Annotated in this window: 53 protein-coding genes and 1 pseudogene (1 of these 54 only partly in view); 29 read left to right on the top strand and 25 right to left on the bottom strand. The window is 69.8% G+C overall.

The genetic code is table 11. The annotated features are described in order from the left end of the window. Positions 1–82: 82 nt before the first annotated feature. From AB0H42_RS24485 to AB0H42_RS24495, 3 genes are all read right to left on the bottom strand, one after another. Positions 83–1,063: an ABC transporter substrate-binding protein gene (locus tag AB0H42_RS24485; RefSeq protein WP_357059657.1), complete on the bottom strand. Its 981-nt coding sequence runs from the start codon at positions 1,061–1,063 to the stop codon at positions 83–85. Between the two features lie 20 nt (positions 1,064–1,083). Then, complete coding sequence (locus AB0H42_RS24490) at positions 1,084–1,869, bottom strand: enoyl-CoA hydratase-related protein (RefSeq protein WP_357059659.1); 786 nt, start codon at positions 1,867–1,869, stop codon at positions 1,084–1,086. 141 nt (positions 1,870–2,010) lie between these two features. Next, positions 2,011–2,685, bottom strand: coding sequence for a hypothetical protein (locus AB0H42_RS24495; protein ID WP_357059661.1), 675 nt, complete (start codon positions 2,683–2,685; stop codon positions 2,011–2,013). 56 nt (positions 2,686–2,741) lie between these two features. Between AB0H42_RS24495 and AB0H42_RS24500 the strand changes: the two genes are divergently transcribed. Then, on the top strand, positions 2,742–3,614 hold the full coding sequence (locus AB0H42_RS24500; protein WP_357059663.1) for a TIGR03619 family F420-dependent LLM class oxidoreductase: 873 nt from the start codon (positions 2,742–2,744) through the stop codon (positions 3,612–3,614). Positions 3,615–3,849: 235 nt separating this feature from the next. On the opposite strand, the gene AB0H42_RS24505 is transcribed toward AB0H42_RS24500, so the two are convergent. Together AB0H42_RS24505 and AB0H42_RS24510 are read right to left on the bottom strand one after the other, a co-directional pair. Further along, positions 3,850–4,698, bottom strand: a complete 849-nt coding sequence (locus AB0H42_RS24505) for an LLM class F420-dependent oxidoreductase (RefSeq protein WP_357059665.1) — start codon at positions 4,696–4,698, stop codon at positions 3,850–3,852. Between the two features lie 169 nt (positions 4,699–4,867). Next, entirely contained in the window at positions 4,868–7,123 is a 2,256-nt protein-coding gene (locus AB0H42_RS24510; RefSeq protein ID WP_357059668.1) for an MMPL family transporter, read from the bottom strand. Between the two features lie 187 nt (positions 7,124–7,310). Between AB0H42_RS24510 and AB0H42_RS24515 the strand changes: the two genes are divergently transcribed. The 3 genes from AB0H42_RS24515 to AB0H42_RS24525 all read left to right on the top strand — a co-directional run bounded on the left by AB0H42_RS24515 (position 7,311) and on the right by AB0H42_RS24525 (position 11,803). After that, positions 7,311–7,943 (top strand): TetR/AcrR family transcriptional regulator, encoded by a 633-nt coding sequence (locus AB0H42_RS24515; protein WP_357059670.1) that lies wholly within the window; start codon positions 7,311–7,313, stop codon positions 7,941–7,943. Positions 7,944–8,495: 552 nt separating this feature from the next. Next, the gene (locus tag AB0H42_RS24520) at positions 8,496–10,097 is read left to right on the top strand and encodes an MFS transporter (protein ID WP_357059672.1); all 1,602 of its coding nucleotides are present in this window, start codon (positions 8,496–8,498) and stop codon (positions 10,095–10,097) included. A gap of 500 nt (positions 10,098–10,597) precedes the next feature. After that, the gene (locus AB0H42_RS24525; protein ID WP_357059675.1) at positions 10,598–11,803 is read left to right on the top strand and encodes a glycoside hydrolase family 76 protein; all 1,206 of its coding nucleotides are present in this window, start codon (positions 10,598–10,600) and stop codon (positions 11,801–11,803) included. On the opposite strand, the gene AB0H42_RS24530 is transcribed toward AB0H42_RS24525, so the two are convergent. Beyond that, positions 11,784–12,827, bottom strand: a complete 1,044-nt coding sequence (locus AB0H42_RS24530) for a LacI family DNA-binding transcriptional regulator (RefSeq protein WP_357059678.1) — start codon at positions 12,825–12,827, stop codon at positions 11,784–11,786. The genes AB0H42_RS24525 and AB0H42_RS24530 overlap by 20 nt on opposite strands. A 159-nt stretch (positions 12,828–12,986) precedes the next feature. On the opposite strand from AB0H42_RS24530, the gene AB0H42_RS24535 reads away from it, so the two are divergent. The 4 genes from AB0H42_RS24535 to AB0H42_RS24550 are packed head-to-tail and all read left to right on the top strand — an operon-like array spanning position 12,987 to position 16,922. Further along, positions 12,987–14,318 (top strand): aryl-sulfate sulfotransferase, encoded by a 1,332-nt coding sequence (locus AB0H42_RS24535; protein ID WP_357059681.1) that lies wholly within the window; start codon positions 12,987–12,989, stop codon positions 14,316–14,318. Then, a complete protein-coding gene (locus tag AB0H42_RS24540) occupies positions 14,315–15,169 on the top strand; it encodes an ABC transporter permease (protein WP_357059683.1) in 855 nt (284 codons plus the stop codon). Before AB0H42_RS24535 ends, AB0H42_RS24540 begins: the two co-directional genes overlap by 4 nt. Position 15,170: 1 nt before the next feature. After that, the gene (locus AB0H42_RS24545; protein WP_357059685.1) at positions 15,171–15,941 is read left to right on the top strand and encodes an ABC transporter ATP-binding protein; all 771 of its coding nucleotides are present in this window, start codon (positions 15,171–15,173) and stop codon (positions 15,939–15,941) included. Between the two features lie 18 nt (positions 15,942–15,959). Then, positions 15,960–16,922: an ABC transporter substrate-binding protein gene (locus AB0H42_RS24550; protein WP_357059688.1), complete on the top strand. Its 963-nt coding sequence runs from the start codon at positions 15,960–15,962 to the stop codon at positions 16,920–16,922. A gap of 52 nt (positions 16,923–16,974) precedes the next feature. On the opposite strand, the gene AB0H42_RS24555 is transcribed toward AB0H42_RS24550, so the two are convergent. The 3 genes from AB0H42_RS24555 to AB0H42_RS24565 all read right to left on the bottom strand — a co-directional run bounded on the left by AB0H42_RS24555 (position 16,975) and on the right by AB0H42_RS24565 (position 22,499). Beyond that, positions 16,975–17,940: a peptidase gene (locus AB0H42_RS24555; RefSeq protein WP_357059690.1), complete on the bottom strand. Its 966-nt coding sequence runs from the start codon at positions 17,938–17,940 to the stop codon at positions 16,975–16,977. A 167-nt stretch (positions 17,941–18,107) separates the two neighbouring features. Beyond that, positions 18,108–20,567, bottom strand: coding sequence for an ATP-dependent helicase HrpB (gene hrpB / locus AB0H42_RS24560; protein ID WP_357059693.1), 2,460 nt, complete (start codon positions 20,565–20,567; stop codon positions 18,108–18,110). 291 nt (positions 20,568–20,858) lie between these two features. Next, entirely contained in the window at positions 20,859–22,499 is a 1,641-nt protein-coding gene (locus AB0H42_RS24565; RefSeq protein WP_357059696.1) for an ABC-F family ATP-binding cassette domain-containing protein, read from the bottom strand. A 110-nt stretch (positions 22,500–22,609) separates the two neighbouring features. On the opposite strand from AB0H42_RS24565, the gene AB0H42_RS24570 reads away from it, so the two are divergent. Then, complete coding sequence (locus tag AB0H42_RS24570; RefSeq protein WP_357059698.1) at positions 22,610–23,197, top strand: hypothetical protein; 588 nt, start codon at positions 22,610–22,612, stop codon at positions 23,195–23,197. Positions 23,198–23,236: 39 nt separating this feature from the next. Here the strand turns inward: AB0H42_RS24570 and AB0H42_RS24575 are convergent, their stop codons facing one another. The 3 genes from AB0H42_RS24575 to AB0H42_RS24585 all read right to left on the bottom strand — a co-directional run bounded on the left by AB0H42_RS24575 (position 23,237) and on the right by AB0H42_RS24585 (position 25,059). Further along, a complete protein-coding gene (locus tag AB0H42_RS24575) occupies positions 23,237–23,653 on the bottom strand; it encodes a roadblock/LC7 domain-containing protein (RefSeq protein WP_051714450.1) in 417 nt (138 codons plus the stop codon). Then, the gene (locus AB0H42_RS24580) at positions 23,650–24,018 is read right to left on the bottom strand and encodes a hypothetical protein (RefSeq protein ID WP_357059701.1); all 369 of its coding nucleotides are present in this window, start codon (positions 24,016–24,018) and stop codon (positions 23,650–23,652) included. The genes AB0H42_RS24575 and AB0H42_RS24580 overlap by 4 nt, the downstream gene beginning before the upstream one ends. Positions 24,019–24,522: 504 nt before the next feature. After that, positions 24,523–25,059: a DoxX family protein gene (locus AB0H42_RS24585; RefSeq protein ID WP_357059703.1), complete on the bottom strand. Its 537-nt coding sequence runs from the start codon at positions 25,057–25,059 to the stop codon at positions 24,523–24,525. A 249-nt stretch (positions 25,060–25,308) separates the two neighbouring features. Between AB0H42_RS24585 and AB0H42_RS24590 the strand changes: the two are divergent. Further along, positions 25,309–26,090 (top strand): annotated as a pseudogene (locus AB0H42_RS24590) (DUF1542 domain-containing protein). 28 nt (positions 26,091–26,118) lie between these two features. On the opposite strand, the gene AB0H42_RS24595 reads toward AB0H42_RS24590, so the two are convergent. Beyond that, positions 26,119–27,153, bottom strand: a complete 1,035-nt coding sequence (locus tag AB0H42_RS24595) for a WYL domain-containing protein (protein ID WP_357059706.1) — start codon at positions 27,151–27,153, stop codon at positions 26,119–26,121. A 92-nt stretch (positions 27,154–27,245) separates the two neighbouring features. Here AB0H42_RS24595 and AB0H42_RS24600 point away from each other — a divergent pair, with 92 nt between their 5' ends. The 6 genes from AB0H42_RS24600 to AB0H42_RS24625 all read left to right on the top strand — a co-directional run bounded on the left by AB0H42_RS24600 (position 27,246) and on the right by AB0H42_RS24625 (position 32,177). Next, positions 27,246–27,668 (top strand): VOC family protein, encoded by a 423-nt coding sequence (locus AB0H42_RS24600; RefSeq protein ID WP_357059708.1) that lies wholly within the window; start codon positions 27,246–27,248, stop codon positions 27,666–27,668. A gap of 7 nt (positions 27,669–27,675) precedes the next feature. Continuing rightward, positions 27,676–27,822 (top strand): hypothetical protein, encoded by a 147-nt coding sequence (locus AB0H42_RS24605; RefSeq protein WP_357059711.1) that lies wholly within the window; start codon positions 27,676–27,678, stop codon positions 27,820–27,822. Positions 27,823–27,825: 3 nt separating this feature from the next. Continuing rightward, on the top strand, positions 27,826–28,986 hold the full coding sequence (locus AB0H42_RS24610) for a winged helix DNA-binding domain-containing protein (protein ID WP_357059714.1): 1,161 nt from the start codon (positions 27,826–27,828) through the stop codon (positions 28,984–28,986). Positions 28,987–29,093: 107 nt separating this feature from the next. Beyond that, complete coding sequence (locus AB0H42_RS24615) at positions 29,094–29,456, top strand: hypothetical protein (protein ID WP_357059717.1); 363 nt, start codon at positions 29,094–29,096, stop codon at positions 29,454–29,456. 134 nt (positions 29,457–29,590) lie between these two features. Further along, entirely contained in the window at positions 29,591–30,724 is a 1,134-nt protein-coding gene (locus AB0H42_RS24620) for a terpene synthase family protein (protein ID WP_357059720.1), read from the top strand. A 73-nt stretch (positions 30,725–30,797) separates the two neighbouring features. Then, complete coding sequence (locus AB0H42_RS24625; protein ID WP_357059722.1) at positions 30,798–32,177, top strand: diguanylate cyclase; 1,380 nt, start codon at positions 30,798–30,800, stop codon at positions 32,175–32,177. A 152-nt stretch (positions 32,178–32,329) separates the two neighbouring features. Here the strand turns inward: AB0H42_RS24625 and AB0H42_RS24630 are convergent, their stop codons facing one another. The 3 genes from AB0H42_RS24630 to AB0H42_RS24640 form a co-directional block, all read right to left on the bottom strand. Further along, complete coding sequence (locus tag AB0H42_RS24630) at positions 32,330–32,941, bottom strand: DUF4126 domain-containing protein (protein WP_357059725.1); 612 nt, start codon at positions 32,939–32,941, stop codon at positions 32,330–32,332. Next, positions 32,934–33,257: a hypothetical protein gene (locus tag AB0H42_RS24635; RefSeq protein ID WP_357059727.1), complete on the bottom strand. Its 324-nt coding sequence runs from the start codon at positions 33,255–33,257 to the stop codon at positions 32,934–32,936. Before AB0H42_RS24635 ends, AB0H42_RS24630 begins: the two co-directional genes overlap by 8 nt. A gap of 133 nt (positions 33,258–33,390) precedes the next feature. Beyond that, positions 33,391–34,485, bottom strand: coding sequence for a hypothetical protein (locus tag AB0H42_RS24640; protein ID WP_357059730.1), 1,095 nt, complete (start codon positions 34,483–34,485; stop codon positions 33,391–33,393). A gap of 208 nt (positions 34,486–34,693) precedes the next feature. Between AB0H42_RS24640 and AB0H42_RS24645 the strand changes: the two genes are divergently transcribed. Genes AB0H42_RS24645 through AB0H42_RS24660 form a run of 4 tightly spaced genes read left to right on the top strand, consistent with a single transcriptional unit; the run spans position 34,694 to position 38,937 of the window. After that, positions 34,694–35,785 carry an alcohol dehydrogenase catalytic domain-containing protein gene (locus AB0H42_RS24645; RefSeq protein WP_357059733.1) on the top strand — a complete coding sequence of 364 codons (1,092 nt, stop codon included), beginning with the start codon at positions 34,694–34,696 and terminating at the stop codon, positions 35,783–35,785. Beyond that, entirely contained in the window at positions 35,782–37,239 is a 1,458-nt protein-coding gene (locus tag AB0H42_RS24650) for an aldehyde dehydrogenase family protein (protein WP_357059735.1), read from the top strand. Before AB0H42_RS24645 ends, AB0H42_RS24650 begins: the two co-directional genes overlap by 4 nt. Beyond that, entirely contained in the window at positions 37,236–38,012 is a 777-nt protein-coding gene (locus AB0H42_RS24655) for a crotonase/enoyl-CoA hydratase family protein (protein ID WP_357059738.1), read from the top strand. The genes AB0H42_RS24650 and AB0H42_RS24655 overlap by 4 nt, the downstream gene beginning before the upstream one ends. A 19-nt stretch (positions 38,013–38,031) precedes the next feature. Beyond that, the gene (locus AB0H42_RS24660) at positions 38,032–38,937 is read left to right on the top strand and encodes a LysR family transcriptional regulator (protein WP_357059740.1); all 906 of its coding nucleotides are present in this window, start codon (positions 38,032–38,034) and stop codon (positions 38,935–38,937) included. Here the strand turns inward: AB0H42_RS24660 and AB0H42_RS24665 are convergent. Then, a complete protein-coding gene (locus AB0H42_RS24665) occupies positions 38,872–39,750 on the bottom strand; it encodes a LysR substrate-binding domain-containing protein (protein ID WP_357059742.1) in 879 nt (292 codons plus the stop codon). The genes AB0H42_RS24660 and AB0H42_RS24665 overlap by 66 nt on opposite strands. A 121-nt stretch (positions 39,751–39,871) precedes the next feature. Here AB0H42_RS24665 and AB0H42_RS24670 point away from each other — a divergent pair, with 121 nt between their 5' ends. The 5 genes from AB0H42_RS24670 (at position 39,872) to AB0H42_RS24690 (ending at position 45,758) form a co-directional block, all read left to right on the top strand. Beyond that, positions 39,872–40,678, top strand: coding sequence for an enoyl-CoA hydratase-related protein (locus tag AB0H42_RS24670; RefSeq protein ID WP_357059745.1), 807 nt, complete (start codon positions 39,872–39,874; stop codon positions 40,676–40,678). Next, entirely contained in the window at positions 40,675–42,654 is a 1,980-nt protein-coding gene (locus AB0H42_RS24675) for an acetate--CoA ligase family protein (protein ID WP_357059747.1), read from the top strand. The genes AB0H42_RS24670 and AB0H42_RS24675 overlap by 4 nt, the downstream gene beginning before the upstream one ends. Then, positions 42,651–43,880, top strand: a complete 1,230-nt coding sequence (locus AB0H42_RS24680; protein WP_357059750.1) for an acyl-CoA dehydrogenase family protein — start codon at positions 42,651–42,653, stop codon at positions 43,878–43,880. Before AB0H42_RS24675 ends, AB0H42_RS24680 begins: the two co-directional genes overlap by 4 nt. Beyond that, complete coding sequence (locus AB0H42_RS24685; protein ID WP_357059753.1) at positions 43,877–44,926, top strand: acyl-CoA dehydrogenase; 1,050 nt, start codon at positions 43,877–43,879, stop codon at positions 44,924–44,926. Before AB0H42_RS24680 ends, AB0H42_RS24685 begins: the two co-directional genes overlap by 4 nt. Positions 44,927–44,999: 73 nt before the next feature. Continuing rightward, positions 45,000–45,758, top strand: a complete 759-nt coding sequence (locus AB0H42_RS24690) for an IclR family transcriptional regulator (protein ID WP_357059756.1) — start codon at positions 45,000–45,002, stop codon at positions 45,756–45,758. 49 nt (positions 45,759–45,807) lie between these two features. Here AB0H42_RS24690 and AB0H42_RS24695 read toward each other — a convergent pair whose 3' ends face one another. The 7 genes from AB0H42_RS24695 to AB0H42_RS24725 form a co-directional block, all read right to left on the bottom strand. Further along, positions 45,808–46,986, bottom strand: a complete 1,179-nt coding sequence (locus tag AB0H42_RS24695) for an acyl-CoA dehydrogenase family protein (protein ID WP_357059759.1) — start codon at positions 46,984–46,986, stop codon at positions 45,808–45,810. Continuing rightward, a complete protein-coding gene (locus AB0H42_RS24700; protein ID WP_357059761.1) occupies positions 46,983–48,260 on the bottom strand; it encodes an acyl-CoA dehydrogenase family protein in 1,278 nt (425 codons plus the stop codon). The genes AB0H42_RS24695 and AB0H42_RS24700 overlap by 4 nt, the downstream gene beginning before the upstream one ends. 51 nt (positions 48,261–48,311) lie before the next feature. Next, the gene (locus AB0H42_RS24705) at positions 48,312–49,076 is read right to left on the bottom strand and encodes an SDR family NAD(P)-dependent oxidoreductase (RefSeq protein ID WP_357059763.1); all 765 of its coding nucleotides are present in this window, start codon (positions 49,074–49,076) and stop codon (positions 48,312–48,314) included. A gap of 34 nt (positions 49,077–49,110) precedes the next feature. After that, on the bottom strand, positions 49,111–50,298 hold the full coding sequence (locus tag AB0H42_RS24710) for a thiolase family protein (protein ID WP_357059766.1): 1,188 nt from the start codon (positions 50,296–50,298) through the stop codon (positions 49,111–49,113). Then, positions 50,295–50,429, bottom strand: coding sequence for a hypothetical protein (locus AB0H42_RS24715; RefSeq protein WP_357059769.1), 135 nt, complete (start codon positions 50,427–50,429; stop codon positions 50,295–50,297). Before AB0H42_RS24715 ends, AB0H42_RS24710 begins: the two co-directional genes overlap by 4 nt. A gap of 71 nt (positions 50,430–50,500) precedes the next feature. Then, on the bottom strand, positions 50,501–51,373 hold the full coding sequence (locus tag AB0H42_RS24720) for an ABC transporter permease (RefSeq protein WP_357059772.1): 873 nt from the start codon (positions 51,371–51,373) through the stop codon (positions 50,501–50,503). Then, positions 51,370–52,221 (bottom strand): ABC transporter ATP-binding protein, encoded by an 852-nt coding sequence (locus tag AB0H42_RS24725; RefSeq protein WP_357059774.1) that lies wholly within the window; start codon positions 52,219–52,221, stop codon positions 51,370–51,372. The genes AB0H42_RS24720 and AB0H42_RS24725 overlap by 4 nt, the downstream gene beginning before the upstream one ends. 232 nt (positions 52,222–52,453) lie before the next feature. Between AB0H42_RS24725 and AB0H42_RS24730 the strand changes: the two genes are divergently transcribed. Together AB0H42_RS24730 and AB0H42_RS24735 are read left to right on the top strand one after the other, a co-directional pair. Next, a complete protein-coding gene (locus tag AB0H42_RS24730) occupies positions 52,454–53,245 on the top strand; it encodes an enoyl-CoA hydratase-related protein (RefSeq protein WP_357059776.1) in 792 nt (263 codons plus the stop codon). Between the two features lie 140 nt (positions 53,246–53,385). Further along, a complete protein-coding gene (locus AB0H42_RS24735) occupies positions 53,386–54,327 on the top strand; it encodes an LLM class flavin-dependent oxidoreductase (RefSeq protein ID WP_357059779.1) in 942 nt (313 codons plus the stop codon). 28 nt (positions 54,328–54,355) lie between these two features. Here AB0H42_RS24735 and AB0H42_RS24740 read toward each other — a convergent pair whose 3' ends face one another. Continuing rightward, positions 54,356–54,988, bottom strand: a complete 633-nt coding sequence (locus tag AB0H42_RS24740; RefSeq protein WP_357059782.1) for a TetR/AcrR family transcriptional regulator — start codon at positions 54,986–54,988, stop codon at positions 54,356–54,358. Between the two features lie 200 nt (positions 54,989–55,188). Here AB0H42_RS24740 and AB0H42_RS24745 point away from each other — a divergent pair, with 200 nt between their 5' ends. Beyond that, positions 55,189–55,992 (top strand): SDR family NAD(P)-dependent oxidoreductase, encoded by an 804-nt coding sequence (locus AB0H42_RS24745; RefSeq protein ID WP_357059784.1) that lies wholly within the window; start codon positions 55,189–55,191, stop codon positions 55,990–55,992. 60 nt (positions 55,993–56,052) lie between these two features. Beyond that, positions 56,053–56,490: the 5' end (the start) of a DUF5938 domain-containing protein gene (locus AB0H42_RS24750; protein WP_357059787.1), read on the top strand. 690 nt of this gene lie beyond the right edge of the window; the window shows 438 of its 1,128 coding nt (coding positions 1–438); it begins with the start codon at positions 56,053–56,055; the stop codon falls past the right edge of the window.

Below are 56,490 nucleotides of genomic sequence, written 5' to 3' on the forward strand. Positions count from 1 at the left end.
GCCAGGTCGCGGTCGTCCAGTACCCCACCGTTTCTGCGTCCACCGTGCGCCATCTGGAAACCGGACGAACCGGGTGGCGATCTCAGGCGGGCGCGCCCAGGACGTGCTCGTTCAGCCAGCCCCGGCGCAATACCAGGCCGGTGTCCACGGAGCCGCCGATCTTGCCCTGCGCCCGGAAGAACGTGACCAGATCCTCGGCCCGGGCGATGTCCTCGTCGGTGAAGTCGCGCGCGCCGAAATCGATCTGGTCCACCGTGCGCCGCGCCTCGGCCGGATCCAGCCGGATCGAGGCGGATACCGCCCGCGCGGCGCGGTCGGGATCGGCGTCGACGATGGCCGCCGCATCGGCCAGCACCTCGAAAACCTCGGCCGCGACCTTCTCGTTGGCCGCCAGCCACCCGTCGGTCGCCATCAGCCACTGCGTGTACTTGGCGCCGAAATCGCCGCTGGTGGCCACCACCCGGCCGCCGCCTTCGACCGCCTGCCCGACCCAGGGATCGAACGAGACGAACGCGTCGATATCGCCGCGGCCCAGCAGCGCGGGCTGCTCGGGCGGGCCGGTGGTGACGTGTTCGACGGTGGCCGGATCCACTCCGAGGCTCATCAAATAGAGATCGGTGAAGTAGAGGCCGATCCCGGGAAACACGCCGACCTTGCGGATGGACTTCGGATCGATTCCCTCGCGCACCACCACCTGGAAGTACCGCGTCGACTCCTCGTACACCCCGAGGGCGCGCAGACTCGGGTTGGCGGCCATCACGGTCAGCGCGGTGGAGTCGGCGTTACCGGACATCTCGGAGGTCCCCGCGACCACGTTCTGGGCCGAGGCCGCGCCGCCCTCGGTCTGCACGATCCGGACATCGAGACCGGCCGCTTCGAACATGCCCTCCTGCTCGGCGAGGAAGAACGGTGCGTAGGAGGGATCCACGCCGACCGAGATACGGATCGCCCCGGACTCGCCGGACTGCTGGGTCGCGGGCCTGGTACAGGCCGTTCCCGCCAGGGCCACCGTGGCGAGCGTGGCAACGGCGACGATCCCGCGCCGCCAGTTCCGTGATTTCATCATGACTCCTTCGGGCCGGTTCAATGTCCGCTGAACGACGGGGCGCGTTTGTCGAGGAACGCCTGCAGCCCTTCGGCCGCGTCGCCGGTGCGGATGAGTTCGAGGACGGCGCCGAACTCCAGGTCCAGTGCGTCGTCGAGGGGGAGGTCGCGGCCCTGCTCGACAATCCGTTTGAGCAGCCCGACGGTCCGGGTCGGTTTGGCGGCGAGGGCGGCGGCGAGTTCGTCGATCCGGTCGTCGAAGCGCGCGTCCGCGACGACTTCGTCCACCAGCCCGATGCGCAGTGCCGCCGCGGCGGGTAGCCGGCTGCCCTCGATCATGAGCAATTTCGCCCGGTGCGCGCCGAGCAGCCGGGGCAGGCGCTGACTGCCGCCCGCGCCGGGGAACAGGCCGAGGTCGATCTCGGGGAAGCCGATGGTCGCCGATTCGGTCATCACCCGCATATCGCAGGCCAGGGTCAGTTCCGCGCCGCCGCCGAGTGCATGACCGTTGATCGCCGCCAGCGCCGGTTTGGGCGCGGTTTCCAGCAGCCGCGCGATATCGACCCACGGCCGCATCGCCCGCTGCGTTTCCTCGGTCAGGTCACGCATCACCCGGATATCGGCGCCGGCGACGAAGAACCGGCCGGTCCCGCGCAGGACCAGGCACCGCACCTCGGGGTCCGTCGCGAGCGGTTCCAGGGTCGTGCGCAGTTCGGCGATGAGGCCGGGATCGAAGGCATTGGCGGGCGGACGATCCAGGACGACGGTGGCCACTGCGTCCCGGACGGACACACGGACGTGTTGCGGGCTGCTGGCAGGGGTCATACCGGCTCCGATGCGATGGTCTGGCTGGTTCGTCGAACCGCGGGAGGGTTCGAGTATCGACGATCAGCGTTTTCCCGGGCACGGTCGCGGGTCCGGTGAGCGAACCCGGACAGCGCCGGCGGCGGCCACAGAGCCGTGTTCTCAGAGATTCCAGTGGTAACGGCTGGTGGGCACCAGGTCGAGCCCGGTGTCCGCGCCGAAGCGGGCGACGCTGGCCATCAGCTCGGTGATCCGGCGGTCGAGTTCGGTTTTGTCGCCGCCGCTGCCGTAGAACGCGTGCGGGTCGGTCAGCGCCGCCATGGGGAAATGTTCCTCGACGACGGCCGCGATATCCGGTGCCGACGGGGTGAGCGCCTCCTCGACGACGTTCTGGATATAGGCCACGGTGTTCTGGGTGCGGATCGCGATCGGGGTGTGGTGGACCAGCCAGTACCGCAGGTATTCCGCCCGGGGCATCGACGCGGGCCGGCGGAGCAGCGCGATATTGGCCAGGGCGTCGCTGCGGGTGCCGTCGGGTACCGGCAGCGGGTCCAGGCGCACATGCTCGCGGACCCGATAGGCGTGCGGGGCGGGTTCCTCCGCCACGTCGGACACCACGTCGAGAGCGGCGGTGGGGTCGCCGTCGGTCCACACCGAGACCAGCGCGGTGATCGGCGCCGCGGGGCCGAAGCGCATCATCGCGGGTGCCACCTCGGCGTCGTCGAGGTTCAGCGCGACGGCGGTCGCCCCCGCGGTGGCCAGGGCGTTGCGGAGTTCCGGCGCGGCGAGCCGGGCGCCGAGGCCGGTGCCGTGCAGCGCGATGATCAGTTTTGCCATCGCGAAAAACTAGCACGTGTTCTACTTCACCCGACCGATCAGCAGAAAGGCCGATTATGCGGTTCACCTACGCCGAGACCATGACCGACCCGTCCTACTACATCCCCTTGGCGCAGGCCGCCGAGGCGGCCGGGTACACCTCGATGGTGCTGGCCGACAGCATCGCCTATCCGCGCGACTCCGATGCCACCTACCCCTACACTCCGGACGGCAGCCGGGATTTTCTGGAGGACAAGCCCTTCGTCGAGACCTTCGTGCTGGCCGCCGCCCTGGCCGCGGCCACCACCACCCTGCGGTTCACCCCGTTCGTCCTGAAGTTGCCGATCCGTCCGCCGGTCCTGGTGGCCAAGCAGGCGGCGTCGGTGGCGGCACTGAGCGGCAACCGGCTCGGACTGGGTGTCGGGATCAGCCCCTGGCCCGATGATTTCGAGATCTTCGACGTGCCGTTCGACAAGCGCGGAAAGCGCATGGACGAATGTCTCGAGATCGTCCGCGGGCTCACCACCGGCGGCTATTTCGAATTCCACGGCGAGTTCTACGACCTGCCGCCGATCAAGATCGCGCCGGTGCCCACCGAACCGATTCCGCTGCTCATCGGCGGGCACAGCCGTCCCGCGCTGCGCCGGGCCGCCCGGCACGGTGACGGCTGGATGCACGCCGGCGGCGATCCGGCGGAACTGGACCGGCTGCTCGCCGAACTCGACGCGTTGCGCGCGGAATACGGAACGCGCGACGATTTCGAGGTGCACGTCATCTCGCTGGACGGTTTCACCGTGGATGGTGTGCAGCGTCTCGAGGACAAGGGCGTCACCGATGTGATCGTCGGCTTCCGCAACCCCTACACCCGCGAGCATGATACCGAGAGCCTGGACACCAAGATCGCCAACCTGTCCCGGTTCGCCGAGCAGGTCATCGCCCGCACCACCTGAGCGCGCCCGGGTCGCATCGAGCGATCCGACCGCCGGTCGCGACGAGGCGGGTGCCGTGCCGTCGGCGGAACGTCGATCGGTCGCTCGGCTGTACAGCGGTGGCGGCCGTCGCCGAACACCCGTTCGCGCTCTCCGGCCGGACCCACGGGCACCGCACCCCTCGATCACTCCGCGGACGCGCCCCCACGGCGCACAACTGTTCAGCAGATACGGGCGCGAGCCGCCCGGGACCGGTTCACGACGCGAGCCCGGAATCCCGGATGGCCTCGGCCAGCGGCTCCAGCACCGCCGGATCGTGCGGCGGCGGCAGGTAGACGATCGCGAGATCCAGCCCTTCGGCACCCAGCGCGGCCGCCCACTCGATCAGCTCTGCGTAGCCGAGACCGGGGTCGAGCCGTCGCTGCGCCGAGAGCAGGATCTCTTTCGGATCGCGGCCGATATCGGCGCAGTGCGCCGCCAGGACATCGCGTTTGCGCGCGAATTCCGCGGTGGTGCCGTTGACGAAATTCCAGTGCTGCGCGTAGCGGGCGGTGATCCGGAGCGTGCGCTTCTCACCGTTGCCGCCGATGCAGATCGGCGGATGCGGGCGCTGCGGGCCCTTGGGTTCGTTACGAGCGCCGGTCAGCTGGTAGAACTTGCCGTCGAAATCGGTGGTCTCCTGACTCAGTAGCCCGACGAGTACCTGGCAGGCCTCCTCGAACCGGTCCATGCGCTCGGTGATGGTGCCGAGTGGGATGCCATAGGCGCCGGATTCCTCCTCGTTCCAGCCGGCGCCGATCCCGAGTTCCAGACGACCGCCGGAGATGATGTCGAGCGAGGCGGCCATATTGGCCAGCACCGCGGGATGCCGGTAGTGCGCACCTGTCACCATGGTGCCGAGCCGCAGGCGTTCGGTGGCCTGGGCCAGTGCGGTCAGCGTGGTCCAGCCCTCCAGGCACGGCCCGGTGGAATCGGAGAAGATCGGATAGAAGTGGTCGAATGTCCATCCGGATTCGTAGATTTCGATATCGTCGGCGGCCCGCCAGACGGCCAGCATATCGGCCCAGGTGGTGTCCTGCGGTGAGGTCTTGAACGCGAATCGCATGACCACAGGCTAGAAGTTGGAGTGCACTCCAGGTCAAACCGAATCGCGGTGTCCGAAACGTACCCGGACCGCGGTCGCCTCGTCCCAGGCGACCGCGGCAGCCGGAGCTTTTCGGCGAGCAGGCCGATCCGGCCGGTCGGGCAATGGATCAGCGCGCGGCCGGGCCGGATCAGTGGGCGGCCAGCACCCGTTCTCCGGCCGGCTCACCGGAGGCTCCGTCGAGGCGTTCGGTGAGTTTCTCGCCCTCGATATCGAGGGTGGGCACGAGCGGCGCCAGCCACTTCGGCATCCACCAGATCCGCTCGCCCACGATCAACATGAACGCGGGCACGATGAGCATGCGCACCAGGAAGGCATCGGCCAGCACACCGACCGCGAGTGCGAAACCGATGGTCTTGAGGATGACATCGTCGGTGAGCGCGAACCCGGCGAAGACGCCGACCATGATGATCGCGGCGGCGACCACCACGCGGGCGCTGTGGGTGAACCCCTCGAGCACGGCGCGGCGGGCCGGGGCTCCGTGGACGTAGGCCTCGCGCATCCGGCTGACCAGGAATACCTCGTAGTCCATGGCGAGACCGAACAGAATGCCGGTCAACAGGATCGGCAGGATGAACAGGACCGGGCCGGTGCTGTCGAGGCCGATGAGCTGGTTCAGCCAGCCCCATTGGAAGACCGCGACGGTGGCGCCGAGCGAGACGCCGACCGAGAGCAGGAAGCCCAGCGCCGCCTTGATCGGCACCCAGATCGAGCGGAACACCGCGATCAGCAGGAAGATCGCCAGCCCCGCCACCACGGCGAGGTAGATCGGGAACACCTGGGTCAATTTGTTGGCGATATCGACCCCGACGGCGGTTTGACCGGTGACCAGTGCGCGGGCGCCGGTCTCGGCGGGCAGATCGGCGACGGCGGCGCGGATCTCGGCGACGAGATCCTTGGTGGCCTGGTCCGAGGGGCCGGAGTCGGGGATCACCGTGAGGGTGGCGAACCGGACGGTCGTGAGTTGCTGGGTGAAGGCCTGCTGGGCCTGCGGGGCGGCGCTGGTGACCGCCGGGACGACGGTGGCGATATCCGAGCCCGCCCGCGCGGCCAGCGCCTGCAGGTGGTCGGTGGCCGTCTGCACGGCCGCGGCCGGATCGGGGGCGTTCGCGGTGTCGACGACCACGACGAGCGGACCGTTGGCGCCGGCGCCGAAATTATCGGCGATCAGGTCGTAGGCCACCCGGGCGTCGCTTCCGGCCGGCTTGCTGGAATCGTCGGGCAGCGCCAGCTGCATGGACGCCATCGGGAGGGCGGCCACGGCGGCGAGAGCGATACCGCCGGCCAGCGCAAGCCATTTACGCCGGAAGATCCCCTCCACCCAGCGGCGACCGTGGGTGCGGAACTCCGCGCCGCCGGTTTCCTTCGCCAGGTAGCGCGGGCGTCCGCGCATGACCTTGTCGCCGGCGAAGCCGAGGATGGCCGGGAGCAGGGTGAGCGAGATGAGCACGGCGATCGCGACGGTGAACGCGCCGCCCAGACCCATTTGGGTGAGGAACCCGATATTGCACACGGCCAGACCGGCCAGGGCGATGACGACAGTCAGTCCGGCGAAGACCACCGCGGAGCCCGCGGTACCGACCGCCCGCCCGGCGGCCTCCTCCAGTGAGCGGCCCGCGCGGACCTCGCTCTGATACCGGGACATGATGAACAGCGCGTAGTCGATGCCGACCGCCAGTCCGAGCATGGTGCCCAGTGCCGGGGTCACCGAGCTGAGTTCGACGAATCCGGTGAGCGTGGTGATGGCGAGCATCCCGATTCCGACCCCGACCAGCGCGGTCAGCAGCGGCATGCCCGCGGCCACCAGCGATCCGAAGGTGATCGCCAGCACCACCAGCGCGACCGCGACACCGATCACCTCGGCCAGCGGCATCTCGAATTCGGTGAGCGCGTCACCGCCGACGGCGACATGCAGCCCCGCGTCCTGCGCGGCGTGCGCGGCGTTTTCCAGCGCGGTCCGGTCGGACTCGAGGAGTTCGTTGGATGTCTTGCTATAGCTGACCGCGGCGTAGCCGACCCGGCCGTCCTCGGAGAGGGTGCCCCCGGTGACCGGGTCGGTCACCGATTGCACATTCTCGGTGGTCAACCCGCGCAGTGCGGTGGTGATCGCCGAGCTGTAGCCGGATTCGGTCAGTGACCGGCCCGCGGGCGCTTCGAACACCACCCGCGCGGTCGCGCCGTCGGGTTTCGCCTGCGGACTGCGTTCCTCGATGAGTGCGAATGCCTGCGTGGACTCGATACCGGGCAGCTCGAACTTCTCGCTGGTCTTCCCCGACAATGTCACCGCCCCGACCGCCAGAACGGCCAGCAGCGCCACCCAGACGGCCGCTACCACCCTGCGGTGGACGAACGACCATCGGCCGAGCCGGAACAACTGCCACGCCATGCGTGCTCCTCCAAGTGATTATGTGGACCATATAGTCCGGTTATGCTCGAGGGTAGGAGCAACCGGACCCGAGGGTCCACTTCAGGGAGGCGAATGTGGAGCAACTCACCTCGACCCCCGCGATGAGATGTGGGTCTCAGTTCGAACGGGCGCGTCCAGCGGGCGCGCAGGCGGCACGATGACCACCATGCCGACTTCCGAGCGGGACGCGACGAGCACCGACGACGCCGAGAGCTGGGCCGGGCGGCGGGCCGATGCCCGGCAGAATCACGAACGCGTGCTGACCGCGGCGATCGAGGTGTTCACCGAGTACGGCATCGGGGCCACCATCCCGCAGGTGGCCGCGCGCGCCGGCGTGGGCAAGGCGACCGTCTACCGCAGTTATCCGACCAAGTCCGACCTGGTGCGCGCGCTGGCGCGGATGCACCTCGACTGGTTCCACCAGCTCGCCACCGACGCGGCCGGCGCGGCGCGCACCGATGCCTACCGCGCGCTCGAGGCGCTGCTGGAACAGGTCACCACCCGGCTGGCCGAGGACCGGCTGATGATCGAGGTCCTCAGCGGGGTCGAAGGGTTCGGCGACGAACGCCTGGAACGGCATCTGGAGCAGATCCTGGCGCTGGGGCGCGCGCAGGGCAGCCTGCGCGCGGACGCCTCCGGAATGGATATCCAGGTTCTGGTCTCCGGCGCTGCGCGCGCCCTGATCGATCTCGATATCCGGGATCCCGATATCTGGCGTCGCTATGCCCGGCTCGCACTGGCCGCGCTGCGCGCCGAGCCCTCCGCGGCCGAGTCCCTCCCGGGTGAGCCCGAGTCGTGAGCCGCGTTCCGGCCACCGCGGCCGGTGCGCCGGGCCGACGAGTGCGAGGCCGGTGCCGATACCGGACATCGGCGACGCGCGGTAACCGGCGTCCCCGAGCAGCACCGTCCGCTGCCCGGACCGGGTGTCCACCTCGACCTGGAGCACTCTGTCGAAGTAGAAGTCGGTGGCACCCGGATGGCGGTGAGCATGCGGGGACCTCGACCGCGGATCTCGACGGGCTGTTCGACTATGGACTCGCGCGGCATCTGGACGGATTCGCCGTCCTGCTCGCGGACTCGGCCGGTCGCCGCGCTGCCGCTGCGGAGGTTCCGGACGGCGCCTTCGCCATCTGATCCCGGTGTGTGGAGCGGTCGAGTGGCCGGACATCGTCCGAATCCGAGCAGTCGAGAGCTACTGGCATGCCCGAGTTCGGGTAGCCGCGGCAGGCCCGCCGAACAGTTCGCGGCTGCGGGCGCGGGGGTCTCGAATGGCTTACTCTCTGGCCTCAGCAGTGGATTGGCCCGGACCGGGTTGCCACCGGTTCACGACGAGCGAGGTGGTGGGACTGCCATGGTCGACGGAGCTGTTTCCGGAGGTGCCGATCAGTGGTCCGGTAAGCGCCGACTGCTGGCGGTCCTGCTGGCGATGGCGATGTTCGTCCTCGTCGTCGATACCTCATTGATGAACGTGTCGATCTCGGCGGTGGTGCGCGACCTCGGTACCACTGTCAGCGGTGTGCAGTCCACGATCGCACTGGAGGCGTTGGTGTCGGCGGCCTTCATCCTGATCGGCAGCAAAGTCGGGGATCTGATCGGTCGCAAACGCGCTTATGTGCTGGGACTGCTCGGCTACGCGACCGGTGCGGCCGCGATGACGTTCACGCAGAGTCTGACCGCGGTGATCGTGCTGTGGGCCGTGGTCGGCGGCATCGGTGCGTCCCTGCTGTTGCCTGCCATGCAGTCCCTGGTGCACGGCAACTTCCAAGGGGCCACGCAGGAGAAGGTGTATGCGCTCGTCGGCGCAGCGGCCGCGATCGCCGCCGCCGTGGGACCACTGCTCGGCGGATTCCTCACGACCTATCTGTCGTGGCGCGTCGGGTTCGCGCTCGAGGTAGTGATCATCGTAGTCGTCCTGTCCGGTATCGGGCTCGTCGGCGATGTGCCCTACACGGGGGCGAGAGGAGTGGATGCGGTCGGTGCCGTGCTGTCGGTTGTGGGCATGGGCGGGATTGTGCTGGGAATCCTGGTGTGGCAGGAGGGTGGCGAGGCCGTCGCGGCCCTCCTGCTGGTCGGTGCGGCAGCGTTGATCGGGCTCGCGTACTGGTTGATCCGCCGGAAGCATCGGGACGAACCCACACTGATCGATCCGGACCTCTTCCGGTCCGCAGTATTCCGGCTCGGGGTCACGGGGCAGATGCTCCAGCAGATCGCCCTGGGTGGCACGATGATCGCACTGCCGATCTACCTGCAGATGGTGCTCGAATACAACGCGATGCAGGCGGGACTGTCCCTCGCTCCGCTGTCGCTGAGCATGTTCGCCGTCGCGCTGCTCGCGGGGAAGAAGGCAGGCACCCGGCGGCCGGCGGCGATCATCCGGTGGGGATTCGTCCTCGTCACCGTCGGTGTCGCGGTGCTCGTCCCGCTGGTGCCCCGCGCGGAGTTCGGGTGGGCACTGCTGGCGCCGCTCGTCGTCGCCGGCGCGGGCCTGGGTCTGCTCGTCTCGCAGCTGAACAATTACACGCTCGCGCCGGTCTCGGAGGAACGGGTCAGCGAAGCCGCGGGCACCAACTCCGCCGCCGGGTCGTTCGGGCTCTCGTTCGGTCTGGCGTTCGCCGGTGCCGTCATGCTCGCCACACTCTCGCTCACCTTCACCGCGATGGCGAAGTCGAGCGACGTGCTCCCACCCGGCGAGCAGGAGCACGTCGCGCAGGTTCTCGAGGACGACGCGGAAGTCATGAGCAACACCCAACTCGAGTCGCTGCTCGCCGGTCAGCCCTCGGCGATCCGCGAGGAGATCGTCCGGATAAACGTCGACGCGCGGCCCCTCGCGCTGCAGGCGGCGCTGTTCGTGCCGATTCTGGCCGGACTGCTCGGACTGCTGAACTCGTTCCGGATGATGCGCGAACCCGACGCACCGCCCGCGGCGCCAGGCGCCACGCCCGGGCTGATCTGACACCCCGACATTCGGACAGCGGGACCTGTCGCCCGCTCTCGCCCTGACCGGTACCGCGGTGCGGGCCCACCGCTACCTGGCCTACGGCTCCGGCGGCCGCGGCAGCATGTGAGCGCTGACAAGCACGCCTTCCAGCTGCCCACCGATCCAGGGGCGCGAACCGGCGGCCCACCCACACGCCGGGGCTCCGAGTCGCGCTGCACGACGGCCTCCGCGCGCGCCGCCGCAATTCACGTCGGCGGCACCTGTGTGCGCACGATTCGATCGATCCCGGCCGCCCACAAGTAGATCTCGGTCAGCACACGCTGTGATGTCGTCGACGGCCCGAGCGGGGTCCGGGTCGAGCGTTCGGTGGCCGCGGGCGCCGGCCCGAGATGTCCGGCCGGTGCGCCGTTGTGCGGGTATTCGACGCCGTGCCGGCGGGGTCGTGCCGGGGTTAGACTTTCATCGCACGGTTTTCCAGCTCCGAGGATCGTTGTTCAGCGAGGGAGTCCGGGCGGATGGATCGCCGGAACACGGAGATCAGCCGGCGCAGCGTGTTGTGTGCGGCCGGCGCCGGGATCGCACTCACCGTATTGGCCCAGCCGATACAGGCGGGGCCGATCACGCGCACCGTGTCCGCCGGTCCCGGAACGGCCGAACAGCGGGCGGAGCTGGCCGAGCGGGCGATCGTGACGCGGCACGTGCGCGCCCTGTGGGGGCTGCCGCGTATGCGTCTGGGCGCGCTCACCTGGCCGGGTTCGTTACCGGAGCGGTCGCTCGTCCGGTGGCACTATTGGTGGCAAGCTCAGTTGCTCGACTGCGCGGCGGACGCCGCGTACCGTGCCCGCACCCCCGAACGCGTCGACCGGGTCGCTTCCCTCGCGCGTGGTATCCGCGCCCGCAATATCACCGGCTGGACCAACCGGTACTACGACGATATGGCGTGGCTGGCGCTGGCGCTCGAACGGGCCGACCGGTTGCTCGGTATCCGGTTCGGCGACGCGGTCGGGGAACTGCGGGCCGCCCTGATCGAGGGCTGGAACCCGGCTGTCGGTGCGTTGCCGTGGCGGTTCGGTGCCGACTACTACAACGCCCCCACGAACGGTCCGGCCGGTATCGCGCTGGCGCGTCTGGGCTCGCTGCCCCAGGCCGGTCGACTCGCCGATTTCCTGTACACCCGGTTGCGCGACACTCATAGCGGACTGGTCCTCGACGGTGTCCACGAACCCGGTGGACGTGTGGACAAGACCGTGCACACCTACTGCCAGGGCGTCGCTATCGGCCTGGAAACCGAGCTGGCCGTCCGCACCGGCGCGGCCGGGCGTCGCCGCCGGGTGGCGGCGCTGGTCGCCGCGGCCGAGGCCGGGCTCACGGACGCCGGGGTGATCGTCGCGGCCGCCGAGGGCGATACCGGCCTGTTCATGGGGATCCTCGCCCGATATCTCGCGGTGGCCGCACTGTCCCTGGGCGACACCACCGCCGCGGCCATCGTGCACGCGTCCGCGCGGGCGGCCTGGGATCATCGGGCAGAGGTGGAGGGGCTGCCACTGTTCGGCGCGGATTGGACCCGCGCGGTGACGGTGCCCGAGCAGCCCGGGGCATTTCCTCAGCTCACGGACTTCTCCGCTGCTTCCGCGGCGAATCTGAGCCGGGATCTCTCGGTGCAGCTGAGCGGGTGGATGCTGTTCGAAGCCGATTACCGGCTCACCGCCGCGGGATATTGAGTTCGCAGCCGCAGGATTCGCCGACGCCGAGGGCGACCTCCATCGGGCCGGATCGCTCGATGCCACGATCGCCGTCCGGTGGGTCGAGTAGGCGGGCGAGGGCACGACGGGTGATGCGGTCGACCGGCTGGCGCACCGAGGTGAGCGTGATCTGCCCGAAATGGTCGGCGGTCGCGCCGTCGAATCCGACGATTCGTACATCCTCCGGTATGCGCAGTCCGGCGTCGGTGACCGCGCGCATCGCGGCGGCGGATTGGGCGCTGGTGCCGACCACCATGCCCTGCGGGGGCTCCGGGCATCCGCGTAGATAGGTGCCGACCGCGGTGTACGCACTGGCGGCGGTCAGGTCGGTGTGGATGGCGTCGCCGTGGCCGCCGAGAGCGGCGGCGAAACCCTGGAATCGCTGCGCGACGGTTTCGCGATCACCGTGGCGCACCTTCTCGGCGGTGAAACCGCCTACGAAGACGAGGTTCTCGCACCGGTGTACGTCGAGGAGATGGCCGGCGGCGAGCCGGCCGGCGCCGACGTGGTCACCGCCGACGACCGGTACCTCGGTACCGCCGCGGCTGTTGTGCACCCAGACCACGGGGACCCGCGCCCGGGCGCAGATCTCGCCGGTGCCGGTGGCGTCGACCGCGCCGACGACGACGAGGCCGTCGATCCCGACATCGGTGAAGGCTGTGGCGAATTCGAGTTCGCGCTCCGGGGCGAAACCGGTATTGCCCATCATCGTGAGATGGTCCCGCGCCCGCGCTTCGATCTCGATCCGCCCGGCGAACGCGCCGTACAGCGGCATCGTCATATCCGGGACCAGTAGTCCGATCTGCCGCCACCGCCGCGGCCGGCGCAGTGCCCGGGCAAAGCGGTCGGGACGGTAGTCGAGTTCGTCCGCGGCGGCGAGGACTCGGGCACGGAGCCGGTCCGAGACCGGGCGGGGCCCGTCGTTCATGACATAGCTGACCACCGCGGTGGAGGTACCGGCGCGCTTGGCGACATCGGTGAGAGTAGGGCGTTTCGGGCTCACGATCGGTCCAGTCTCATTGCCGCGCACACCTGTGCCGGAGGGTTTCGTTCATTCCGATTCTTACACTGTGCCCGCCGGCGCGCTGTTCCTACGCTAAACGATTAGAACGGTGCCGAGCACGACCCTCGGGCGTAATGAGCGATAGGTGAACTGGACGACATGGCATACACACGACCGGCGGGCGTGACCTACTGCGACCCCGAGAACGCCCGGGACGGTTACGTTCTCTTCACCGGCGCCGATTCGGTCACCCGGCTCATCGATCTCAACGGCACCGTCGTGCGCGACTGGCCGTTCGCCGGTGTGCCGCCGCGCCTCCTCGACCCCGCACTCACCGGCGGCCGGCTCGGCGATATCGGAGTCCAGCTCTCCGACAGCGGTGATGCCCGCGGCGGAATCTACGCCAACGGCTCCGTCGGCCAGCTCGACTGGTCCGGCGACCGCCGCTGGGAATGGGGAACGCAGGCCCCCGGCGGCGCGGCCCGCCAGAACCACGACTGGGAGCTGCTGCCGAACGGAAACCGGCTGCTGCTGGTCACCGTGCCGCGGGTGGTGCCCGATCTCGGTGACTCGACCGTCGGTGACCAGGGCCTGTTCGAGGTGGACGAACGCGGCGAGATCGTCTGGCAGTGGCTGGCCGGTGATCACCTGCCCGAGTTCGGGTTCTCCGAGAGCGGTTTCGAAGCTCTGCGCGAGACGGCGGCCCGGGACCCCGAGGACCCGTGGGGCTACCTCGAGATGAACAGCGCGAAATCACTGGGCCCCAACCGGTGGCACGACGACGATCCGGATACGGTCTTCCATCCGGACAACGTCCTGGTCAGCTTCCGCAAGGCCAATATCGTCGCGCTGATCGACAAGGCCTCCGGTGCCGTGGTCTGGAAGCTCGGCCCCTATTTCGGCGAAACCCCGGGGGCCCAGCACCAGCGGATCAACGCGCACAAGGTGCCGCGGCCGCTGGACCAGATCTCCGGCCAGCACAATCCGCACATGATCGCCGCGGGTCTACCCGGCGCCGGCAATATCCTGATCTTCGACAACCAGGGCGGTGCGGGGTACCCGCCGGCCGCACTCGGCATCTACGCGGGTTCGCGGGTGCTCGAGGTCGATCCGCGGACCGAGCAGATCGTCTGGCAGTACACCGCCGAGGATTCCGGGCTGCCGTCGTGGACGTTCTTCAGCTCGTTCGTCAGCAACGCGCAGCGGCTGCCGGGCGGTAATACGCTCGTCACCGAGGGTATGCAGGGACGGCTGTTCCAGGTGACCCCGAACGGTGAGGTGGTGTGGGAGTACCACAGCCCGTACGAGGGTTACGGCGTCGCGGGCGAACCCGAGGTGAAAACGCCACGGGTCCCCGGGGTCGACCGGCTCACCCGCACCCCGCTGGTCTACCGGGCACAGTGGGTGCCCTTCGAGTGGGTCCCGGCCGGTACACCGCGTACTCCGGCCCGCGCCGTCGGGGCGCCCGGCCGGGGAAGCGCGACGATATGACCACCCGGCTGACCCCGGCGCCCGCCGGGAACGCGGCACCGGCAGCCCCGGTGGGCCGGGCCGGGTACGTGCGGAGAGTTCCCGCGTGGCTCACCCGGTTCGGAGCGCTCGGCTGGGCGATCGCCGGGCTCGGGGTGGCCGCGATCGTATGGAGCCTGGTCGTGGCCAGTGGCGAGTTCCCACGCGAACTTTTCCCCAGCGTCCCCGAGATCCTGGCCGCCGCCCGGACGCTCTGGACCGACGGGCTGCTGGCCGCGGATATCGTCGCCAGTCTGCGGCGGGCGTTCGCCGGATTCGTCCTCGGCGCGGCGGCCGGGATCGTGGCCGCGGTGCTCACCGCGACCACGGTGGTGGGCCGTAATCTGCTGCAACCGGTACTGCGGTTGCTGGCACCGATTCCGACCATCGGTCTCGTCCCGTTGGCAATTCTCTGGTTCGGTCTCGGGGAGAGCAGTAAGACGCTCGTCATCGCGCTCGGCGTCTTCGTGCCGGTCTGGATCAACAGTCATGCGGGACTGACGAGTACGCCCGCGGACTACCTGCGGGCCGCACGCTGCCTGGGGGCCGGCCGCGGACAGATCCTGACCCGGATCGTGCTTCCCGAAGCGGCCCCCGATATCGCCTCCGGGCTCCGGGTGGGCGCGGCCATGGCGTTCGTTCTCATCGTCGTGGCCGAGATGACCGGTACCACCGCGGGTATCGGCTACCGCATCTACCAGGCACAGCTGTTCTCCCAGGCGGACCGGCTCATCGCCTGCCTGATCATCCTGGGAATCATCGGAGCCCTGTGCGATCTCGCGATCGCCGCGGTCACGGCGCCGGTGACGCGCTGGGCCGCCGAGGAGCATTGAGATGACGATCGAAACCCACGACCTGGTCGTCCACTTCCCCGGGCAACCGGCGCCCACCCTGGACCGGGTGAACCTGACGATCCCGGACGGCTCCTTCGCCGTCCTCGTCGGCGCCTCGGGCAGCGGGAAATCCACCCTGCTGCACTGTCTCGCCGGGCTGATCACTCCCACCGCCGGTACGGTCACCGACAACGGCGAGGCCGTTGTCGCGCCGGGGCCGCGCCGGGGTATGGCATTCCAGCGCGATGTCCTCTTCCCGTGGATGAGTGTGGCCGACAATATCGATTTCGCGCTGCGGGCCGGTGCGGTGGATGCCCGCCGTCGTCGTGCCCGCATCCCCGAACTTCTCGACCTCGTGGAGCTCGCACCCGAGGTGGGCAGGCGCCGGCCCAATGAGCTCTCCGGCGGGATGCGGCAGCGGGTCAGCATCGCGCGGATGCTCGCGGGCGAACCGGCCGTGATGCTGATGGACGAGCCGTTCGCCGCGCTCGACGCACTGACCCGCCTGAAAATGCAGGATCTGGTCATCGACTTGTGGACCCGGCTGCACCGCACCGTCGTCTTCGTCACCCACGACATCGATGAGGCGATCCGGCTGGCCGACACGGTCGGCGTGCTGCGCGACGGCCGCATCGTCGAACAGCTCACCAACCCACTCACCCGGCCGCGCCCCGCCGACACGCTCGCCGAACAAGGCGGATACAGCGAAATCCGCCGGGCACTGCACCACGAACTGGGCATCGACCACGATGCCCCCTCGGTCCGTCACTGAAAGAGAAGCCGCATCATCGTGAAGATTCGTCTCGGGCGCCTGCTGGCCGCCACCCTCACGGCCGTCGCATTGTCGCTGTCCGTCGTCGCCTGCGGGGACTCCGGCGGCGACGCCGATACCCTCACCGTCGGTTTCGTCGTCGACCCGTCGTGGGCGCAGATTCCCGTCGCCGTGGACGGAGGGTACTTCGACAGACACGGCGTGCAGGTTCAGGTCGTGAACTTCCCCTCCGGTATCGAGGCGCTGCAGGCCGTCTCCGCCGGCCAGGTCGATATCGCCACCGCCGCCGATGTCCCGACCTCGGCCGTACTGACGCGCTCCCCGTCCTTGCGCGTGGTCGGTGACGGCGCGCGCTGGGAGGGGTCACGGATAGTCGCCCGCCGGAGCGCGGGTATCCAGCGCGTCGAGGATCTGGCGGGCAAGTCGATCGGCACCCCGCTCGGTACGAGCGCCGCCTACTTCGCGGCCGATACGCTGGCACAGCACGCGGTGGCGGCGAACCTGGTACAGGTCTCCCCGTCGGCGACGGTCACCGCCGCCACCCAGCGCAATGTCGACGCCGTATCGATCTTCCAGCCCTATCAGGCGCAGGTCGTCCAGGCTCTGGGCGCCGATGCCGTCGAACTCGCCGGCGGCAGTTACAGCCAGCACAGCCTCTACCTCGCCACCCAGGGAGCGATCGCGGCGAAGAGCCCCGCCATCACCTCCTTCTTCGCCGCGCTCGACGACGCGGGCGCCGAACTCGAGAAGATTTCCGATACCGCCGTCGCCGCCGTGGCCGCCGCGACCCAACTCGATCCCGAACTGCTGCGGGACGTCCTGTCGCAATTCGACTTCACGCTGCAACTGAACCCGGATCTCGCCCCGAAGCTGACCGAACTCGGTATCTGGGCCGGGACCCAGGGCTCGATCGCCGCCGGAACCTCGCTCCCCGACTACGCGGGACTCCTGGACGACCAATTCCTGCCGCGGACGCAGTAGACCCGGAGCGGCCCGCGCGTACGACGCACGAAGGGCGGGCCGCCGGGACTCCTCACTGCGGAAAGAGTGTCACAACCTTCGACATCACCTCGCGGGCGACGTCATCGGTGGCCGAGGTGACCTCGACCACCGGAACGCGCGAGCCGAAAACAGTACTGCCGGAAGGCAATTCGGGTCCGACACCCGTCGAGTAGATCGGGATACTGCTGTCGTAGAGCGAGGTGGAGCGGAATACGACGCGGTCGTCGATCTTCTCCTCGGTGCTGCGGGTCCGTAACTGGTCGGGAACGCGGTAGTCGTACACCACCGTGACGGTTTCGTCCCGGTACCGGAACAGGCATTGGTTCAGTCGGCGCTCATCGGTATCGGCGGTGCCGGTCAGTTCCGTGCGCACCGCGCACGGGTCGGCGCCGAGCAGCACCGTGGGCACGGTATCGGGTGAGGTGCCCTGGGCCGGTGACTGCCGCCAGCGCTCGATCATGCCGGGGAGCAAACTGTCGGCGACCGCGCACGAATCACGATCCGGAGCCGAGACGCTGAGGTAGAACGCGGCGCCTGCCGGGAAGCGGCCGGTGGCGCCGCAGGTCCGTGGATCGTCGTCCCGGCCGGGGACGACCAGGGTGCTCACATCGCCGAGTTGTTCGCTGCGGCCGCGGTCCGGGGTGAGGGTGGGCAGCAGGGTCGAATGCCAGGTGAGCGTGGCGGCTTCACTTGCGGCCGCGGAGTCGAGGGCGGCCCGGCACGAGTACAGGCCGACGGTGACGCTCTGGATATCGCCGAGACCCAGCCCATCGAGGGTTTCGCGGGGGATCAGCGCGCAGACGTCGATCTGCCGGGTCGCCTCGGCGACGGCCGCATGCCGCTGCGGCGTGGCGGCGGATTCCGACCAGAACTCCGGCGGCGGGGTGGGCGCCACCGGAGCTCCCGCGTCACCGGTCCGGGTGCCGGTATCGTCATCGCAGCCCGCCACGGCGAGCAACACGGCTGCGACGAGCGTGAGCGTGCGATGGATACTCACAACCCCTGACCTCCCGGTGCGCGCTGAGCCGGACCGTTGCCCGGACCCAAGTCTGCGCGTACCGGCAATCACGGCGCAATCACCCCGCTGCCTTCGGCCGGTCGCCGCCGGCGGCGTAACCGGAGAGCGAGGGCCGGCGGGGCCGTGCCGGCGGCCGGAGCGTGAATTCAGCGCGAAGGTCCCGGCCGGTCACGCCCGGCATTGCGGGCGGTGCCCCGGTGGGCGGGCACGGTGGCCGGGTCTTCCGGCCAGGCATGTTTGGGGTAGCGGCCGCGCAGATCGGCGCGGACCCCGGGCCAGCCGGTCCGCCAGAACGAGGTGAGATCCGCGGTCACCGCGATCGGGCGCTGGGCAGGGGAGAGCAGATGCAGCACGATGGGCACCCGGCCGTCGGCCAGGCGTGGCGTGTCCGTCCAGCCGAAGACTTCCTGCACCTTGACCGCGAGTACCGGCGGGTCGGCCGAGTAGTCGAGCCGGGGGCGGCTGCCGGAAGGGACCTCGATCCGTTCCGGAGCCAGCTCGTCCATGCGGGTGGCCTCCGGCCAGGGCAGCAGGCGACGCAGCGCCTGGCCGGCGTCAATCCGTTCGAGGTCGGCGCGACGGCGGGCGGCGGCGAGTTCGGGGCCGAGCCAGCTGCCCGCGGCGGCGAGCAGTGACTCGTCGTCGACCGGCGGCCAGGGGGCGCCGAGTGTGCGGTGCAGGAAGTCGAGGCGCTGACGTAGGGCGATCGCCTCGGCATTCCAGGACAGGAGACCGGGACCGGTCGAGTTCAGCCCGCGCCGTATCGCCGCGCCGAGCAGTTCGGGGTCGGGGTCGGAAATGGCGGTGGCCGACAAGATGATCGCGCCCAGCCGCTCGATACGTCGCGCGACCACATCGCCCTCGGTCCAATCTATCTCGTCGACGGTGGTCAGCAGGTTCGATGCGGCTCGGCGGGCCAACTGTTCATCGGCGACCGCGGCCAACCGGACGACGCCCTCGGCTCGACCGGGATCGCGCGTCGCGACACCGATCGCCAACCACTCGGCATCGCCTGTTCCGGCGCCGGGCGGCAGCGTCACCGCGGTACCGCCGGCCATGAGATAACTGCTCGAACCCGCGCCGCGCCGCCGGGCCAGCCGTTCCGGGTGGGCCAGCGCGACGATGAGTGCCGGATCGTCGTCCCCCTCCGGCCCCTCGACCGAGCGGGCGAGCCGCTCCACCTCCCGACGCCAGCGCGCCGGCCGCTCGCGGCGTAGCATCCGCAGACCGGCCGTGAGATCGACCCCGGACAGGTGGGTGTCGTCGTCGAGGACGGTGACGACCTCCGCGGCCGCCCGCGGCCCGACCACGGCCGCGCCGTCGAGTAACGCCCGCGCCAGCCGGGGATGCAGTCCGATCCGGGCCATGCGCCGCCCACGGTCGGTCACCGCACCGTCGGTGCCGACGGCCCCCAAGGCGCGCAGTACCTCCCGGCCGGCTGTCAATCCGCCGGACGGTGGCGCATCCCACCAGGTGAGGCCCTGTCCGTCGCTCGTGCCCCAGCACGCCAGCTCCAGCGCCAATCGCGTCAGATCCGCTGTCCGGATCTCCGGTTCCGGATAGGCCGGCAGGGTGCCGTGCTCGTATTCGGGCCAGCATCGCCATACGCGCCCGGGAGCCTCCCGCCCGGCCCGCCCGGCTCGCTGCTCGGCCACTGCCGCCGAGACCCGCACGGTGGCAAGGCCGGACAGCCCCCGTGCTCGATCGATACGTGGGGCGCGGGCGAGTCCCGAATCCACCACCGCCCGCACTCCCGGCACCGTCAGACTCGACTCCGCCACCGCGGTGGCCAGTACCACCCGCCGCCGGAGCCCGGGCCGTAACGCCGTGTCCTGCGCCGTCGCGGAGAGTCTGCCGTGCAACGGCACGACATCGACATCGTCCAGCCCGCCCAGAAGCGCTGTCACCCGGCGTATTTCGGCCGCACCGGGGAGGAAGACCAGTACATCGCCCGCGGTCGCGGCCAGCGCGGCCCGGGTGGCGCGCGCGACGTGTGCTTCGATCCGCTCCCGTGGCAACGACGGAAGATAGGTCGTGTCCACCGGATGGGTGCGGCCCCGGACCTGCACGACCGGCGCCGCGTGGTTCCCGTTCAGGAGTATCGAAAGACGTTCGGCGGCCACGGTTGCCGAGGTCGCGAGCACCCGCAGATCCGGTCGCAATCCGGCCCGGGCGTCCAGCAGCAGCGCCAGCAGCAGATCCGCGTCGAGATGCCGTTCATGACACTCGTCGAGCACGACCGTCTCGACCCCCGTCAACTCGGGATCGTCCTGCAACCGGCGTACCAGCAATCCGGACGTGACGACCTCGATGCGGGTCTGCCGCCCTACTCGTCGATCCCCCCGGACCGAGTAGCCGACGGTGTCACCCACCTGCTCGCCCAGCAGCGCCGCCATCCGCCCGGCCGCGGCCCGCGCCGCCAACCGTCGTGGCTCGGCCACGAGCACCCGCCCGGCGGCACGCTGCGCCAGCGCCAAGGGGACCAGGGTCGTCTTCCCGGTTCCCGGCGGCGCGACCAGCACGGCGGTCCCGCGTTCGGTCAACGTCTCGACGACATGATCGAGAACGTCACGAATCGGTAGGTCGGGGAGTGCGGGCAGTTCCATCACCGGTCAGTCTGCGGCATCGACTCGGATCCGTGGTATCCACCACCGGGCCGCACGAAAAACCACTGATCCTGGAGGTTGCGCCGCCGGCAACGCCCGCATGTCCGACCCCCACGGCGGGCACCGTCCGCGTCCTGTGTCTCGAAGGGGGCACAGTGTATTTACTCAGCGGAAGCAATTCGACTTCTCCTACTCGGCCGGTGGCCGCGTTCGCGTCGGGGGAGGCCCCGTCCGAACTGATCGACGAACCCATACGACGCTGAGGACGGTGCCGGGGCCGCTCTGATCCACCTACTCCTCGACGAGCTGCCCGCCGGCCAGGTGCCAGCGCCGGGTCGCACGCACCGAGTCCAGCATCCGCCGGTCGTGCGTCACCAGCAGGAGTGTGCCGGCGAAGGAGTCCACGGCCTGCTCGAGCTGTTCGATGGCGGGCAGATCGAGATGGTTGGTCGGCTCGTCCAGGACGAGCAGATTCACGCCGCGGGCCTGGAGCAGTGCCAGCGCGGCCCGGGTGCGCTCACCGGGGGACAGGGTGTCGCAGGCGCGGTTGACGTGCGGGCCGCGCAGACCGAACTTGGCGAGCAGAGTGCGCACCTCGGCATCCGGCCATTCGGGCATCGCCGCGCCGAAGGTCGCCGCGAGCGTGGCGTCCCCGCGGAACAGGCCACGTGCCTGGTCGACCTCGCCGATCCGCACACCGGAACCCAATGCCGCCGTACCTGTTTCGGGGGCGAGCTTACCGAGCAACAGGGCCAGCAGAGTGGATTTGCCGGAGCCGTTCGCGCCGGAGACGACGATCCGGTCGGCCCAGTCGATGCGGGTGGTCACCGGCCCGAGCGTGAACTCACCACGCGTGACGGTGGCAGCACCGGCTGTCGCGACGACGGTACCGCTGCGCGGCGCGGTCGCGATCGTCATCTGCAGCTCCCACTCCTTACGCGGTTCCTCCACCACGTCGAGCCGTTCGATACGCCGTTGCGTCTGGCGGGCCTTGGCGGCTTGCTTCTCGGTGGATTCGGCGCGGGTTTTGCGGCCGGCCTTGTCGGAGTCGTTCTTGCTCTTGCGGCGTGCGTTGCGCACACCGTGTTCCAGCCAGTTGCGTTGCATCTGCGCCCGGGCTTCCAGTCCGGTTCGGGTCGCCGCGTATTCGTCGTAGGCCTCGCGGGAGTGCCGGCGCGCGATCTCGCGCTCGGCCAGGTAGGCGTCGTAGCCGCCGTCGTAGAAGCCGATCTGCTGCTGGGCGAGATCGAGTTCGAGCACGCTGTTCACGGTGCGGGTCAGGAATTCCCGGTCGTGGCTGATGATCATGAGCGGGGTCCGGACCCCGGTGACGAAACGTTCGAGGCGTTCGAGGCCGTCCAGATCGAGGTCGTTGGTGGGTTCGTCGAGCAGCAGGATATCGAAGCGCGACAGCAGCACCGAGGCGAGACCGACGCGGGCCGCCTGCCCGCCGGACAGGCCGGTCATCGGCGTATCCAATCCGCCTACGAGGTTTCCGGTTAGCCCGAGTTCGGCGGCGATCTCCGCGGCGCGCTGCTCGAGGTCGGCTCCGCCGAGCGCGAGCCAGCGTTCGAGAGCGGGGGAGTAGTCGTCGGCGCCACTCTCGCCGAGGCGTTCGGCGGCCGCGTCCATGACCCGCTGAGCATCCGCGACGCCGGTGCGGCGAGCGAGGAATCCGAGCACGGTTTCGCCGTCGATCCGTTCGGGTTCCTGCGCCAGATAGCCGACGGTGGCATCCGGCGGGCTCAGGGTGATCGCGCCCTCGTCCGGGGCGCCGTCGGCGAGCATGCGCAACAGCGTGGATTTGCCGGCGCCGTTGACGCCGACCAGGCCGACCACGTCGCCGGGTGCGAGAGTGAAGTCGAGGTCGGCGAACAGGGTGCGTTCGGCGTGTCCGGCCGACAGTCCGCTGGCCTGCAAGGTTGCGCTCACCGAGCCTATTCTGCCCGCCCGCCCGCGCGGCCCTTCGGGCGCCCGCCGTCGCGGTGCCGGGTGCGGTCGCGCCGGTGGCGCCACCGCACCCGGCCGCATACGATCCGGCGGTGCCGATAACCCGTGCAGACCTGACCGGTTACGTCGAGCGCGATCTCGACGCCGACCTGACGCGTTGGTTCCCCGACCGGCCGCGCGTCGAGATCCCCCGATCCGCGGTCCGGCCGGTCGAGCCGTTCCTGGAACGACTCGACCCCACCGCCGCCGCCGCGCTCGCCGGATTCGATCGCCGGGTGCGGTCCGGAACCATGCCGCAGTTCCTCGATATCCACGACTGGTCCTACGGGTTCGGTTTCGCCGCCAACGATTGCGGGTTGTGGGACAGCGATTACCGCACCGAACTCACCGATGACGACGTGTACACCCTCGGCGCCGACGGTGGCGGCAACCTGTACACGATGCTCACCAGTGGGCAGGTGGCGATCTGGTTCCACGAGGAGGAGATTCTCGAAGGCGGCACCCGCTTCGATGATCTGGACACCTTCGTGTGGTCGCAGGTGCGCTATCACGCGGTGCGGGCGGGAGAACTCGACCCGGAGCCGGTCGCGGACGACTTCCGTGCGCTCGGACAGGACGGCGCACTCGCCCCCGGGATCGGGCTGCTGGCCTCGCTGCGGCCGCTGCGTGGTCCCTCATGATCGACGAACCCGGTCGGTGACCCGCCCGTCGCACCCGGGTCAGGGGTCGGGGGATTGCAGCAACTGCAAGGTCCGTTTGGCGGCAACACTGAAGCGGCCCATACTGACCGAGGTCCGGCTGGTCACGACGAGCAACAGGGTGGTGCTGATCGGGAATACGCCGACGCAGCCCTGTTCGGCCTCGAAGATGGAACCCTGTAGCCGGCCGTGGGATACCAGCTGAGTGAAATGGTCGCCGATTCCCGCACCGGCCGCGGCCATCGCCGAGGCGCGGTCCGCGAGGGTATCGGCGGCGTCGTCGCCGGCCTCCTTGTTCGCGGCGATGAGGAGACCGTCGCGGCTGGTCATGATGGCGTGCTCGATGCCGTCGATCTCGTCGCACGCCTGCTGCAACAGGCGGCCCACGATCGCGGGGTCGCTGAGCAGCACATCCCGGCGTCCGGGGCCGCTGTTCATAGTCTGATCGCTTGTTCGACGCGACGGAGCTGGTGGCGGGCGAGGGCCAGGTTGGCACGGGAGCGGTCCAGCGCCAGATAGAGGAAGAGCTGCTCTTCGGCGTTGCGCGCCAGCGGCATGATGATGTGGTACTGGGCGTCGAGGGAAACGAGGATGTCCTGGACGGAGTCGTTCAATTGCAATGCCTCGATCGCGCGCAGCTTCGCGCGCAGGACCTCGGTGTTCACCGCGCCGGCGATATCGAGATCGAAAACGGAACTGCCGCCCTGTTTAGCCAGCAGCATTCCGCTGCCCGCATCGACGAGTGCGATACCGATCGCACCGTCCACGGCCATTCCCTCACGTAGCGCGTCGTCCAGATTCATGTGGAAACTCCTGGACCGGCGGAGCATTCTCGTCTCGAATGTCCGCGGCCTTCTGCATCGATAGGACGCCTTTCGGCCACGTTGCCGAAAGATGGGTGACGAATCGCCGAACAACGACGCGTGGTGAAAGGCTCCTGGTACCAATTGGGTTCGTGCCGCCGAGTGGATGTGACCGTCCTCGTCGGCAGCAACAGCCTAGCAACGAACAGGACCGCAATCTAGATCAACTTTTGAGCTTTTTTCCCACGTTGTGTAATCGAGATGGTCTGTGCGGCAGGTGTTGTGGCGAGCCGCCCCGAATCGCCGTTATACCGAGCCCCCTCCGGGAGTCGCACAGTAATATTCCCGCCGGGTGCAGGCGAATTCGACGCGAACCGTCCAGTCTTTTAATTGGTGCGTGTTCGGAGTCGGCGGTGATGGACTTCGCGGAATGTTTTTCCCACGGGACCCGCCGCGCCCACGGGTCCGGCGCAGTCGGCGGACCGGCGGGTGCGGCGCCCGGGATTACAGCACTGCCTTGAAAACCAAAGTGAGCACCGCGGCCAGCACGGCGAGAGCCACCGAGATCGCGCCCCAGGCCGGTCCGGTGCGCGCCCAGGGGCGGCCCGCGTCCACCGACAGCCGGCCGGGGCCGGTGAACGCGACCGCTGCCGCGACCACCGCGAAGAGCAGGCCCATCTCGTAGCCGCCGAGAAGTCCCTTGCCGAATCCGGTGTCGACGATGACGATTCCGGTGCCCAGTACCATTGCCGCCCCCAGGGGGGTGAACGCTCCGCAGGCCAGCAGCAGCCCACCGGTGAGTTCGCTGAGTCCGGCCAGGGTGCCGAACAGGGCGCCGGGGTCGAAGCCCATCTGCTCGAACCCGGCACTGTTGGCCGCGAGTCCCTCGCCGCCGAACCAGCCGAACAGCTTCTGTGCGCCGTGGGCGGCGAACAGCAGCCCGAAGGCCAGCCGCAGGATCAGCAGGCCGATATCGATGGCGAAGTCTTGGTCTCTGCTGGAAGCGTTTTCGGCGCGGTCGAGTGTCTGGCCGGCAGTCATCGGGAACCCCCTCGTTTTCTGTGGATGGTCTGCCGCGGCGTTCGGCAGGTCAAGATCGTCCCCCGCAAAGGTTACCCTACCCTTATTTTCTGTGGTGTTCTTCGCGGCGTTTCCGCCGGCCGTCCCGGTGCCGGCTCGACCCGGCCGTGTGGTCGTCGCGGTGCCCGCCGGTCCGGCCGGGCTGTGGGCCGCTGGTCGGCGAGTACGCTGGTCGGCACGGTGCTCCCCCGACAAGAGGAGTGCGTGACCATGGAGTGGTTACTGATCGCGGTGGCGGTCGTGCTGGTGGCGTCGATCCTGGTGTGGCGGTCCCGGCAGAACAGTCTGCGCGCGGCGACCGAATTGGCCGGTGCGCTCGCCGAGGCGCGCCAGGTCAACGAGCGCCTCGGCGGTCAGATCTACCACCTGTCCGGTAGCAACCCGGCCGCGCAGCAAGCGCTGGCCGACGCCGCGGAACGCCACACCGCGGCGGGCTCGCAGGTGGACCAGGCCAGGACCCCGGTCCAGGCCCGGCTGGCGAAGCAGACCGCGCTCGAGGGGCTCTACTACATCCGGGCCGCCCGGATGGCCATGGAAATGGATCCCGGACCCGCCGTACCCGAATTGGCGGGGCAGGCCGGCGCGGGTGAGGTCAGCGAAGACCGGGTGATCGACTTCGACAACCGCCGGATCGCCGCGTCCCCGCGTCCTTCGGCCGAGACGCCGAACTACTACCCGGGCGGGCGCGTCGCGGGCCGGCCGGTCCCGGCCGGCTGGTATTCCGAGCCCTGGTGGAAACCGGCCATGATCGCCGGTGTCTGGGGAGTGGGCTCGGCCCTGCTGTTCACCCCACTGTTCTCCGGGATGGCCGGCGTGGGTTACGGCGCCGAAGGTTTCGAACGGGGCTTCGGGGAGGGTTATGCGGACGGACTCGCCGCCGGAGATCAGACTACGGCGGACCGGGCGGCGACGCCGGCGGCCACAACGATTGGGGCGGCGACGGGGGCGGGTTCGACGGCGGCGGCTTCGATGGCGGTGGTTTCGACTTCTGACAGGTGCGCGGAGCGCGGTCGGACGACCTCATGATTCGCCGTCGCGCGCCGGTGCCGGCCTCGGGCGCGTGCCGGATCCGCTGTTCGCCGCTCCGGCGTAGCGGCGGGCAAGGCGGGCGAAGGCGGCGGTGAGTTCGGGTGGGCCCAGGACTTCGATATCGGCGTCGAATGCGCCGAGGGCACTGGCGAGTGCCGTCCACGACCACGAGCCGACGGCGACCCGGCATCGGTCGGGGCTCAGCGCCTCCACCACTCCGTCATGGATGAACGGTGCCACGTCGGCCGCGGCGAGGTGCAGGATCACCTCGCCGCGGCAGGGCCAGTCACCGGTCGCGTCCGTGCCGCGGAATCTGCTGATCAGAAATGTGGTGACATCACCTGTCGGGAGCGCGCGGGGAGCGAAGCGCGGGCCGGTGGGGGTACGCGGGTGGATCCGGTCGGCGCGGAAGGTGCGCCAGTCGGCGCGGTCGAGGTCCCAGGCGACGAGGTACCAGCGTCCACCCCAGGTGACGAGATGGTGGGCCTCTCCCCGGCGGGGCGGGATCGATGCCTGGTCGTCACCTGTCCGCGGTGCGGTGGCGGCGTAGTCGAAGCGCAGTACTTCGCCGTGGTGGACGGCGGCGCCCAGGGCGGTGAGGACGCCGGTGCGCACCTCCGGCGCGGGCCGGCACGCCGGTGGTGCGACGGTGGTGATCCGGAGGGTGTCGATGCGGTGGCGTAGGTGCGCGGGCAGCACCTGGCGGATCGTGTTCAGCGCGCGCGCCGCGGATTCCTCGATGCCGGCGCCCGCGGTGGTGGCGAGCTGCAGTGCGACGGTGAGGGCGACGGCCTGCTCGTCGTCGAACAGCAGCGGCGGGAGCCGGCTGCCGACGCCGAGCCGGTATCCGCCGTCCGGGCCCTTGGTGGTGACGATGGGATAGCCCAGCTCGCGCAGACGGTCGACATCGCGGCGTACGGTCCGCGCACTGACCTCCAGCCGCTCGGCCAACAGCGTTCCCGGCCAGTCCCGGCGTGCCTGTAACAGGGACAGCAGCGCCAGCAGCCGGGCAGAAGTTTTCGGCATTTTTTCATTCTGTCCGAAGTAGAGGACACAACCTGTCCGCTATCTCTGCGAATGTTGCTCCGGTAAGCCACCGAATCGAATCAGGAGCAACCGTGTCCCTCACCACCACCACCCACCTGAACTTCCGCGGCGACGCCCGCGCGGCGCTGGAGTTCTATCGGTCGGTGTTCGGCGGTCACCTCGCCGCCGTCACCCACAAAGACGCCGGCAGCGTTACCTCGGAGTCCGAGGCCGAACAGATCTCCTGGGGTCAGGTGCAGGCGAACAACGGGTTCCATGTGATGGCCTACGACGTTCCCTCGTCGATCGCCTACGACCCGGGCAAGAACGCCTTCTTCGTCTCGGTGCGCGGCGAGACCGTCGACGAGGTGACCGGGTACTGGGAAAAGCTCACCGCGGGTGCGACAGTCGTCGTCCCGCTGGGCCCGGCGGGCTGGGCGCCCGCCTACGGGATGCTGCAGGACCGTTTCGGTGTCGTCTGGGTTCTCGACGTCGTCAGCGAATACAATGGGTGACCCGGTGATGCTCGCCACCAAGTGCAACGGCCCGATGGGTGCGGACCCCAACCGCCGCAACAGCTCCCGGCACCGGATCGTCACCGCGGTCGAGGAGTCGCTGCGCCTCCCGGCGTTACGGCGGCGTCCGGCAGCCGAGCGCGCGGCGGCCTGACCGATGACCGTTCTGTCCGTCCGCGCGCTCAACCGGGCCACGCTCGCCCGGCAGTTCCTGCTGGACCGTGCCGATCTGCCGGTGTCCGATGCTGTCTCGCATCTGTGCGGATTGCAGGCCCAGGAACCGCAGGAACCGTTCGTCGGGCTGTGGTCGCGGCTCCGTGCCTTCGATCCGGCGCACCTCGACGAGCTGCTGACGACACGGCGGGTGGTGCGCACCCAGCTCATGCGCCGCACGGTCCATCTGGTCACCGCCGGCGACGCGCTGGCGTGGCGGGCCCGCCACGACGCCATGCTGCGCCAGAAGGTGATCGGGGTCTACCGCCGCGAGCTCACCGGAGTAGACCTCGATGAACTGGCGACGGCGGCCGGGGAATTGCTGGCCGACGGACGATCCCGCACCATGCCCGAACTCGGCCGGGAGCTCGCCGTGCGCTGGCCGGCCGCCGGGCCGCGGCCACTCGGTGAATTGGTGATCGCCGCTCTCGTCCCATCGGTGCAGCTGCCGCCACGCGGGTTGTGGCGCCGCACATCGGGCGCACGCACCGTGCCCCTTGCCGCCTGGCTGGGGCGCGAGGTCGACCCGCACGCCCCGGACGGCACCGATCCGGTCGGAAAAGCGCTGGTGCGGCGCTATCTCGCCGCGTTCGGGCCCGCCTCGGTGGCCGATCTGCGCGCGTGGTGCGGCCTCGCCGGGCTTCCCGCCGCGGTGGCCGCGGTCCGCGACGAACTGCTCACCTTCCGAGACGAGCAGGGCCGCGAACTGCTCGACCTCCCGGACGCACCACGCCCCGATCCGGACACGCCTGCCCCGGTGCGGTTCCTGCCCGCGTTCGACAACGCGATCCTCGGCTACCACGACCGCAGCCGGGTCATCGACCATGCCCACCGCGGCCTCTCGGTCGCCGGTGAACGGGTGGTGCTGGTCGACGGCCGGGTCGCGGCGACCTGGACCTGCCGTGCCGACGCCCTGACCGTCACGCCGCTGCGCCGTCTCTCCCGGGCCGAACGCACCGCGGTCGCCGAACAAGGACGGGAAATGGCGTCGTTTCTCACCGACGACAACAGCCATCCGGTACAGGTGGCGGCATCCGGTGAGAGCGCCGGGGGCGGTGGCACCCGAGGCGGTCACCGGCCGGCCACACCCGCCGCCCCGAGTTGAAAGCGGCCGCCCGACAGGCCGCCCGACCTCGCGGCACAGTGGACCGGATTCCCGTGGCAGTAACGTGGAGCCGCTGCCGGCCGAAACTCTTTCCGAAAGGAGTCCTTATGAAACAGAAAATACTTACCGCCGCACGCGTTGCGGCCGCCGGTGTTTCGGGCCTGGCCTTCGTCGCGGTCGTCGGTTCCGGCACAGCGGCCGCGGCGCCGCAGGATTGCGTCGTCGAACGAGACCTGTTCGGCGCGTCGGCGACCTGCGGTCCGGACGGAGGCAGCAACTACGTCCTGCACGTCGATTGTGTCGGCCTCTACGCCAGTGGACCGTTCCCGCTGTACGCCGTCGGTCCCTACGCGGCGATCAGCTATCCCTTCACGCCGGCGGGCCAGCGCGTCACCACGGGCTGTACGGGAATGGGTCCCGGCGTCGTCGCGGTGGCGACCAACGCCTATGTCGAGGTTTATCGAGGCTAGCGGAGGGGCCGGGTCCCGCGTCGCGGCGGGACCGTGCGGTGCGGGATCCTGTGTGCGGGAAGACCGATGGGGTGACACGACCGCCGCTGTGTACCAAGCTTGAAGGGTTTGGATCATGCGGGAGGAGAGTCGTCGTGGCTTCTCGATACACATCGGCGCTCGAGCGGAGAATCGCGGATATGCGCGCGCAACGGGACACTCGGGTGCACGCGGACAGGCCCTGGTCGTTACAGGAACTGTTCAGCACGCCCGACTGCGATATCGCAGAGTACAGCAGGGAGTTCAGGCCGAGTCGATTCGGCGCGCAATCCTGCGCAGAGGTGGAGGAATATTGCCGCGTCCAGGGCATCTGGCTGGAGCCGGGCGGCGCGCACTACAACAGTATGACGCCGTATCTACATCCCGGTCCGATCAGCGCGGACCGGCTGACCACCATCGGCCTGTTCAACGCGATCCTGTTCTGGCTCAACGACACTGTGGGCCGGGAGAAGTTCGGGCATCTGTCCAGAGGTGAACAACACCGGGCGCGAACCGAACTCGACCGGCTGTGCCGCCTGCTCGAAACACGAACCGCGCCGGAGGACGCCGCGCCGATCGAAATGGCGACGATCGAGTTCCTCTCCCGGCTGCACACTCAGGACGCGGATCCGCAGTGGCTCGATCTGTTCCTGGAGTCGACCGTCGAGCATCTGCGCACCGCGATCCGGGACCAGAACGCCCGGTCCCGCCGTGACCTGCTGACCACGGACGAATACATCGATCTCCGGGCCCAGGTGTCGGGCATGTTCCCGGCCATCGCCCTGTGCGAATTCGGGCGGGACAGCTATCTCGACCGGGAGCGATTGGCCGCCGCGGGGCTGGCGGACGATGTGCGCCGATTACAGGTGGTGACGGCAGAGATCGGTGCCCTGATGAACGATATGTTCTCCTTCGAGAAGGAGTGCATAGTCGATCGCTCCGATTTCAATCTGATACCGGTGTGCTTCCTGAACGACCCGCAGGCGACGCTGTCCGATGCCGTGCACGCCGCCGCCGGCGTGGTCCGCGACCGGCTCACCGAGTTCCGCGGGTTGCACGCCGCACTTACGGCGCGCTGCTCCGGACCCGATATCGACAGCGGCCTGGCGGGGCCGGTCCGGACCCATCTCGCCGACCTGCACGGCTGTGTCCAGGCCACCTGGGTGTGGCAACTGATGACGACCCGGTACAAGGGCGTCGGCATATTCGCCGAGAACAACCTCCGGCCGAGTAGCAACGACGCGGCCTGATAGGGAAGGATGGCCTCAGTCGGGGTGGTGGTGCCCGGCCGGGGTGACGTAGTAGCTGCGGTGGTGTCGGGCAGTGGATGAACGAAGGGGTGTGATGGACGGGTCGGGGCACGATGAACTGGTCCGCTCGTGGTCTCGAGCACTGCGGGCGCCCGGCGACTCCGCCCCGTCCGACCCGGCTGCCGACCAGTTCCTGTACTGGCTGGTCGACGACCTGGCGAAAGCCCTCACCTCGACCCAGTTCGACGCCACCGCGGGGGCCCGAGTCGGTGCGGCCCTGGCCACCGTGGAGGTGGGTGTCGACGATGTACCGGCCGTTTCGGCGCCGATCCTGTGGGGTCTCGTCGAGCCGGATGCCGGTCCGGCCGCCGTGACGCGGATGTCGATACTCCTCACCAAACTGGGCGAGGGGTACGGAACACACCGGCAGCAGCGGTTCGCCGCCCACCACGCCGAACAGGTCGAGCCGACCCGGCAGTCGGACGCGCGTTACCGGGTGGTGTTCGAGAACGCGGCGGTGGCAATCGCTGTGGGCGACACCAACGGCGTTCTGCTCGACGCCAACCAGAAGCTCGCCGATATGATCGGCGTCCCGGTCGACGAACTCCGTGGTATCTCGGTCTACGAATTCGCCCACCCCGAGGACCGGGAGCGTATTCGTAGACTGGTTTACGAAAAGCTGGTGCCCAAGCGCGGGGGCACGGTGAAACTGGAACAGCAGATCGGCCGCGTCGACGGCAGCTACGGATGGGCGTCCTTCTCCATCACCTTCGTCGAGGGTGCGGCGGGCCACCCGAACTACCTGCTGGCGGTGGGCGAGGACGTCACCGAACAGCACCGCATGCGCCAGGAACTACACCGCCAGGCCCGGCACGACCCACTCACCGGCCTACCCAACCGACGTCAATTGCTGGAGCGGCTCGACACCGTGATGAACGAGGCGGGGGGTCACGAACAGATCGGTTTGTGCTTCGTGGACCTGGACCGCTTCAAACACATCAACGACCGATACGGCCACGGCACCGGCGACCGGGTGCTCACCGCGGTCGCCGACCGGCTGCACACCAGTGTGCAGGACATGGATTGCCTGGTGGCCCGGATCGGCGGGGACGAATTCGTCGCACTCGTGCCGCCGCCGGTCGATGCCTGGAAGATGGGCCGGGTGGCGGACAGCCTGCTGGGCGCCCTGACCGATCCGGTGACCACCAGCAGCCACCGGGTGCAGGTTTCGGCCAGTATCGGCGCCGTGCTGACCACTGTGCAGAGTGGCCAGGCCGAAACCCTGATCGACGCCGCCGATACAGGTCTCTACCGCGCCAAGAACAACGGTAAGGCGCAGTGGGTACTGCACATGCTCGCCGACGGCGTGGTCACCGAGGCCGAGCCCTACCTCGATCCGGATCAACTGAACCGGTACATCCCCACCGAGGACCTGCCGGATTCCGACTCCTGACCTCGGTGGCCGAGCCGGGCCGCGTCGGGCTCGTGGTGTTGCGGCGTCCGAGAAAGCGGAGGAGAAGTCGAGCGCGCTCTCGGCCCCGACCCGAGGCACCCCCGTATGCCCGCCCGCGTCGGCGTGCGGAGATTTCGTCGCGGAGCCCGGATCTAGCTCGATCGTGAGGACGGCATCACGACCGGCCGCGCGGACGCCGGTTTCCGGCGGCGGAATCTGCGCATCGCGCGCCAGGCGATGAACAGCAACGCCCCCAGCATGATCGGCACCAGAATCGGCAGCACTATCGCCAGGGCGACCAGGACAAAGGCCAGCACATCCTCGACGACCGATATCACTGGATTCGCGATGCCGCCCGTCGTGGCGGTACCGGCCGCGCGGACCCCGGTCTGGGTCGCGCTGAAGGTGAGTGCGGTGGGGGCGCCGACAATGATTCCCGCGATCGCCGCGGTGGCCGGATCCGCCGCCTCGAACACCGACCCGGCGGCTATCGCTCCCGCGATGGGGCCGCTGATATTGCCGATGAGCGACAAGGCATTGTCGACGAACGGGATGAGATCGGCCAAAATCTCGGCAGCGGCCGCGACCGACAACGCGAGCAGCGCCCCGGTCGAGCCGATCCAGGCGAAGGACTCGTTGAGATCCAGGCCGAGCACACCGAAATGCGCGGCAGCGCTGAGCATCAGCAACGGCAGGAAGGCGCGGAACCCACAGGCGGCCGCGAGTCCCAACCCCAGGAAGGCGGGAAGTACCCAGCTACTCATGATGGCGAGTGTAAGTGCCCGAGCGGGCGGGAACCCGCGGCTCTACGGTCGGATGGTGAGCGAGGAACGACTGCTGGACCTGTGCGATGTGTACCAGGTGGATGCCCGCCACGTCGTGCCCGGACCACGCACCGTCGCGGGCGGTCTCGGCATAATCCGCTGGTTCGGTCTCGATATCGACCAGCCGCGGCCGGTCGGGCGGCGCAAGATACCGGGTGGCACGGTGCAGGTCGTGTTCGCGCTGGACGGCACATTCGCCGGGCTGTCGCGGTGTCCCCTCCGGACGCGGACCGGGCACACCGTGTCGCTCCCTCATCGAGCGACACGGTATGCCCGGCATTCCGTGGCCGCGCTTCACACCCGGTCGGGTCCGGCGCCAGGGGGCGCCCCTGGAACTCCGCCCAACCTCGCGCACGCTTCGCATGCGGCCGCGGGGTGCTCGCCGGCACTCATCCGACGGTGTCCGCGCAGATCTGCAGTGCTTCGGCGAAGCGGGTGTCGACGAGCCGGGTGATATCGAGCGGCTCCGCGTATTCGAGTTCGCCACGGGTCATGGAGAATTGCTGGAAGGTTTCGGCGAACTGCGCGGCCCCGTCCATCCCGAACTCGGGATCGAAGGTGAGCGGGGCGGCGTTGCGGATCGTGTTCTCGTCGGTTTCCTGTGCCGCGGCCAGTAGTGCCACCGTCTCGGGGTCCTTGCGGTAGTCGCCGCTCAGGTACTGCTCGGTGACTTTCCGCAGCACCTGCAGGAATTTGACCGTGACCTCGGGCCGGTCGAGCAGTCCGGGGCCCGCGAGAATGGACGTACCGGTCACGCCGGGTTCATATCCGGCCACGGGGACGAGTTCGGGGTGCTGGGCCGCTTGGACTTCGAGGGGCGCGGAGACCCACGCGAGGTCGACCGATCCGTTGATGAGCCCGGTCAGCGCGTCGGGCCCGACGAGCGGCGCGGTGAGGTTCACATCCTCGATCCCGAGACCCACCGTCGACAGGGCATTGTCGAGGATCAGGCCGCTGATACCGCCACCGCCGGTCGGTGTACTGACCCGGGCGCCCCGCAGGGCCGCGAGATTCGGGTCGGTGGCGGATCCGACGAGGTCGGCGCGAGCCCAGTAACCGGCGACGGGTTGTCCCTGCGGGATCTCCTGTTGCAGGTCCATCGGGGCGATCCATTTGATGGCCACCCCGGAATTCACGGTGTTGAAATGCGCGGCCGACAGCGAGGAGATCTGCGCATCGAGTTCGCCGCGGGCGACCAGCGGGATGGCTTCGGCGCTCTTGAGCGGTTCCGTCGTCACCTCCAGGCCGGTGCCGGCGAATGCATCGGTTTCCAGAGCGAGGAGCAGCGGTGCGAAAACAGCCAGCGGCGAGCTCATCGACATGGTGATCTTTCCGGCGGTGTCCGGGGTAGGGCACATGGCGTCTGCCGGTGTGCTGTCACTGGCTGTGCTTCCGGTGGGGGTGGCACAGCCGGCGAGGACGCCGCAGACCAGGACGGCGCTCGTGGCGCCGGTGAGCACACGGCGTAGAGCTCGCTTCTTCACCTCGGGACTCCTTCGAAACCAAGTGCCGCGGGCGGCCGCCACGCTGATTTGCACCGGCGGAATTCGATTCCGCTGAAGGTAACAATGTGACGCCACTCACTCGATGTCAAGACCTCGGGGCGGAAAAATTCCGCTGAGCATATCTGTATTCCGCTGAACAGAATCTCTGTGTTAGCCTCCGCTGTGTGTTGACAACCGGAGCGTGGCAGTGACCGCGGTACGAGCGGCGGTGTGGGACGGCCGGGCTTTCCGGCATATCGACGACCTCGAGGTACGCGCACCGCAGCGCGGCGAGGTGGCGGTCGATATCGACACCGCGGGTCTGTGCCACAGCGATCTGAACCCCGTCGACGGCGTGATCGAGCAGCCGCTGCCGGTGGTGCTCGGCCACGAGGCCGTCGGAGTGGTGAGCGCCGTGGGCCCGGGTGCGTCGCTACCTCTCGGGGCGCGTGTGGTGCTGTCGGTCCTGCGCGGCTGCGGTGTGTGCCGGGCCTGCCGGGCCGGCCGGCCGACGGTGTGCCGGGCCTCGGGCACCCCGATCACCGCGCCGTTCACCTGGCGCGGCCGCCCGGTCCACCAGTTCGTCCGCACCGGCGCCTTCGCGGCCCGCACGGTCGTGGCCGAACGCCAGGCGGTGCCGATTCCGGTCCCGATCGACGCGCCGATCGCGGCCATGCTCGGATGCGCCTCGGTGACCGGCTTCGGCGCCGTCGAGGAACGGGCGCGGGTGGCCCCGGGCGATCGGGTCCTGGTGACCGGAGCGGGTGGTATCGGATTGAACGCGGTCGTCGCGGCCCGGGCCGCCGGCGCCGAGCGGATCCTGGTCGTCGACCGGAACCCGGCCAAGGAAGCGGTCGCGCGGCGGTGCGGCGCCACCGACTTCGCGGTGACCGGCGACGCCGCAGAGATCAGGGACGCCGCCGCGGCCGTGGCGGCCGATGGTTTCGATGCCGCCATCGAATGCGTCGGGCGGCCGGAGATCCTGGCGGCCGCGGTGGAGTCGCTGGGATGGGGTGGCCGCTGTGTGATCGTCGGGCTCCCCGACGCCGCCGCGATCGCCGGTATACGGCCCCGGGCGCTGTTCCACGACAAGGCGTTGCTGGGCTGCCGGATGGGCTCGGTGGATCCGGCCACCGCGCTGCCGCGGCTGGCCCGGCGGGTATATGAGGGCGAGATAGATCTCTCTCCGCTGATCAGCAAGGTCCTACCGTTGCGCGACCTCGGAGAACTGGTCGACGACCTGCGGGCGGGTGGACTCGACCGGGGATTCGTCGAGATGGAGAGTGAGGGCCGGCGATGAGTGATTCGAGTACCGGCGTCGTTGCCGCCCTGGTGGGCGGAGACGTGGTCACCACCTCCGGGACCTACACGATCGACAACCCCTACACGGAAGCGCCCCTCGCCGAGATCGCCGATTGCGGTGTCGCGGAAGCGGACGCGGCGGTCGAGGCGGCCCGTACGGCGCAGCCCGGGTGGGCGGCGGCACCGCTCGAACGACGGCGCGCGGTGCTCGATACCGCCGCCGAGACGCTGGAGCGGGAGCGTGATCTGCTGGTCGACCTCGCGATCCGGGATACCGGCGCCCCCTGCGCGGTCGCCGCGGACCTCCAGGTGGACGCGGCCATCGCCCGGCTGCGCGCGTGGGCGCGCCGCGATGAGCGGACGCTGGCCATGGCCGGCCCGGCTCCGGCGGCCGGCCTGACGGGCAGTGTCCGGCGCATCCCGGTCGGGGTCGTCGCCTGTATCTCTCCGTACAACTTTCCGCTGCTCGCCATGATCGGCAAGGTGGCGCCCGCGTTGTTCGCGGGAAATGCCGTCGTGCTGAAACCCGCCCCCCAGGACCCTCTCCTCGTGCATCGACTGGCCCTCGCCCTGGCCGACGCCCTGCGTGCGCACGGAGCTCCCGCGGGAGCCGTGAATCTCGTGACCGGTGCCGGTGCGCAGGCGGGTGCGGCACTGGTGGACAACCCGGATGTCGGGGCCGTCAGCTTCACCGGCAGTACCGCGGTGGGGGAACAGATCTATCGATCCGCGGCGCCGAGTACGAAACGGCTGCTGCTCGAACTCGGCGGCAAGGGCGCCATGATCGTGCGCGCCGACGCGGATCTGGACGCGGTCGTGCGCAGTGCGACCCGGACCTGGACGGTCCAGGCGGGACAGGTCTGCCTGACCACCGCGCGGGTCCTGGTAGATCACCGCATCCACGACGAACTCGTGGCGCTCCTGACGAATCGGCTGGCCGCGCTGCGATACGGCGATCCGGCCGAGCCCACCACCGATATCACCCCGCTGATCAGCGACCGGCAACGCCGGCATGTGGCGGCGCTGGTGGCCGCGGCGCGCGCCGAAGGATCCACCGTGGTGCAGGCGCCGGGCGCCCCGGAACAGGGGTGGTTCCACCCCGCCACCCTGCTCACCGAGTGCGCACCGCAACACACCGCGATGCAGGAGGAAGCGTTCGGGCCGCTGCTCTGCGTGATGCGCACGGCCGACGACGAGGAGGCCGTCGCCGCGGCCAACGCCACCAGCTTCGGCCTGTCCAATTATGTCTTCACCCGCGACCGTACGGCGGCCGAGCGGATCGCCGGACAGCTGCGTTCGGCCCAGGTCGGTATCAATACGGTCGCCCGCCACCCCGACCTGCCCTTCGGCGGGCTGGGAGCCAGCGGTCTCGGCCGCAGCGGCGGCACCTACGCCCTCGATGTCTATACCGATTGCCAGGCGGTCGCCACCGCGGAAGGGACTGTGGAATGAACCAGGATGCGGAATCGGAGGTCCTCGCCACAGTGGTCGACGGTGTCCTCGTGCTGACCCTGAACCGTCCCGCGGCGAAGAACGCCATGACCCGGGCGATGGCCCAGCGGATCGCGGCGGAACTGGACCGGCTGGACGCGCGCGAGGATCTCGCCGCCGCGGTACTGACCGGTGCCGGCGACAGTTTCTGTGCGGGAATGGATCTCAAAGGATTCCTGCGCGGCGAACGTCCGAGCATTCCCGGTCGCGGCTTCGGCGGACTCACCGAGACGCCGCCGCGGAAACCGCTGATCGCGGCGGTGGAGGGCTGGGCCCTGGCCGGGGGTTTCGAACTCGTCCTCGCCTGCGACCTGGTGGTGGCGGCCGAGACCGCGAGGTTCGGGATCCCCGAGGTCACACGCGGTCTCGTCGCCGCGGCGGGCGGACTGCTGCGGCTCCCCGACCGGATGCCCGAGGTGATCGCCGCGGAGCTGGCGCTCACCGGGGAACCGATCGACGCGGCCCGCCTGTACGCGCTGGGGTTCGTGAACCGGCTCACCGAGGCCGGCGGCGCGCGGGACGCGGCGCTGGATCTCGCGCGCCGGATCGCGGCCAACGGGCCCCTCGCCGTGGCCACCAGTAAGCGGATCCTGGTGGAGTCGCGTGGCTGGCCGCATACCGAGCGGTTCGCGCGGCAGCGACCCCACGTCGACGAGGTGTTCGCCTCGGCGGACGCGCAGGAGGGCGCGCGGGCATTCGCGGAGAAACGCGCACCGCGATGGTCGGGCCGCTGATCTGGGCTACGGTCCGGGTGTGGAGCTCTATCAGCTGAGGTATTTCCTCGCGGTCCGCGACGGTGGTAGCACCATGGCCGCCGCGGCACGCCTGGGCGTGGGGCAGTCGAGTGTCTCGACGGCCGTGCGCGGCCTCGAACGGGAGCTGGGTGCCCGGCTGTTCCACCGGGTCGGCCGGGGTATGTTCCCGACCCCGGCCGGGCACGCGCTGGTCGGCCCGGCCCGCCGGATCGTGCGCGAGTGCGACCAGTCGATCGAGGCAGCGGCGGACCCGGGCCGGCGGGTGTCGGGCCGGCTGGAGATCGCCGCGCTCTCGACCGCGGTGAGCGGGCCCCTGGCCGAGTTGATCGCGAAGTGGCTCACCGATACCACGGGGGCCGGGGTGCACGTCCACGATCTCGCCCGGGAGGAAGCGGTCGTCGAGGCCCTGACCGGCGGGTCCATCGAAATCGTCTGTACCCGCGTCCCGCTCGCGGTTCCCCCGGCCGGCGCCCTTCGGGTGCTGCCCCTGGGGCCCGGGGATCTGCACGTGGCCTTCCCACCGGGCGCCGCGGCCCCGCCGGACCGTGTCCTCGACCTCGACGATCTCGCCGCCGTCCCCATGGTGCTCGTTCCGCCCGGCCGCCGCTCCGACTTCGAGCGGGAGACGGCCCGGCAGCCGCTGGAGGTCGCCGCGGTGGTGGAACAGCGCGAGGCGCGAACCTCGCTGATGCTCGGGGGAGTCGGCGCGACGATCGTCGGCCCGGCGCTCGCGCGGACCGCGCGCGCGGGCGGTGCGCACGTCCGGCGATTGGCCCCTCGCTTCCGTGAGGAGATGGGGCTGGTTTTCGACCCGGATCAGCTCAGCTCCGTTGCCCGGTCATTCGTCGACACCGCGGTCGAATACGTCGGCCGCGGCGGCCAGCAGCGCATCGCCCGCGGGTGAGAGGGCGCCCGGGCGCCACACCAGGCCCGGGGTCCGCCACAGCGGCGGTTCCAGCGGCCGCACGGCCGCACCCGGCAGCACCTGTCCGGCGCTGCGCCGGCCCATCACCGTCGACACCACGCCCGCCGCGACGACCTCCCAGAGCAACTGGCGGTGGGCGGTGCGCACCCGGGCGCGTGACGCCGTGGCCGCGAGCAGGGCCCCCAGTTCGGATGAGGCGTCCAGATCCACCGTCGCCACCCCGAGGTCGAACGCGCCCAGGCTTTCGCGCGCGACCGATTCGCCGTCCCGGCCGTGCGCCGCGGTCACGAGGACGACTTCTTCCCGGGGCAGTGGGCGCACCGCCCACCGGGGGTCTTCCACCGGAAGATCGAGGACACCGATCTCCGCGGTGTTGCGCTGGATACTGTCGAGCACATCGGGCCCGGTACCGGCATTGCGGACATGGACCTCGAGGCCGGGATGCCGGCGCCGCAGCGCGGCCACGATCGGCGTGAGCGGGTACACCGACAATGTTGATGCGGTGGTGACCACGAGACGGCCGACGGACAGGTTCGTGACCCGGTGCACCCGCTCCCGGGCGTTGTCGACTTCCGCGAGGACACGGCGAGCCACCTCGGCCATCTCCAGTCCGGCGGTCGTCGGGACCGCCGCCGGGCCGGACCGGTCGAGCAAACGCACCCCGGCTTCCGCTTCCAGCCGGCGGATCGTCTGCGACAGCGACGGCTGGCTGATGTACAGCGCCGCCGCGCCTTTGGTCACGCCGCCGTGTTCGACGACCGCCAGGAAATAGCGGAGCGACCGGAGATCCATACCGTCACGGTAACCCGCCATAGGTTTCGCCGATGGATGCTCCCGGAACTACGTCTTTGCCCGAATGGTCCACGCCAGACGACAGTGGTCGGGCAAGCCCGATTACGTTCCCGGAGGACCTATGACCGAGCGTCACGTGACCGTCGAAACCAGGGGGCGGACCGGCATCGTCTACCTGGACCGTCCCGATCGCCGCAATTCCTATACGCCGCTGATGGCCAATCAGCTGCAACAGGCGTTGGTCGAGTTCGACGCCGATCCCGGTATCGCCGCCGTCGTCGTCACCGGCCGCGGGAAGCATTTCGGCGTCGGCGCCGACCTGGGCCTGGACTGGCGCGATGTCGACGCGCACGCGGTGGAGTCGCTGTCCCGGCCGGACCAGGCGCCCTGGCGGCTGCGGACCCCCATCCTCGCCGCCCTCAACGGTGACGCCATCGGGGTCAGCCTGACCTGGGCCATGCAGGCCGATATCCGCGTCGTGGCCGCGACCGCGCGGCTGGCCTTCTCGTTCAACCGCGTCGGCATCATCCCGGACCGGGGTTCGATGTGGCTGCTGCCGCGCCTGGCCGGTTTCGGAGTGGCGATGGATCTCCTGCTGACCGGCCGGACCGTCGACGGCACCGAGTTCACCCGGCTGGGCCTGGCCACGCATTGCGTACCGGCCGGAGACGTCCTCGACCACGCGCTGGCCCTCGCCGAGGAGATGGCGCGGCGGTGCGCGCCCGCATCACTGACCGTGACCAAGCAGTTGATGTACGAGTTCCTGGAGACCGAGGACCGGCTGCACGCCTACAACCACGAGCGCCGCGCCCTGAACTGGGTACGGACGCTCGGCGAGACCCTGCGCGGTATCGCGGCATTCAAGGAGAAGAGGGCCCCGCAGTGGCAGACCACCAAGCACACGACCCTGCCGGCGGATCTGCGATGAGTACTGCTGCCGATGCGGCGCCGCACGCCGCCGTGCCCGGCGTACCGGACCTGACCCGGCTGCTGTCCCCCCGGTCGATCGCGGTCGTCGGCGCGACGTCGAAGCCGACCGGTCTCGGGAGCCGGACCCTGGCGCATCTCCGGGACGCGGGATTCTCCGGCACCGTGGTGACCCCTTCCGCGGACGAACCGCTGCGGGAGGAGGTGGATGTGGCCCTGATCAGTGTTCCGGCCGCCGCCGTACCCGCGGTGCTGGACTCCATCGACGGTCTGGCCCGGTTCGCCGTGGTGTACAGCTCGGGATTCGAGGAGGTCGGTGCCACCGCGCCGCGTACCTCGCGCGGCACGATCCTCATCGGGCCCAATACGGTCGGGCTCTACTACGCGCCGGCGCGGGCGGTGCTCACCTTTGCCCAGGCATTCGACTCCCTGGTGGACTGCCGGCACGGCAGCGGGGCGTTCCTGGTATCGCAGAGCGGCGCGTTCGGTGCCCGGGTGGTGAGCGCTGCGGCCCGGTACGGGTTCCATCTCGACGGGTTCGCCGGCACCGGGAACGAAGCACAACTCGACGCGTGCACCCTGGCCCGCGGTGTACTCGCGGCGGCGCGGCCCCGGGTGCTGATGCTCTATCTGGAGGGTCTGCGCGATACGGAGGCGCTCGAGGCGCTGCTGGCCGACGCGCGCGAGGCCGGTGTCCCGGTGGTCTGCCTGCTGGGCGGGCTCTCCGCCGCCGGTGCGACCGCGGCGGCTTCGCATACCGCGGCGGTCAGCGCCGACGCGGCGGTGACGAGCGAGGTGTTCCGCGCCTACGGCGCCGTCCTGGTGGGTTCGGACCGCGAACTCGTCGTCAGCGCGCTCGGTCTCACCCTGCTCGGGCCGGTGCGCGGTCGCCGCATCGGGATCGTCACCGGTTCCGGCGGGGCGGGGGTCGTCGCCTCGGACATGCTCAGCGCGGCCGGGACCAGCGTGCCGGCACTGAGTCCGGCCACCCGGCAGGAGCTGGCGCAGAACCTTCCCGCCATCGCGTCGACGGCCAACCCGGTCGATGTCACCGCCCAGGCCATCGGCGACGACGAGACCCTGGGCCGGGTGTGCCACATCCTGCGCGCCTCGGGTGAGGTCGACGCCGTGCTCGTCGTGGGACGGGAGAACCAGGCCGAGGCGGTGGGCGCGGTGGCCGGCGCCGCGATCCCGACAGTACTGGCCACCCTGGACCGGGAACCGCGCACGGTGCGCCCGCTCATCGAGAACGGCCGCGTCGTCCTTCCGGACCTCGATACGGCCTGCCGGGCACTGTCGGCCGCGACCGGGCACGACACCGGGCCGTGGACACGTCCCCGGCTCCTCCGGCCCGCTCCGGCGCGCCCGGCCCTGCCGGACGAGCCGCGCGCTTCCGACAGTCTGCGTCTCGTCGCGATGGCGGGGGTGGAGGTCGCGCCGTGGCAATCGGCGCGCACCCCGGAGGAGGCCGAACGGATCGGTACGGAGCTCGGCTGGCCGGTCGTGCTCAAATCCGATGTCGCGGCCGGTGTGCACAAGGCCCGTGCGGGTGGGGTGGCGCTCGATATCGATCGGTCGACGGTACGGCGGACCGCGGCGGAACTACTCGCCGGCAGCGGCACGGTGATCGTCGCGCGGCAACTGCGGTGTTCCCTGGAACTCTTCGTCGGTATCCGCCAGGACCCCCGGTGGGGCCCGGTGGTCTCCGCCGGACTGGGTGGCGCGCATATCGAACTGCTGAACCGCACCGTCGCCCTGCCCGTCTTCCTCGGCGAAGAGCACCTCGCCCACCGGCTCGACGACGTCCTCTTCTCCCGGGTGCCCGGTCGCTACGACGAGGTGGCGCCGGCACTGGCCCGGGTCGCCACCCGGCTCGCCGGCCTCGCCACGCGAACGGGTGCCGCCCTGGTCGAATGCAATCCGCTGGGCTGGCTCGACGGCAGACCAGTGGCTCTCGACGCGCGGGTGGTCCGATGAGCGCCGTGGACGAGTTGCGCGCGGCCCTGACCCGGACGCTGCCCGCCGAATGGACAGCGGCCGTCGAGGCCGGCGACCGCGAGCGGCTCGCCGAAATCCTCGCTGCCACGGGGACCGGCGAAATCGCCGAGCTGGTGCGGCGGGTCGCGCGCGCGGGCTGGCTGGTGCCCGAATGGCCGCGGGAGTACGGCGGCCGGGCGCTCACCCCCGACGAGACAGTCGATATCCGGCGGGAACTGGCCCGCTGGCGGGTCGGCACCGTCGAAAGCGCCATCGGGACCGGCTGGGTGGGCCCGGCCATCCTGAAATACGCGAGCGCGGAGGTCGCGGGGGAGCTGTTGCCGCCGATCGCGCGCAACGAAACCCTGTGGTGTCAGCTGTTCTCGGAGCCGGACGCCGGATCGGACCTCGCGGCGGTCCGCACCCGGGCCCGGCGCGGTGCCACCTCGTGGACGGTGACCGGGCGCAAGATCTGGACGAGTCGCGCCGACCGGGCCGAATGGGGCCTCGCGGTCGCCCGCACCGACGCGGAGGTGCCCAAACACGCGGGCCTGACCTGCTTCCTGATCGATATGGCCGCGCCGGGTGTCACGATCCGGCCGATCCGGCAGATGACCGGGGACGCCGAGTTCTTCGAGGTGGGCCTCGACGAGGTGGAGGTGCCGGACCGGTACCGGCTCGGCGCGGCCGGGCAGGGCTGGGAGATCGTGCGCTCCGTCCTGCAGTTGGAGCGGATGGCCGGATCCGGGGCGGGCGCCGCGACCCCGGGGTCGATGGTCGGCCGCACCATCGAGGAACTCGTCGCCGAACATCTGCCGGACGCCTCGGCGGTCGAGGCGGACACCATCGCGCGGTTGTGGATGGAAGCGCGGGTGATCGCCTGCAACAACCGTCGGCATGCGCTGCACCGCGCGGCGGGACTGCCCCCGGTGGCCGGTGGTACCCCCTACAACAAGGTCATGCAGGCCGAGCACACCAAACGGCTGCAGCGCGCGTTCCTGGAATTCGGCGGGCTCCCGCTGCTGGCACACGCGCCCGGCGATCGCGGGGCCGCCCACGACATCTGGGCGTTCCTGCGCGTCCAGCCGAAAACGGTGGCCGGCGGCACCTCCGAGATCCTGCGCGATCAGATCGCCGAGCGGGCACTCGGAATGCCTCGCGGTACCGACCCCAGCCGGACCGGGTCCTGGCGTTCCTTCATCGACTCCTCGGGAGCGGGCACATGAGACTACCGTCGGCCGAACAGTACGAATTCGTCGCCAGTGTGGAGGCGATCCTGCGCAAACACGATCCGCTGCGCGGCCTGCGGGCGGGGCCGGGATCGCCGGCGCCGCGGGAGGATCTGTGGCGGGATCTCGAAACCGTCGGCGTTCTCGAACCGCTGGACGACGAAGATGTGCTCACCGCCTGTCTGATCGCCGAAGCGCTGGGACGTTTCGCGGCACCCGTTCCGTATCTGGCGCGTACGGTGGGCCGGGCGGCGCTCGCGGCGCTGGGCGGTTCATCCGGCGACGAGGACGCGCCGACCTTCGGTTTCTTCAGCGCGCGGGGCACCTTCGCCGTATCGCGGCTGTGCCTGCGGGACTCCCGGGTGGACGGCAGGCTGCCGTTCGTCCCCGACGCCGCTATATCCCGCACGGTGGTGGCGATCACCGGCGCCGATCCGCGCGCGGTGGTGCTGCGCGTCGCGGACGCGACGCCCACGGCACTGGTGACACTCGACGCGACCCAGCCGATGAGCGCATTGGAGTTCACCGGCGCCGCGGCGCGCGTGCTCCCGATCGCGGGGGACGCCCTGACGGCCGCGCTGGCGCGGGTGCGGCACCTGGGTACCGCGATCCACTGCGCGGGGCTCGTCGGCGCGATGTCCTGGCTGCTCGACACGACCGTCGCCTACGCGGGGCAGCGGGTGCAGTTCGGGCAGCCGATCGCGTCGCGGCAGGCGGTCAAACACGCCTGCGCGGAGATGCTCGCGCGGGTCGAGTCCAGCCGGGCTTTGCTACTGGAGTTGGCGGATGCGCTGGCGGGCGGTGCGCGGGACACCTCGGCCGAGCTGCTCGTCTCCACGGCGAAGGGATTCATTTCGGAGGCCGCCGAAGAATGTGCCGCCCGGGCCTTCCAACTGCACGGCGGTATCGGTTTCACCTGGGAATACGATCTGCACCACTATTTCAAACGCTGTATCGCCGGTGCGGCGTTGTTCGGGTCGGCGGCCCACCACCGGGGCGAGGTCGCCGAGGCATTGCGCACGCAATTGGCTCCGCTCACCTGAATATTATTCAGTCTGGCGGAATTTTGCTACGATGCGGCGACGGAATCCGGCCGAGAGCAGTGGGGTGTGTGCGGTGGCAGAAGGATCGATCGCCAGGACGCTGCGCGTCCTCGAGGCGGTGTGCGCCAAGGGGCCGCAGTCCCTCAAGGCGCTCGGTGATCAGCTCGACCTGGCCCCGCCCACCCTGCTGCGCATCCTGCGCCTGATGGCCGAAGAGGGCTATGTCACCCAGCTGCCGGACCGCACGTGGCGGGGCACCATGCTGGTCTGGAGTCTCGGGTGCGCGGTCAACGCCTCGGTGGGGGTTTCGGCACTGGCACGCGAACACACCGACATCCTGACGACAGAACTCGACGAAACCTCCGTGTACGCCGTCCACGAACAGGGCACCATCACCTACGCGGCGCACTCCGAGCCCACCAAGCCGGTCCGGGCGCACGTCCGGCTCGGCCGCCGCTACGGTCTGCTGTCCACGGTCACCGGCCACGCCGTACTGGCGTGGCTGAACGACGAGCAGGTCGACAAGGCGCTCGCGGAACAGCGGGCAAGCGGCGAGCTCTCCGAGGCGGGGGATGTCGCCGCGCAGCTGGTGAGTATCCGGGCACACGGCTACGCGAGCGGCACCGGGATGCAGTGGCGGGACCTGTGGGCGGCGGCCGCCCCGGTCTTCGATGCCTCGGGTCAGGTGGTGGGTGCGCTGGGTGTCTCGGTGCCGGCGGGCCGGTCCGAGGCGCTCCAGGACCGTGCCGTCGAAGCCGTGGTGCGCGAGGCGGATGCGATGACGCGGCGCCTGGGCGGGACCCGGACGCGCAGTGCCGCGCTGGAGGCCTGACGCGGCGCCGCCGCGCGGGTGGCCGGAGGAACCCGCGGGGCGGCGCGGATCAGCGGGGGACCAGGTCCAGCGTTCGCGCCACGATCGCCTTCATCACCTCGGAAGTGCCGCCGTAGATGCGGGCCACCCGGGCGTCGGCGTACATCCGGCAGATGTCCTGCTCCCAGGTGTAGCCGTAGCCGCCGTGCAACTGTAGGCAGGCGTCGACCACCCGGCCGTGGAGTTCGGTGCAGAAGAGTTTGACCTGCGCCGCCTCGGCGGGTGCCAGGCGACCCGCTTCGTGCCGCCGCATCGCCCGATCCACCAGCGCCTGGCCGGCGCCGATCTGCGTGGCGAGTTCGGCCAGTACGAATTTCGTGTTCTGGAAACCGCCGAGCACGTTCCCGAAAACCCGGCGTTCGCGCACATAGGCGCAGGTCAGCTCGAGCGCCGCGACGGCCTGCGCCTGCGAGTTCACCGCGATCGACAGCCGCTCCTGGGCCAGATGGGCCGAGAGGTACCCGAATGCCTGCCCGGGCTCGCCCAGGATGTTCTCCGCCGGCACGGTGATGTCGTCGAAGAACAGTTCGGTGGTGTCCTGGGCCTTGAGGCCCAGTTTCTCGAGCGGCGCGCCCCGGGTGAACCCGGCCATGGTGGCCTCGACGACCGCCAGCGTGAGCCCGTGCCGGCGGTCGGCCGCCTCGTCGGAACGGGCGACGACGAGGATCAGATCGGATTGGGCGCCGCCGGTGATGAAGGTTTTGGACCCGTTGAGCACCCAATCACCGCGATGCCGCCGCAGACTCGTCCCGATACCGGCGAGATCCGATCCGGCACCCGGTTCGGTCATCGCGATGGAGGTCATGAGCTCACCGGAAGCCATCCCCGGTAACCACCGTCGCCGCTGGTCCGGCGTGGCGAGGGTGGTCAGGTAGGGCGTCACCACATCGGTGTGGACGCGCAGCGACCCCATGGTCGCCCGCTGATAGGCGACCTGTTCGGTGACCACACAGTTGAACAGGAATCCCCGCTGCCCGCCCCCGCCGAATTCCTCGGGGATCTGCAGACCGACGAGCCCGAGCCGGCCGGCGGCCCGGTAGATCTCGCGCGGCACCATCCCGGCCCGCTCGAATTCGGCGACCCGCGGGGCCACCTCCTGCCGGAGGAATCCCGCGACACTCTCGGCGAAATCGGTATGGTCGCCGCCGTAGACGTCCCGGTCGGCGTAGCCGGTTCCCATGGCGCTCATGTGTGCCGCTGGCTGCCGCTCACACCCAGCACCTGGGCGCCGAGCATATTGCGCATCACCTCGGCGGTGCCGCCACCGATCGAGAGCCCGCGCCCGTCCCGGAAATACCGTTCGACCGGCCACCGGCGCGAATAGCCGCGGGCGCCGTGGATCTGGATCGCCTCGTTGGTCACCCGCTGCACCATCTCGCTGCTGTGCAGTTTGGCCATCAGCGTCGCGGTCTGGTCGGGGAAGCCGTCGGTTCCGGTACGGGCGGCGCGCCAGAGCAGCATGCGGGAGATGTGGACGTCCATCGCCATATCGGCGATCTTCCACTGCAATCCCTGGAAACTCGCCAGTGAACGCCCGAACTGCCGCCGGGCGTTGAGATGGCCGACGCTGGCGTCGAGGGCGGCCTGGCCGAGACCGGTGCACATCGCGGCATTGCCGCAGCGCTCCGGATTGAACTGGTTGACCAGGATGCCCGCGCCCTCTTTCGAGTCGAGATACGGCCACAACAGGACGTTCTCCGGTTCGATACGCACATTGTCGAAACGCACCAGGCATTCGCCCACGCCGCGGATCCCCATCTTGGGATCCACCACGAAATCGCTCATCCCGTCGGGCCGGCCCTGCACCACGACCGCGCCGATCCCGTACGGGCCCGCGCTACCGGCCAGCCGGCAGAACACGATCGTGGTGTGCGCCTCCCGGCCACCGGTGATCCAGCATTTGGTACCGGAGAGCCGGAATCCGTCGCCGTCCGGGGTGAGGGTCGTCCGGAGGTCGGTGCCCGCGCTACCCGCCGCCGGTTCGCTCATCGCGATGGCGAAATGGTTCGTGCCGGTGGCCACCCCGGGGAGCAGCCGGCTCCGTAGCTCGTCGCTGCCGAGCACATTGATCGCCCGCCAGGGGCCGTTGAGGAACGGCTGTACCGCCATGGCGGTGGACAGGCAGGCCCGCGCCAGTTCCTCGACGACTATGCACCCTTCGAGTAGCCCCTCGCCCCGGCCGCCGAACTCCTGCGGCACGGTGAGCCCGATGAGTCCCGCCTCGCAGACGGCCTCGAAGGTCTCCCGGGGGAACTGCTCGGACTCGTCCCAGCGATGGGCGCGCGGACGCAGTTCCTCCACCGCGACCCGGCGGGCGGTCTCCCGGATCTCCCGCTGCCGCGGGGTCAGTTCCGCCCACATACCGTCCCAGGAGATCGCGGGGTCGAGCAGCGCCGGCTCCCATACGTCCCGTGTCGGGTCGAACATCACATCGTCGGCGGCCTGCACGGCGTCGAGGGTCATTGTCACTGGCCTTTCGGAAAGCGGAGAGGAGGAGGTCGGCGCGGGGCCGCGTCAGCGCGGGGCCATTCGGATGGCGCCGTCCAGCCGGATGGTTTCGCCGTTGAGCATCGGATTGCCGATGATGTGCGCGGCGAGATCGGCGAATTCGACCGGATCGCCCAGCCGTGCCGGATGCGGAACCGACGCGGCCAGCCGCTCGCGGACATCGTCCGGAACACGGGCGAGGATCGGGGTATCGAAGAGGCCGGGCGCGATCGTGCACACGCGGATGTGATGGCGGGCCAGGTCCCGCGCCGCGACGATGGTCATCCCCACCACGCCGGCTTTGGATGCCGCGTAGGGGAGTTGCCCGATCTGGCCCTCCCACGCCGCCACCGACGCCGTCAGGACGCACACCCCGCGTTCGCCGTCCTCGTCGTCGTGCCGGGCCATGGCGACGGCGGCGTGCCGCAGCATATTGAAGGTACCGAACAGGTTGGTGCGCACCACGGTTTCGAAGGTGTCCATCGAGCCGGGGCCGCCGTCGCGTTCGATCACCCGCACCGGCCCGCCGCGTCCGGCGCAGTGGACGAGGGCGCGCAGCGGCGCGCGCTCCTCGGCGGCGGCGACGGCGGCCGCCACCTGCGCATCGTCGGTGACATCGGCGGAATGGAAGGAGGCGCCCACGCCCAGTTCCGCGGCCACCGCGGCGCCGGCGCTGGTGGGCAGGTCGACGAGCACCACCTGGGCGCCCGCGTCGAGGAGGCGGCGGGCGGTGGCACGGCCGAGGCCGGAGGCCGCCCCGGTAACCAGGGCGGAGCTATCCGTGATGTTCATAGGTGTCCTCTCGCCGGAGCGGCGGTGGTGGTGATCAGAGACGTTCGAGGAGCGTGGCGTTGGCGAGACCGCCCGCCTCACACATCGTCTGGAGTCCGAGCGCGCCGCCGGTCTGCTCCAGGTGGTTCAGCAGGGTCACGAAGAGGCGGCAGCCCGAGGCGCCGAGCGGGTGACCGAGCGCGATAGCGCCCCCGCGCGGATTCAACCGCCCGGGATCGGCGTCGAAGGCCCGCGCCCAGGCCAGCGGAACGGTCGCGAAGGCCTCATTGACCTCGTAGGCGTCCAGATCCGCGAGGGTGATGCCGGTGCGTTCGAACAGGCGGGTGGTGGCCGGAATCGGTGCGGTCAGCATCATTTCGGGGTCGTCGCCGCAGACCGTCGACCCGGCCACCCGGGCCCGGGCCCGCAGCCCCAGCTCCACGGCTTTCCGCTCGTCCATGAGCAGCACGGCGGCGGCCCCGTCGGTGAGCTGTGAGGAGTTCCCCGCGGTCACCGACCATTCGTGGTCCGGGAGCAGCCGGTCGTAGTCGGTGCTGCGGAAGGCGGGCCGTAGCGCGGCGAGCCCTTCGGTGGTGGTGGCCGGCCGGATGGTCTCGTCCGCGGTCACCGTGGTGCCGTCGGGGAGGGTGAGTGGGACGATCTCGTTGGCGAACCCGCCGTCCACCGCGGCCCGGTGCGCCCGCCGATGCGACGCGGCGGCGAACTCGTCCTGGTCGCGCCGGGACAGTGACCAGCGCTGTGCGATACGTTCGGCGGCGACACCCTGCGGGACGAGATCCGGGAACCGCGCGCGCACGGACGGGCCCCAGGGGTCCTGGTCGAGCCGGGCGATACCCATCGGCACCCGGCTCATCGATTCGACCCCGGCGGCGATGACGATCTCGTGCCGGCCCGAGGCGATCCCCTGCACGGCGAACTCGATCGCCTGCTGGCCCGACCCGCATTTGCGCTCGACCGTGGTGGCGGGCACGTGGACGGGATAGCCGGCGGCGAGCCAGGCCATCCGGCCCGGGGTCGCGGATTGTTCGCCCGCCTGGCTCACACAGCCGACGATCACATCGCCGACACTGCCGGGGTCGAGAGCGGACCGGTCGACGAGATGGGTCAGCGTCTGCGCCAGCATGTCGACCGGATGCAGCCCGCTCAGAGCGCCGCCCGGTTTCCCGCGGCCCATCGGGGTCCGCACACCGTCGACGACGACCACGGTGCGGAGCTCGGTCATCGGCGACCCTCCCGGGTACGACGCGGGTTGCTGCCACGGCCGGGCAGTCCGGCGACTTTCCCGGCGACACTGTGGAGTTCGTCCGGCGCGTCATCGGGCGCACTGCGGGGGCGGGTGTCTGTAGTGCTCATGGACATGGTCCTTCGTGGTGAGGAGGCGGGTGTGCGGAGCCGGCCGGATCGGTTCGATCCGGGGGCGTCCCTCAGCGCTGCCGGCCGTATTCGTCGTCGGCCCAGCGGACCAACCGCCCGCCGATGAGCCCGATGACGGCGCTGAACAGGACGCCCAACAGCGAGATCGTGACGACCCCGACGTACATTCGGTCCGGGACGAACACCTGCCAGGCATGCCAGGTGTAGTAGCCCAGCCCGTTGTTGGCGTTGACGAATTCGACGGCGATGACCAGCAGCATCGAGATGCCCGAGGCGAGTTTGAGACTGGAGACGATCTGCGGCAGGCAGGCGGGAATGATCATCCAGCGGAACCGCTGGGCGCGGGAGAGCCCGTAGGACCTGGTCACCTCATGGTAGGCCGTGGGGATCATCATGGCGGCCGAGAGCGTGGTGAAGGCGACGATATAGAAGGTGCCGAGCCCGATGAACACGAGCTTGGGCATCTCGCCGAGGCCGAAGACCAGTAGGAACAGCGGTAGCAGCGCCAGTTTGGGTATGACGTACAGACCGCGCACGAGCGGTTCGAGCATCCAGCGCAGCACCCGGGATTGGCTCATGGCCAGACCCACCACGATCCCGGCCAGCGTGCCGAGCACGTAGCCGGTCAGGAGCCGGCCCACGGTGACCCGCAGTTCACTCCACAGCATGCCGGAGGTGGCGTCGGCGAACGCTTTGTTCGCCACCGCGGTGGGATGGCTGAAGAAGCGGGCGTCGATCCACCCGGCCCGGGCCGAGAGCTCCCAGGCGATCAAGACCCCGACCGGCAGGAGGAGTCCGAGCAGGATGCGCAGGATCAGGTCACGTCGTGCCTGCTCGTGCGCCGAGCGGGTCCGGTTCTCCGGTACGCGCTCGATCCATCGGTCCTGCGTAGCGGTGTCCGATTGCGTCGTACGGTCGGTCATCGGGTTCCTCCTGTCGCGACGTGCACCTCACCGCGCAACCTGGACCACAGGTCTTCCTCCAGCCGGACGAACTCGGGGTCCTGGCGCAGTTCGGGCTTACGCGGGTGCCCGAAGGGGACGTTGATGAGTTGCTGGATGCGGCCGGGCCGGGCCGACATCAGGGCGATCCGGTCGGAGAGCAGGATCGCCTCGTCCAGGTTGTGCGTGACGAAGAAGACCGTGTACTGGTGTTCGCGGACGATCGAGATCAGCTCCTCCTGCAGTACCTTGCGCAACTGCGCGTCGAGGGCGGCGAAAGGCTCGTCCATCAGCAGGATCTCCGGTTCCACGACGAAGGCCCGCGCGAGGGCCACCCGCTGCTTCATCCCGCCCGACAGGTTGCCGGGGAAGGCCTTCTCGAAGCCGCGGAGCCCGACCCGCTCCAGCCAGCCGTGTACGCGGTCCCGGGCCGCACGGCGTTCGACACCGGCCGCGTCCAGGCCGAGGCGCACATTGTCCTCGACGGTGCGCCACGGAAAGATGCTGTACTCCTGGAACACCGGCGCGACCAGCGGTCTCGCCGGATTCTCCTGGTGCAGGCGGACGCGGCCCGCGGTCGGCTGCTGCAGCCCCGCGATCACCCGCAGCAGAGTCGATTTCCCGCAACCCGAGGGACCGACCACGGAGAGGAATTCGCCGTGCCGCACGGTCAGATCCACGTCCGCGAGCGCCACGACCTCTTCGCGGCCGCGGGGCCGGTAGCGGTAGTCGAGGCCTTCGATCCGGATCTTGTCGGCTGTCCGCGCCTGTTCGGGGTGGGCTCCCGGCCTTTCGGGCGGGCCGTCGGTGACGGTGTGCGTATCGGACACATTCGCTCCAAAATTCGACTCAGCGAAATCAACTTCTGCTGACGGCAATCATCGAGGCTGGTTCCGGATATGTCAAGGGTCACACTGTTGCCCTCCCGCCGCGGCGGTCCCGGTGTGGCCGCCGGATACCGGCCGCCGGATACCGGCCGCCGCGGGGGCATAGGGATCACCGATAGGTCCCTTCGAAAACGAGTCTTTGCCCGATGAGGCGCGCGCGATTTGAATTCCGGGCATGACAGCCCCGCCGCCGGATGCCCCCGTACGACTCGCGGTCGAGAACGGGATCGCGACCCTCACGCTCGACCGCCCCGCGACCAAAAACGCCCTGACGCCGGACCACTGGTCCGAACTCGGCGCGGCGGTGGCGGCGGTGGCCGCGTCCGAGGCGCGGGTTCTGGTGGTCACCGGCGCCGGCGGTGATTTCTGTGCCGGTGCCGATCTGGGCTCCGGTACCGGCGGGGAGCGGCATCCGCTGGACCGCATGGACCGGATCACCGCCCCGCTCATCGCCCTGCACGAACTGCCCATCCCGGTGCTGGCCGCGGTCGACGGGGTGGCGGTCGGAGCGGGCTGGAGTCTGGCACTGTGTGCGGACTTCGTCGTCGCGACCCGCCGGTCCCGCTTCTCGCAGATCTTCGCGCGACGCGGTCTGTCACTCGACACCGGAGCGTCGTGGCTGCTCCCACGGCTCGTCGGCCTGCACACGGCGAAGCGACTGGCCTATTTCGCGGAAATGCTCAGCGCGGGTGAAGCATACGAACTCGGCTTGGTGACCTGGCTGGTCGGCGACGGCGAAATGGACGAGGTGGTGGCCCGGTTGACCCGGGAACTCGCCGCGGCAGCGCCGGTGGCCCTGCGTCTGGACAAGGCGCTGCTCGACCACGCCCATCAGCGCACGTTCCGGGAGGCCGTGGCCGCCGAGAACGTCGCTCAGCTCGTCAATTTCGCGACCGACGCGCCCGCCGCCAAGGCGGCGTTCACCGCGGGTACGGCCGTGACCTTCAGCGGAAGGTGGCAGCTGTGAGCGAGCCGGATCGCCCGCGGCCACCGCTGCCGACCCCGGTCGGTCATCGGCCCCCGGTCGCCGGTGCGTCCGGCCGGGCCCGCGCGGGCGCAGGAAAGATGCGTCGGCCACTCTCATCTCTTCGAGCTGGAGGAGCGCTCATGCGGCTCTGCATCAATTGGCTTCCGCTGCGGCCGGAACTGACCCGCGCGGTCGCGCGTCGCACGGAAGCGCTGGGAATCTGGGGACTCGGTATCGGTGATTCACCGAACTACGGCGAGTTGTACGCCGCCTGCGGTGACGCGCTGGCGGCCACCTCCACACTCACGGTGTCGACCAGTGTCACCAATCCGGTGACCAGGCACTGGTCGGTCCACGCCGGCGCCGCGCGCACGTTCGACTCCGCCTATCCGGGAAGATTCCGGCTCGGGATGGGGCGCGGCGATTCCGCGGTCCGCACGTTCGGGCTCGAACCCGCCGCACTGGGCGACTTCGAACAGGACCTGGTCTCCTTCCGGGCCGCTGTCCCCGCGGTACCCACGCTGGTCGCCGCGAGCGGTCCGGCGGCCGCGCGGATGGCGGGCCGGGTCGCCGACGGGGTCATCGCCGGAGTCGGGACCGATCCGTGCGCCCTGGGCGAGCTCGCCGGCGCGGCAGGAGAGGAACGGGCCGCCGACCGCGGGCGAATCGAGATCTGGGCCTCCGTGCGGCTCGCGGTCGGGCGCACCGGCGAGGAGGTGGATCGGCTCCGGCGCGCCTTCGTCCCGCGGGCGGTCAGCGCGTCGCATTTCGCGTTCGCATCGACCTTCGCCGGTAAGAACGTGCCCACGCAGTTCCAGGATGTCCTCACCGAGCGGTATCGGCACTACGACTACGCCGCCCACGGAAAAGCCGGGAACACCAGTAATGCCACGTTATTCGCCGACCGGCCGGATATCGAGACCTACCTGCTCGACAGGTTCGCGGTGATCGGTACGCCGCCGGAATGCCGGGATCGCCTGCTGGGCCTCGGCGAGCACGTCGACGGTGTCTATCTCTCGGTGCATTTCGAGGACGTCGCCGGTCAGCTGGACCGGATCGAGGATCTGCTCGCGCTGATGTAGGAGCGCACTCGGCGCCGGCTCGTTTGCGCTACCGCGGGGCGCCGAGCAGGTCGAATATCGAATCCAGCTGCTCGCGTACGGTCTCGGCGCCGTCGGTTCGCCCGGCCAGCTGGTGGAGCAGCGCGCGCTGGAAGATCCCGTCGATGGTCGTGTACGCGACGGCGGGCGTGAGCGTGGGGTCGCTGCCCCGGTGTTCGCAGTAGCGGGAGACGACCCGCCAGATCATGTCCTCGCGGCGGGCCTCGATCTCGAGTACGTCGTCGCGGAACGAATCGTCGAACAGGCTCTGATTGCGCAGGTCGTACCAGAGCCGGTGGATGGCGGCGTCGGCCACGAGCGTGGTCGAGAACGTGGCGATGAACTCGGCGCGCAGCTCCTCGGCGTCGTGCGCGGAGGCGATGACCTCGTCGTAGCGGGTTACGCAGACCGCCTCGTACTGCCGGACGGCATGCACGAGCAGGTCGATCTTGTCGCGGAAGTAGTAGTGCAGGACCCCATGGGAATATTCGGAGTTCTGCGCGATCTCGCGCAGGCTCGTACGGGCGTAGCCACGCTCGGCGAGCGTGTGCAGGGTGGCCAGTGCCAGCTCGGTGCGCTTCGCCGCGAACTTGTCGCGAGCGCGCTCATCTATGCGGGATCTGGGATCAGCGGCCTGTGTCACTCGTTTGCATTCTTCTCGGTTCGGATCTCACCTGCCCGGCTTCTCCTGAGTGTAAGCGTACGACGACTTCCGATCTTTGGACGACTGTCAAGATTTTTCTTGACGACTGTCAAGATATCGCCCTACTGTGTCATGCGACACACCACATCGGTTTTGTGGTTCAGATCACAGTGTCGGCTGCTTTCGAGAGAGGAACGGAAATGACGAGTTACGACCTGGGCGGACGGGCTGCGCTGGTCACCGGGGGTGCGCGCGGCCTGGGCGCGGGCATGGCCCAAGCGCTGACCGAGGCCGGCGCGGCGGTGGCGATCGCCGATATCGACGCCGACGGCGGCGCCACGATGGTCGAGAAACTGCGGGCGCAGGGGAGCCGGGCCGAATTCGTCTCGCTGGACGTCACCGACGACGGTGCGTGGGAACGCGCGGTGGCCACGACCGTCGGCGCGCTGGGTGGGCTGGACATCGTGGTCAACAACGCGGGCGTGGAGGTCACCAGCCTGCTGGTCGATCTCGATCCCGACCAGGCCCGCACCATGCTCGATGTCAATCTGCTCGGCACCGCGCTCGGGATCAAACACGCGTTCCGGGCCATGCGGCCGGGCGGGGCCGCCGGGCGTGGCGGGGCCGTGGTGAACATCGCTTCGGTCGCCGCGACGATCGCGTTTCCCGGGATCAGCGTCTATTCGGCCACCAAATCGGGTATCGACCGGCTGACCAGGGTGGCCGCCGCGGAGTCGGGGAAGCTCGGCTACGGCGTGCGCGTCAACTCGATCTATCCCGCCCTGACCCCCACCGCGATGGGCAACAAACTCGCGGTCGACTGCGCCGAACTGGGATTGTTCCCCTCCCCGGAGGCGGCGGCGCAGGCGGTGGCCGAACTCACGCCGCTGGGCAGGCTGGGCCAGGTCGACGATATGGCGGACGCGGTCGTATTCCTCGCCTCCGACGCGGCGAAATTCATCACCGGTGCCGGACTGCCGGTCGACGGGGGAATGGGCATGTAGCGGCAGCCCCGTCCGGCCCACCACCCACCTTTCATCCGATGACGAGGAGAGAACACCACCATGCCAACCGATAAACAGGTCGTCGTCTACGGCGCGTCCGGCTACACCGGCCGGCTGATCTGTGAATACCTGCGCGAGTACGGTATTCCCTTCCTGGCCGCGGGCCGCGACCACGCGCGGCTGAAAGCGGCGGTCGACGCGGTGCCCGGTATCGACACCGTGGACCACGAGATCGTCGAGGTCGAGCACACGAGCGCGGCACTGGCCGACGCGTTCCGCGGCGCGCGGGTCGTGCTCAACACGGTGGGTCCGTTCGCCCGGTACGGGCATCCGGTGGTCGAGGCGTGCCTGGAGATCGGCGCGCACTACACCGATACCAACGGTGAGCAGAACTGGATGATCGACGCCCAGGAACGCTACGGCGCCGAATTCGCCTCCCGTGGACTACTGCTCACCCCCGGCCTGGCGCAGATGTACACCATCGGTGAGATCGCCGCC

Source organism: Nocardia sp. NPDC050799 (genome assembly GCF_040654015.1).
Taxonomy (GTDB): domain Bacteria; phylum Actinomycetota; class Actinomycetes; order Mycobacteriales; family Mycobacteriaceae; genus Nocardia.

Coding starts and splice junctions, on each gene's coding strand:
- AB0H42_RS24515 (WP_357059670.1), top strand. CDS start 7,311: ATGCCGACTTCCGAGCGGGACGCGACGAGCACCGACGACGCCGAGAGC.
- AB0H42_RS24540 (WP_357059683.1), top strand. CDS start 14,315: ATGACCACCCGGCTGACCCCGGCGCCCGCCGGGAACGCGGCACCGGCA.
- AB0H42_RS24595 (WP_357059706.1), bottom strand. CDS start 27,153: ATGCCGAAAACTTCTGCCCGGCTGCTGGCGCTGCTGTCCCTGTTACAG.
- AB0H42_RS24575 (WP_051714450.1), bottom strand. CDS start 23,653: ATGAACAGCGGCCCCGGACGCCGGGATGTGCTGCTCAGCGACCCCGCG.
- AB0H42_RS24505 (WP_357059665.1), bottom strand. CDS start 4,698: ATGCGATTCGCGTTCAAGACCTCACCGCAGGACACCACCTGGGCCGAT.
- AB0H42_RS24705 (WP_357059763.1), bottom strand. CDS start 49,076: ATGAACATCACGGATAGCTCCGCCCTGGTTACCGGGGCGGCCTCCGGC.
- AB0H42_RS24490 (WP_357059659.1), bottom strand. CDS start 1,869: ATGACCCCTGCCAGCAGCCCGCAACACGTCCGTGTGTCCGTCCGGGAC.
- AB0H42_RS24615 (WP_357059717.1), top strand. CDS start 29,094: ATGAAACAGAAAATACTTACCGCCGCACGCGTTGCGGCCGCCGGTGTT.
- AB0H42_RS24610 (WP_357059714.1), top strand. CDS start 27,826: ATGACCGTTCTGTCCGTCCGCGCGCTCAACCGGGCCACGCTCGCCCGG.
- AB0H42_RS24525 (WP_357059675.1), top strand. CDS start 10,598: ATGGATCGCCGGAACACGGAGATCAGCCGGCGCAGCGTGTTGTGTGCG.
- AB0H42_RS24520 (WP_357059672.1), top strand. CDS start 8,496: ATGGTCGACGGAGCTGTTTCCGGAGGTGCCGATCAGTGGTCCGGTAAG.
- AB0H42_RS24680 (WP_357059750.1), top strand. CDS start 42,651: ATGAGCGCCGTGGACGAGTTGCGCGCGGCCCTGACCCGGACGCTGCCC.
- AB0H42_RS24485 (WP_357059657.1), bottom strand. CDS start 1,063: ATGAAATCACGGAACTGGCGGCGCGGGATCGTCGCCGTTGCCACGCTC.
- AB0H42_RS24580 (WP_357059701.1), bottom strand. CDS start 24,018: ATGAATCTGGACGACGCGCTACGTGAGGGAATGGCCGTGGACGGTGCG.
- AB0H42_RS24675 (WP_357059747.1), top strand. CDS start 40,675: ATGAGTACTGCTGCCGATGCGGCGCCGCACGCCGCCGTGCCCGGCGTA.
- AB0H42_RS24655 (WP_357059738.1), top strand. CDS start 37,236: ATGAACCAGGATGCGGAATCGGAGGTCCTCGCCACAGTGGTCGACGGT.
- AB0H42_RS24495 (WP_357059661.1), bottom strand. CDS start 2,685: ATGGCAAAACTGATCATCGCGCTGCACGGCACCGGCCTCGGCGCCCGG.
- hrpB (WP_357059693.1), bottom strand. CDS start 20,567: ATGGAACTGCCCGCACTCCCCGACCTACCGATTCGTGACGTTCTCGAT.
- AB0H42_RS24630 (WP_357059725.1), bottom strand. CDS start 32,941: ATGAGTAGCTGGGTACTTCCCGCCTTCCTGGGGTTGGGACTCGCGGCC.
- AB0H42_RS24635 (WP_357059727.1), bottom strand. CDS start 33,257: ATGAGGGAGCGACACGGTGTGCCCGGTCCGCGTCCGGAGGGGACACCG.
- AB0H42_RS24545 (WP_357059685.1), top strand. CDS start 15,171: ATGACGATCGAAACCCACGACCTGGTCGTCCACTTCCCCGGGCAACCG.
- AB0H42_RS24730 (WP_357059776.1), top strand. CDS start 52,454: ATGACAGCCCCGCCGCCGGATGCCCCCGTACGACTCGCGGTCGAGAAC.
- AB0H42_RS24720 (WP_357059772.1), bottom strand. CDS start 51,373: ATGACCGACCGTACGACGCAATCGGACACCGCTACGCAGGACCGATGG.
- AB0H42_RS24510 (WP_357059668.1), bottom strand. CDS start 7,123: ATGGCGTGGCAGTTGTTCCGGCTCGGCCGATGGTCGTTCGTCCACCGC.
- AB0H42_RS24735 (WP_357059779.1), top strand. CDS start 53,386: ATGCGGCTCTGCATCAATTGGCTTCCGCTGCGGCCGGAACTGACCCGC.
- AB0H42_RS24605 (WP_357059711.1), top strand. CDS start 27,676: ATGCTCGCCACCAAGTGCAACGGCCCGATGGGTGCGGACCCCAACCGC.
- AB0H42_RS24500 (WP_357059663.1), top strand. CDS start 2,742: ATGCGGTTCACCTACGCCGAGACCATGACCGACCCGTCCTACTACATC.
- AB0H42_RS24710 (WP_357059766.1), bottom strand. CDS start 50,298: ATGACCGAGCTCCGCACCGTGGTCGTCGTCGACGGTGTGCGGACCCCG.
- AB0H42_RS24685 (WP_357059753.1), top strand. CDS start 43,877: ATGAGACTACCGTCGGCCGAACAGTACGAATTCGTCGCCAGTGTGGAG.
- AB0H42_RS24650 (WP_357059735.1), top strand. CDS start 35,782: ATGAGTGATTCGAGTACCGGCGTCGTTGCCGCCCTGGTGGGCGGAGAC.
- AB0H42_RS24665 (WP_357059742.1), bottom strand. CDS start 39,750: ATGGATCTCCGGTCGCTCCGCTATTTCCTGGCGGTCGTCGAACACGGC.
- AB0H42_RS24745 (WP_357059784.1), top strand. CDS start 55,189: ATGACGAGTTACGACCTGGGCGGACGGGCTGCGCTGGTCACCGGGGGT.
- AB0H42_RS24695 (WP_357059759.1), bottom strand. CDS start 46,986: ATGAGCGCCATGGGAACCGGCTACGCCGACCGGGACGTCTACGGCGGC.
- AB0H42_RS24700 (WP_357059761.1), bottom strand. CDS start 48,260: ATGACCCTCGACGCCGTGCAGGCCGCCGACGATGTGATGTTCGACCCG.
- AB0H42_RS24715 (WP_357059769.1), bottom strand. CDS start 50,429: ATGAGCACTACAGACACCCGCCCCCGCAGTGCGCCCGATGACGCGCCG.
- AB0H42_RS24535 (WP_357059681.1), top strand. CDS start 12,987: ATGGCATACACACGACCGGCGGGCGTGACCTACTGCGACCCCGAGAAC.
- AB0H42_RS24585 (WP_357059703.1), bottom strand. CDS start 25,059: ATGACTGCCGGCCAGACACTCGACCGCGCCGAAAACGCTTCCAGCAGA.
- AB0H42_RS24670 (WP_357059745.1), top strand. CDS start 39,872: ATGACCGAGCGTCACGTGACCGTCGAAACCAGGGGGCGGACCGGCATC.